We start from the raw sequence: 57,671 nt of genomic DNA on the forward strand, positions 1-57,671 counted from the left end.
GACCACCGGCCAGGTCGGCGCGCTGACCAGCGACCAGTTCCGCTCGATGACCGCCGCCCAGATGGCGGTGCTCACCAGCGCCCAGATCCGCGCGCTCGGCAGCGACCAGATCGTCGCGCTGAGCAGCCTGCAAGCGGGCAACTTGACCACCGACCAGGTGCACGCGCTGACCTCCGGCCAACTGGCCGCGCTGGAAACGCAAGACCTGGCCGCGTTCAAGACCCAGCAAGTGGCGGCGCTCAGCACCGACCAGTTCGTGCTGCTCAACAGCGACCAGATCGCCGGCCTGACCGTCACGCAAGTGGCCAACCTGACCAGCCAGCAAGTTGCCGCCCTGATCACCGACCAGATCGTCGCGCTGGAGACGCGCGACCTGGCCGCGTTGCGGACCGCACAACTGCAGGCGTTTAACAGCGCCCAGCTCGGCGCGATCTCCACCGACCAGCTGCAGGGCATGACCGCCGCGCAGCTGGCGTCGCTGAGCACTTCTCAGTTCCAGAGCCTGTTGACCGCGCAGATCACGTCGCTGACCACGCAGCAGGTCGCCGCGCTGGCCACCGGCCAGATCGCCAGCCTGACCAGCAATCAACTGTCCGCGCTCAACACTGCGGAAATCACCGCGCTCAAGACCGCGCAGATCACCGCGTTCAGCACCGCCCATGTCGCGCAACTGAGCACCGACCAGGTCACCGCGCTGACCAGCGGCCAGGTCGCCGCGATGTCGACCAGCCAGCTGTCGTCGCTGAGCTCGGACCAGATCCACGCGCTGAGCTCGGAAGATTTCGCCGCCCTGAGCGCCGCGCAATTGACCGCCATCGGCGGCCTGAGCTACCTGAGCACCGACCAGATCCAGGCCCTGACCCAGAACCAGATCGCCGGCCTGACCACGGACCAAGTCGCCGCGCTGAGCACCGACCAGATCGCGGCGCTGACCACGCGCCAGATCGGCAGCATCAGCACCGCCGGCGTCGCCGCCTTGAGCAGCGACCAGTTGCGCGCGATCGAGCTGGAAGACCTGGCCCGGTTGAACGTCCCGCAGCTGGCCGCGCTGACCACCGAACGCATCGCCCAGCTGACCAACGACCAGATCATGTCGCTGACCACCGCGCAGCTCGGCAGCTTGGCGACCGCCCAGATCGCCGCGCTGACCACCGCGCAAATGCAGGCGCTGACCACCGGCGAGGTACTATCGCTCAAAACCGTGCAAATCGCCGCGCTCAGCAGCGACCAGCTCGCCGCCCTCGTCATCGACCAGGTGCAGGTCCTGAGCTCGGGCCAGCTCAACGCACTCAGCAGCACGCAATTGCGCTCGCTGACCGCCGACCAGATCATTCAGCTGACCACGCAACAGTACGCGCTGCTGGCCACGGCGCAAGTGGCCGCCCTCAGCACGCAGCAACTGGGCGCCATCGAACTGGAAGACCTGGCCGCGCTCAAGACCGCGCAGATCGCCGCGCTGGGCACCGAGCAAATCCAGTCGCTGACCCTCGACCGCGTCGCCGCGCTGACCACCGCGCAGACCCAGGCGCTGAGCACCAACCAGTTGCTGGCGCTGACCACGACACAAATCCAGGCGCTGACCACCGACGAATTGCTGGCCCTAAAGTCCGCCCAAATCGCCGCGCTGGCCACCGACCAGCTCAACGCGCTGCTGGCCGACCAGTGGCAAAGCCTGGGTTCGGCGCAGCTCAACGCGCTGACCACGGACCAGTTCCAATCGCTGAGCAACGACCAGATCATCCAGCTGACGACGCGGCAAGTCGCCCAGCTGGCGACCGCCCAGATCGCCGCGCTGAACACTTCCCAGCTGAACGCGATGGAACTGGAAGACCTGGCCGCGCTGGTCAGCAACCAGATCGCCGCGCTGGGCACCTTGCAGGTCAGCCAGCTCGGCCTGACCCAGATCGACAACCTGACCACCGCGCAAGTCGCCGCGCTGACCAGCAACCAGCTGGTCGCGCTTGGTACCGACCAGGTGCGGGCGATCGCCACCGACGACCTGCAAGCGCTCAAAACGTCGCAGGTGCAAGCGCTGACCACCGTCCAGTTGACCGCGCTGACCATCGACCAGCTGCAAAACCTGACCACCGCCCAGCTCGACGCGCTGACGTCGGCGCAGGCGGTCTCGCTGACCACGGACCAGATCGCGGCGTTGACCACCTTGCAAGTGGATAACCTGGCCACCCGCCAATTGGGTGTGCTCGGCAGCGACCAGATCGCCGCCATCGGCACCGACAACTTCGCCACCCTGTCCAGCGCACAACTGGGCGCACTCAACAGCGCCCAGTTCGCCGCGATCACGACCGACCAGATCGTCGCGCTGAGCAGCGTGCAGACGGCCGCGCTGAGCACCGCACAAGTCGCCGCGCTCGGCAGCGACCAGCTCAACGCGCTGGAGACTGCCGACTTCGCCGTGCTCAAGACGGCGCAAATCGCCGCCCTGACCACCGCCAACGTCGCCGCGCTGACAACCGACCTGGTTAGTACCCTGGGCACCGCGCAAATCGGCGGCCTGAGCACCGCTCAGATCGCCGCCTTGAACACCGACCAGATCATGGCGCTGGGCACGGCCCAGGTCGGCGTTCTGAGCACCGCGCAGATCAGCGTGCTCAGCACCGATCAGATCGCCGCGCTGAGCACGATGGACTTCGTCGCCCTGCACAGCAACCAGCTGGCCGCCTTCAACACCGACCAGATCGGCGCGCTGACCGCCGCACAGCTCAACGCGCTGTCGACCAGCGCTGTCACCGGCCTGACCACGCAGCTGCTGGGCGCGCTGACGACCTTGCAATTGAGCCAGCTCGAAACCGCCCATGTCGCGGTGCTGACCTCGGTCCAACTGCCGTCGCTGAACACCGCCCAGCTGGCCGCGCTCAACACCGACCAGTTCGCCGCGATCAACACCGGCGCCATCAAGAATCTGCAGGCGGTGCAGTTCGCCGCGCTGACCACCGACCAGATCGTCGCCCTGACCACCGCCCAGGTCCGCGCGCTGGGCAGCACGCAGCTGAACGCGCTGGTCAGCGACCAGGTGGCCGCGCTGGAGACAGTCGACCTGGCCGCGTTGTCCACCGCGCAAGTGACGGTGCTGGGCACCGACCAGTTGCAGGCGCTGCTGACCGACCAGTTGGCCTCGCTGGCCACGGCGCAGCTCACCGCGCTGACCACCGACCAGATCGCCGCCGGCCTCAATACCGACCAGATCGCCGCGTTGACCACCGAACAGGCGGCATCGCTGGCCACCAAACAGGTGGCGGCGCTAACGACGGCCCAGATCGTCGCGCTGGAAACGGCCGACCTGTCGTCGTTCACCACGCGCCAGATCGTCGCCCTGACCAGCGACCAGATTCGCGTACTGAACAGCGATCAGCTCAACGGAATGACCACGACCGAACTGGCCGCGCTGACCACCAGCCAGATCAGCAGCGGCCTGAGCACGGCCCAGCTGGTGACCTTGGACGCCGACCACGTCAGCTCCCTGACCACCGCGCAACTGGTGTATGGCCTGAGCAGCGACAGCATCGCCGCCCTGACGACCGACCAGCTTGCGGCGCTGCGCACCGCGCAAACCTCGGTGCTGAACAGCAGCCAGGTGCAGGCGCTGACCACCGACCAGATCGTGGCACTGAGCACCGCGCAGGCGTCGACCCTGACCACGCAACAAGTGGCCGCGCTGACGACCGCCCAGGTCGTCGCGTTGGAAACGGCCGACCTGTCCTCGTTCACGACGCGCCAGATGGTCGCGTTGACCAGCGACCAGATCGGTGTACTGAACAGCGACCAGCTCAACGGCCTGACCACGACCGAACTGGCCGCCTTGACCACCAGCCAGATCAGCAACGGCCTGAGTACCGCCCAACTGGCCGCGCTGGACGCTGACCACGTCAGCTCCCTGACCACCGCGCAACTGGTCTATGGCCTGAGCAGCGGCAGCATCGCCGCCCTGACCACCGACCAGCTTGTGGCGCTGCGCACCGCGCAAACCTCTGTGCTGAACAGCAGCCAGGTGCAGGCGCTGACCACCGACCAGATCGTCGCGCTGAGCACCGCGCAAGCGTCGACGCTGACCACGCAACAAGTGGCCGCGCTGACGACGACGCAGGTCGTGGCGCTGGAAACGGCCGACCTGTCCTCGTTCACAACGCGCCAGCTCGTCTCGCTCACCAGCGACCAGATCGGCGTATTGAACAGCGACCAGCTCAATAGCCTTGCCACGGCCCAACTGGCGGCGCTGACCACCAGCCAGATCAGCAACGGCCTGAGCACGACACAACTGGCTGGCCTGGACGCCGACCACGTCAGTTCCCTGACCACCGCGCAACTGGTGTACGGCCTCAGCAGCGACAGCATCGCCGCGCTGACGACCGACCAGCTCGCCGCATTGCGTACCGCGCAAACCTCGGTGCTGAACAGCAGCCAGGTGCAGGCACTGGCCACCGACCAGATCGTCGCGCTGAGCACCGCGCAGGCATCAACGCTGACCACGCAACAAGTCGCCGCGCTGACGACCGCGCAGGTCGCCGCGCTGGAAACGGCCGACCTGTCATCCTTCACCACCCGCCAGATGGTTGCGTTGACCAGCGACCAGATCGGTGTACTGAACAGCGATCAGCTCAACGGCCTGACCACCACCGAACTGGCCGCGCTGACCACCAGCCAGATCAGCAGCGGCCTGAGCACGGCCCAACTGATCGCACTGGATGCCGACCACGTCAGTTCCCTGACCACCGCGCAACTCGTGTACGGCCTGAGCAGCGACAGCATAACCGCCCTGACAACCGACCAGCTTGTGGCGTTGCGCACCGCGCAAACCTCTGTGCTGAACAGCAGCCAGGTGCAGGCGCTGACCACCGACCAGATCGTTGCGCTGAGCACCGCGCAGGCGTCGACCCTGACCACGCAACAAGTGGCCGCGCTGACGACCGCCCAGGTCGTCGCGCTGGAAACGGCTGATTTGTCGTCGTTCACGACGCGCCAGATCGTCTCGCTCACCAGCGACCAGATCGGCGTATTGAACAGCGACCAGCTCAATAGCCTTGCCACGACCCAACTGGCGGCGCTGACCACCAGCCAGATCAGCAACGGCCTGAGCACGGCCCAACTGATCGCGCTGGATGCCGACCATGTCACCTCCCTGACCACCGCGCAACTGGTGTACGGCCTGAGCAGCGACAGCATCGCCGCCCTGACGACCGACCAGCTCACCGCACTGCGTACCGCGCAAACGTCGGTGCTGAACAGCAGCCAGGTGCAGGCGCTGACCACCGACCAGATCGTTGCGCTGAGCACCGCGCAGGCGTCGACCCTGACCACGCAACAAGTGGCCGCGCTGACGACCGCCCAGGTCGTCGCGCTGGAAACGGCCGATCTGTCCTCTTTCACCACGCGTCAAATGGTTGCTCTGACCAGCGACCAGATCGGTGTACTGAACAGCGATCAGCTCAACGGCCTGACCACGACCGAACTGGCCGCCTTGACCACCAGCCAGATCAGCAACGGCCTGAGCACGGCCCAACTGGCCGCGCTGGACGCCGACCACGTCAGCTCGCTGACCACCGCGCAACTGGTGTACGGCCTGAGCAGCGACAGCATCGCCGCCCTGACGACCGACCAGCTCACCGCGTTGCGCACCGCGCAGACGTCGGTGCTGAACAGCAGCCAGGTGCAGGCGCTGACCACGGACCAGATCGTTGCGCTGAGCACGGCGCAAGCGTCGACCTTGACCACGCAACAAGTGACCGCGTTGACCACGGATCAGATCGTCGCTCTGGAAACGGACGACCTGGTCGTCCTGAGCACGCGTCAGATCGCCGCCATCAACACGGTGCAGGTCGCCGCGCTGGCCGTCGGACAGCTCAATTCGCTGACCCTGGCGCAACTGGCCGCCTTCAACACCAGCCAACTGGCCAACGGCCTGCAAACGGCACAGGTAGCCGCGCTCGACGTCGCCCACATCGCCGCGCTGAGCACCGCCCAGCTGGCTTACGGCCTGACCGTCGACAATCTGCTGGCCTTGACCACCGATCAGATCCGGGCGCTGGGCACCACCCAGATCGCCGCTCTGACCACCGCCCAGGCCAGCAACTTGAGCACCGATCAGATCGCCGCGCTGGCCACGGCGCAAATGACCGGCCTGTCCACCGCGCAGATGCAGTGGCTGACGGCCGACCAACTGGCCGCGCTGAGCACCGATCAGGTCGCAGCGCTCGACACGCAGGACGTCGCCGCATTGACGGCCGGCCAATTTATCGGCCTTAGCACCGACCAGACCGTGGCGCTGACCACCAACCAGGTGCGCGGCCTGAAAACGGCACAGATCGCCGCCATCGACGGCGTGCAGATCACCGTCTTCAGCACTGACCAGCTCGGCGCGCTGAGCACGGCGCAGGCGGCCTCGCTCAGCGTCAATGCGGTGATCGCGCTGTCGACCATCCAGATCGGCGCGCTCGCCACGGCCAACGTCGCCGCGCTGGGCACCTTGCAAGTTGCCAGCCTCGACGTCACGCAATTGCCGGGGCTGAACACGGCCCAGGTGCAGGCGCTCACCAGCGCCCAGCTCGGTGCGATGACGGCCGACCAGCTGTTCGCCATGAGCACCAGCCAGATCAGCGCCTTGCGTACCGCACAGATCGGCTACCTCAACACCACGCAGCTGTCGTCGCTCTCGAACGGCCAGATCCAGGCCCTCACCACGGAGCAAGTGGCCAGCATCAAGCTGAGCCAGGTCACCGCACTGACGGTCGACCAGGTCGCCGCCTTCGACACCAACCAGTTGCAGTCGCTGACCACGGCGCAAATCCAGACGATGACGTCGACGCAACTGAACGCGCTGACCAGCACCCAGGCGGCCGCGCTGACGACCTTGCAGATGGGCGCGCTGAAGAATACCCAGATCGCCGCGCTGACGATCGACCAGATCAACGCCTTCACGCCGACGCAACTGGCGGCCTGGACCACGAGCCAGCTCGGCTCGCTGACGGTGACGCAGATCGGCTACCTGTCGACCACGCAGATCGCCGGCCTGACCAACACGCAGGTGGCCGGCCTCAAAGCGAGCCAGTTGCAAGTCTTCACCACCGACCAGATCGCCGCGTTCACGGCGGGGCAGATCCCGTCGCTGACCACGGCCAACCTGACCGCGCTCAGCATCGCGCAGGCGGACGCCCTCACCGGCGCCCAGGTGGCGGCCATGTCGGTCACGCAAACGATGGCGCTCAACGCCGCGTCGGTCAACTACGCGACGCCGCTGGTGCTGGATCTGGATGGCAACGGCGTGCGCACGCTGAGCATCGCGGCGGGCGTCCAGTTCGACATCCGCGGCGACGGCCAGGCCGTCAACACCGGCTGGGTCGACAACAAGGACGGCCTGCTGGCCCTGGACCGCAACGGCGACGGCGTCATCAACGACGGCGGCGAGCTGTTCGGCAGCGCCACGGCCCTGGCCGACGGCACCAAAGCCGCCGACGGCTACGCCGCGCTGGCCGCGCTCGACAGTAACGGCGACGGCCATATCAGCGATACCGACGAGGCCTTCGGCGCGCTGCGCGTCTGGGTCGACGGCAACTCGGACGGCGTCAGCCAGGCCGGCGAGCTCAAGACCTTGGGGCAGTTGGGCATCGCCACGATCGCCACCGGCGCCAGCAACGCGCTGACGCAGCAAAACGGCAACGTGATCGGCCTGACATCGAGCTACACCGGCACCGACGGCAAGGTGCACGACAGCGCCGACGTCTGGTTCCTGGCGCAAAAACAGGCAGAATCGGCAACACCAGCTGCCTCTTTGCAACAGCAAGTCAGTGGCCTGAGCAGCGCGCTGTCGAGCTTCACCGCTGCCAATCCGGCAACAACCGGTATCGACAATGCGGCACAAACGCAACAGCTGACCGCATTGAAAGCCACCGGGGCGGGCGCCGAAAACAGCGTGCAAGCGCTGACGGACGCGCTCAAGCAATACCACACCGGGCAAGGTCTGCAGGGCGCCGCCGGCGCGCTCACCAACACCCGCCGCGAGCCGGGCGGCCACAGCGCCACCAGCTGGTTTAGCGTCCCCGACCGCTAACCCCACCCCGGGGTCAGGTCCGACATTCGGACACGCTCACAACCGTATTTCCATGATACGGCCGAGCTTGTGTCCGAATGTCGGACCTGACCCCGAGGGTTGTGATCGGTCGAGGAGACGTGGTTTTACATTCTTGCTCCTGAGCCAAAAGTTGCCCCGTATCCAGCGACAAAAGGTATGATAGTGCCTACCTTTTATGGCTCTGCGGGCCGTTCGCCGCGTGCCGGATCGATCCAACTTTAAGCCCAGCCATGACCGCTCACGCTCCTGCCGCACCCGCTCCCTCCGATACCAGCCCGCTGGGCAATGTGATGGCCCTGGCCGCCAGCGGGGCGCTTTCCATCGGCGATCTGTTCGGCGCCGCCGCCGTGCTGCAGGAAAGCGGCCAGCTGCCCGCGGCGATCGGCCTGTATCAAACCTGGATCCTGAACACGCCGTCGCCGCTTGTCTACGCGGCCTGCTTCAACCTGGCCGTGGTGTTGTCCAATAGCGGCGACGATGCCGGCGCCGAGAAAGTGCTGCGCCAGGCCATCGCGCAAAATCCGAACTTCGTCGAGGCCCGCCTGAATCTGGGCACCCTGCTCGAACGGGTCGGCCGCCCCGAGGAGGCGCTGGCGATGTGGAACTCGGTGCTGACCGACGTCCAGCCGGATATCAAGACCAATCCGACCCTGCACGTGCAAACACTGAACAACCTCGGTCGCCTGCTGGAGATCCGCAAGCGCTACCCGGAGGCCGAGAAGATGCTGGCCCTGAGCCTGGGCGTCGATCCGCAGCAGGCCAACGTGATGACCCATTGGGTCCACCTGCGCCAGAAGCAGTGCGAGTGGCCCGTCTACAGCGGCCTGGAACACATCTCGGTCACTACCATGATCGATGGCACCTCGGCGCTCGCGATGCTCAGCGCCTCCGACGATCCCGCCCAGCAGCTGGCCGCCGCGCGCCGCTTTGTCAACGAGAAGGTCAACGCCGCCGTCGCGCCGCTGACCGGCGCCCATGGTTATGGTCACAGCCGCCTGCGCATCGGCTACCTGTCGTCCGACTTCTGCTCGCACGCGGTCTCGATCCTGACCGCCGAACTGTATGAGCTGCACGATCGCAGCAAGTTCGAGGTTTATGCCTTCAGCTGGAGCCGCGAGGACGGTTCGCCGATCCGCGCCCGCGTGGTCAAGGCGATGGACCATTACATCCGCATCGACGCGCTGACCGACGAACAGGCCGCGCGCACCATCCGCGCCCACGAAATCGACATCCTGGTCGACCTCCACGGCCTGACCCTGGGCGCGCGCCCGAACATCCTGGCCTTCCGCCCGGCGCCGGTGCAGCTGACCTACCTCGGTTTCCCGGGCAGCACCGGCCTGCCCGGCGTCGATTACGTGCTGGCCGACGAATTCCTGATCACGCCCGAGATGACCAAGGACTTCACCGAGAAACCGCTGTACCTGCCCGACACCTTCCAGATCAACGACCGCCAGCGCGCCATCGCCGCCAAGCCGACCCGCGCCAGCGTCAACCTGCCGGACGACGCCTTCGTCTTCTGCTCGTTCAACAACAACTTCAAATTCACGCCGGACATGTTCACGACGTGGATGAACATCCTGCGCCGCGTGCCGAACAGCGTCCTGTGGCTGGTGGCCGACTACCCGGAAGTGCGCGAGAACCTGTACCGCTACGCCGAGGAGGCGGGCATCGACCGCAACCGCCTGATCTTCAATACCCGCGCCGTGCCGGCCGAGTACCTGGCGCGCTACCAGCTGGCCGACCTGTTCCTCGACACCTTCCCGTTCAATGCCGGCACCACCGCCAGCGACGCGCTGTGGGCCGGCCTGCCGCTGCTTACCTGCGCCGGCCACACCTTCTCGTCGCGCATGGCCGGCAGTCTGCTGCGCGCGGTCGACCTGCCGCAGCTGATCACCTATAACTTCGCCGACTACGAAGAGAAGGCCGTGGCGCTGGCCAACGATCCTAACCGCATCGCGTCGATGAAGCGCCAGCTGGTGGCCAACCGCATGACCTGCGCGCTGTTCGACACGCCGCGCTTCGTGCGCAACCTGGAGACGGTGCTGCAGCAGGTGGCCAAGCCGGCCGCGCCGCGCATGCCCGCGCCGCAGCATGCGGTGCGCCCGTCCGACGATCCGTCCCAAAACGCCGCGTCCGAACCGGTGCGCATCGACCAGATCCCGATCGTCAGCGTGTCCTACAATTCGCCGGACCTGATCGAGGCGCTGCTGCGCACCCTGCGCCAGTTCTACACCAACCGCGTCTACATCATCGACGGCTCCAACCCGGACGTGGCCGAGAAGATCCGCGCCATCACCGACGGCTTCGAGAACGTCGAGTTCATCCCGTTCGGCTACAACATCCATCACGGTCCGGGCCTGCGCTGGGCGATCAACCATCTGGGCCTGTCGGGCGAGGTGCTGTTCCTCGACTCCGACGTCGAGATCCTCAAGGGTGGTTTCATCGAATCGCTGCACAGCCATCTGCGCCCCGGCATGTACGGCGTGGGCACCATCCAGCCGGTCAACGAGCAAGGCTACGACCGCGCCGACGGCGCCGTGCGCTACCTGCATCCGGCCTGCATGCTGACCAATATCGAGGTGGTGCGCCAGTGGCCGATGCCGATCAAGCACGGCGCGCCGATGATCTCCACCATGCTGGCGATCCACCAGGCCGGCGCCCACGATCTGATCGAGAGCATCGAGTGGGTGCGCGAGGACTTCGCGCCCAAGCCGCCCAAGCGCAACTACATCAAGCATGACTGGCAGGGCACCGTGATCCGCACCGGCGGCTACCACTACGACCTGCCCAGCGCCACCACCGTGGTCAATACCGACCTGCTGCAGTTCATGCCGCCGGAGGCGCGCAAGATCGTCGAGGTGCATTGCCGCGACGGCGCCTTCGCCAAGGCCTACAAGGCCCGCAACGCCATCGTCGACTATACCGGCATCGAGGCCGATCCGGCGCCCGCGCAGGCCGCGCGCCCGCACTGCGATTTCGTCTTCAACGTGGAGATCGAACACGCCGGCCCGGACCTGTGGGACCACGTGCGCGGCGCCGATTGCTGGGTACTCGACGAGGCGCTGGAGATGATCGACGATCCATGGACGCTTCTGCAGAAAATCCGCACCAGCATCGCCCCGGGCGGCAAGATCGTGGCGACCATCCGCAACTTCCAGCACTGGAGCATCCAGGCGCGCATGAACGCCGGCGACCTGCGCTACGGCCCGGCGGGCCTGGAAAAATCGCGCAAGCGCATCTTCACGCGCGGCGCCATGCTGGAGATGTTCCAGCAGGCGGGCTTCCAGATCAGCGGCGGCAGCGCGCGCATCGTCGACGAACCGGCGCGTGAAAAATACCTGCCGGCGATCCGCCTGATGGCCGGCGCCAGCGGCATCGATCCGGTGGTGGCGGTCGAAGACGCGCTGCCGTGGCAGTACATCGTAACGGCAGTCGCCGCCTGAGCAGGGAAAGCACTATGAGTTTGCCATTAGTTAGCATCGTTATCCCCTCGTACAAGACCGGCCATTTCGAGACATGCCTGCGCTCCGCGCTGGGCCAGAGCTATCCGAACATCGAGATCCTCGTCAGCGACAACTGCCCGACCGAGGCGATCAAGGAGATCTGCGCCAAGTACAGCGGCCATCTGATCTACCAGCGCAATTCGGCGATCCGCGAGCAGAACGTGCTGACCGCGCTGTTCGCGGCCAAGGGCCAGTTGATCAAGCCCCTGTTTGACGACGATGTGCTGCATCCGTTCTGCATCGAGCGCATGGTCGCGACCATGAACATGGACCCGGAGATCCAGCTGGTGTTCTCGGCCTCGCAGGTGATCAACGTCGACAACGAACGCACCGACACGCGCCGTCCGTATGAGGCCAGCGGCAGCATGCCGGCGCGCGATATGCAGCGCAGCATGGTGCTGGGCATGCGCAACTTCGTCGGCGAATTCAGCTCCATCATGTTCCGCCGCGAGCGGCTGTGGGAAATCGGCCGCCACCTGTTCAAGTACCACAAGCACGATTGCACCCTGGGGCTGGCCGACGTCGCCGCCTATTTCAACCTGGCGCGCGACGGCAAGGTGTTCTACATCGACGAAGAGCTGTCCTACTTCCGCCACGACCGCCGGCTGGAGTCGAACTCCAACCCCAACGCCAACCCCAACTTCGGCTACTGCTTCTCCGACTACATCGACCTGTTGATCGAATCGTGCGACATCGGCATCGTCGCGCCGGAGGAGCTGGAGGCGATGGCGCCGACCGTCGACGATGTGGCCGCGCGCCTGGGCGGCGTGTTCCCGATGATGGCGGCCTCCCAGCAGCGCTTCCACGCGGTGGTGGCGGCCAACCGCGAGGGAGCGCCATCATGATGGACCAGTGCCGGCTGATCGACCTGCCGCCGCACCACGACGTGCGCGGCAACCTGTCGGTGATCGAGGGCGGCGTGCATATCCCGTTCGACATCAAGCGCGTCTACTACCTGTACGATGTCCCGGGCGGATCGGCGCGCGCCGGCCATGGCCACATCGAGCTGCAACAGCTGTTCGTGGCCATGTCGGGCAGCTTCGACGTCATCGTCGACGATGGCTTCGAGCGCAAGAAATTCCAGCTCAACCGCTCGTATTACGGTCTCTATGTGCCCGGCATGATGTGGCGCGAAGTCGAGAACTTCTCGTCCGGCGCGGTGTGCGTGGTGATGGCCTCGACCCTGTACGACCCCAAAGACTACTATCACGACTACGACCAATTCGTGGCCGCGGCAAATCACCATAAGCGAGTGTCACCATGAGCGTCCCCTTCCTCGACCTGAAAGCCATCAACCTGTCGCAAGCCGACGAACTGGAAGCGGCTTTCAAGCGCGTGCTGCACTCAGGCTGGTATGTGCTGGGCGCCGAAACGTCGGCCTTCGAAGCCAGTTTCGCCACCTACTGCAAGAGCAAGCACGCCATCGGCGTGGCCAACGGCCTCGATGCGATCTTCATGATCCTCAAGGCCTACGGCATCGGCCCGGGCGACGAGGTGATCGTGCCGTCCAATACCTTCATCGCCACCTGGCTGGCGGTCAGCGACTGCGGCGCCACGCCGATCCCGGTCGAACCGACCGCCGACGGCTTCAATATCGATCCGGCGCTGGTGGAGGCGGCCGTCACGCCGCGCACCAAGGCCATCCTGGCGGTCCACCTGTACGGCCAGACCGCCGACATGGACCCGCTCAAGGCGCTGGCGGCCAGACACAATCTGAAACTGATCGAGGACGCCGCGCAGGCGCACGGTGCGCTGTATCGCGGCGGCGTGGCCGGCCAGCTGGGCGACGCGGCGGCCTTCAGCTTCTACCCGGGCAAAAACCTGGGCGCGCTGGGCGATGGCGGCGCCGTCACCACCAGCGACGACGACCTGGCCGACAAGATCCGCACCTTGCGCAACTACGGCTCCAAGGTCAAATACTACAACGAGGTGCCGGGCTATAACTCGCGCCTGGACGAGGTGCAGTCGGCGCTGTTGAGCGTCAAGCTGCCCAAGCTGAACGCGGATAACGCCCGCCGCCGCGCCATCGCCGCCATCTACGACCGCGAACTGGCCGGCATCGCCGGCCTGGCGCTGCCGTTCGTGCCCGAGTGGGCCGAGCCGGTATGGCACCTGTACGTGGTGCGCCACGCGCAGCGCGACGCGCTGGCCAAGGCGCTGGCCGAGCAGGGCATCGGCACCATCGTCCACTATCCGGTGCCGCCGCACCTGCAGCCCGCGTATGCCGATCTCGGATACGCCGAAGGCGCGTTCCCGCTGGCCGAGGCGATCCACCGCGAAGTGCTGAGCCTGCCGATCGGCCCGACCATGAGCGACGAGCAGGCGCTCGAAGTGGCCGCCGCCGTGCGTAAATTCTGCACCGTATGATCCATCCCAGCGCCATCATTTCGCCGAAAGCCAGACTGGGCGCCGACGTTAGCGTCGGCCCCTTCACCATCATTCACGACAACGTGGACATCGGCGACGGCTCGGTCATCGACGGTTACTGCGAGATCGGCTATCCGACCCCGCTGGCAGACGGCCAGCCGCTGGTGATCGGCAAGGGTGCGCGCATCCGCTCGCACTCGGTGTTCTACGAGGGCTCGCGCTTCGGCGACAAGCTGGTGACGGGCCACCGCGTGGTGGTGCGCGAGAAAACGGTGGCCGGCATCGCCTTCCAGATCGGCACCATGAACGACATCCAGGGCGACTGCCAGATCGGCGACTACGTGCGCTGCCAGTCGAATGTCTTCATCGGCAAAATGTCCAAGGTCGGCAACTTCGTCTGGCTGCTGCCGTATGTGGTGCTGACCAACGATCCCCACCCGCCCAGCAACGTGTTGATGGGCGCCGAGATCGGCGACTACGCCGCCATCGCCGCCATGTCGGTGATCCTGCCCGGCGTGAAGGTCGGCGAGCGCGCGCTGGTGGCGGCGCACAGCAAGGTGCACCGCGACGTCGCTCCCGGCACTGTAGTTGCCGGCAATCCGGCCACCTTCCTGTGCGACGCCAGCAAGATCCGGCTCAAGGACGGCACCGGCGCCCCGGCCTATCCATGGACCACCCACTTCAAGCGCGGCTACCCGGCGGATATCACCGACGGCTGGGGCTCGGCTCCCTCGGCCTAGCCCACCACCGAACGGACGCCCATGACCCGCCCACTCCACGCAGCCATGGCCGCCGGTAACCTGTCGGAAGCGGGCACCCTGGCGATGGCGCTGGCGGGACTGGGCGAACTGTCCGTCATGGACCTGATCGGCGTGGCCGGCCTGATGGCCGCGCAGGGCAGGACCGAACAAACCATCGCTCTGTACACGCTTTGGCTAAAGCACAGCGAATCCCCGCTCGAATATGTGGCCTGGTACAACCTGGCCGTGGTGCAGGCGCAGGGGCAGGACGACGCCGGCGCCGAACGCGCTTACCGCAAATCGCTCAAGCTGCGCCCCGGCTTCACCGAAAGCCAACTCGGTCTGGGCGTGCTGCTGGAACGCAAACGCCAGCCGGAAGCGGCGCTGGCCCTGTGGCGCGAGGCGCTCGACCTGCTGGAGGCGGTGCCAGCGGGCGCGCCGCCGGCGGCGGCCTCGCTGCAGGTACGCCTGCTCAATAACATCGGCCGGCTGGCGGAGGCGCAAGGCGATCCGGCGCAAGCCGAGGACGCGCTGCTGCGCAGCCTCCAACTCGATCCCAAACAAAAACTGATCGTGCCGCGCTGGCTGGACCTGCGCCTGAAGTTGTGCGCGTGGCCGGTGCACGGCTTCGTGCCCGGCGTCAGCGAGACGGCCTTGCAGCACCACACGTCGGCGCTGGCGATGCTCAGCCTGGGCGACGATCCGGCGCGGCAGCTGGCCTGCGCGCGGCGCGAGGCTGCGCTGCACTTCCCGCCGCCACCGACGGCGCTGTCCGATCAGGATGGCTATGCCCACCGCAAGCTGCGCGTCGGCTACCTGTCGTGCGGTTTCGGCGCGCAGCCGACCGGACGCATGATCGCCGAGCTGCTGGAGCTGCACGACCGCGACCAGGTGGAGTTGTATGGCTTCTGCTGGAGTGGCGAGGATCACTCGGCCCTGCGCCAACGCCTGCTGCGCGCCTTCGACCTGCATGTGCCGATCGGCCCTTTGAGCGATATGCAGGCGGCGCAGGCGATCCGCGCCCACGAAATCGACATCCTGGTCGACCTGCACGGCGTGCTGCCGGGCGGACGGCCGGGCATCCTGGGCCACCGTGCCGCGCCGGTGCAAATCGGCTGGCTCGGACAGGCCGGCACCAGCGGCAACAGCCGCGTCGACTACGTTTTGGCCGACAGTTTCGTGCTGCCACCCGAACTGGCGGGCTACCATACCGAAAAACCACTGTATCTTCCCCACTGCTTCCAGCCGCAGGACCGCCAGCGCGCCCTCCCCTCGCCGCCGGCGTCCGGCGCGCGCGCCGGCTTCGGCCTGCCCGGCGACGCCTTCGTGTTCTGCTGCTTCGGCGCCGCCGCGCACATCGTCCCGGAGCGCTTCGCCACCTGGATGCGCATTTTGCACGCGGTGCCGGGCAGCGTACTGTGGCTGCAAACCGACAGCGAACAGGTACGCGACAACCTGCGCCTGGCCGCCCTGCGGCACGACATCTCCAGCGACCGCCTTTGCTTCGCCGCGCCGGCCGCCGGTGAATTGGCGATGGACCGCTACCAGGCGGCCGACCTGTTCCTCGACACCGGCCCGCATAACGCCGGCGCCATCGCGGGCGACGTGCTGTGGGCCGGCCTGCCGCTGCTGACCCGCGCCGGCCAGACCTTTGCCAGCCGCGTGTGCGGCAGCCTGCTGCAGGCGGCCGGCCTGCCGGAGCTGATCGCGCGCACGGAAAAGCAGTACGCGACCAGGGCGATCCGCCTCGCCACCCACCCGAAGGAACTGGCACGCCTGCGCAACCGCCTCGGGAAAAACCGCGCCGGCGCGCCGTTGTTCGACACCCCGGCGCTGGCGCGCGACCTCGAACAGCTTTACCTGCGCGTGGCGCGCGGCACGCTGAAACGCGGTCGCCGCAAAGCCGCGCAGCACGCGGCACAACAAGCCGCCGACGCCGCCGCACCGCTGGTGAGCATCCTGATCCCGGCCGACGATCCGCTGACGCTGGAGGCCACCCTGGCCAGCGCGCTGGCGCAAACCCACGCCAACTGCGAAGTGATCGTCAGCGACAGCAGCCCGCACGGCGCCTGCCGCGCGCCGCTCAAGCCTTATCTGAAAGCGCACCGGCGCCTGCGCTACAGCCACGCGCCGGGCCTCGGCGCGCTCGACAACCTCAATCACTGCCTGGCGCTGTCCCTGGGCGAATACATAACGGTCGCCCCGCCCGGCGACACGCTGGCGCCGGAAAAAGTCGCCGTCATGCTGCCCTGCTTCGTGGACCACCCGCACATCGGCATGGTGGCCTGCTGGCGCCAACCGCTCGCGCCGGACGGCCAGGCGCTGCCGGCGGCGCCGCTGTTCGCCGCCGACATCGTGATCGACGGCGTCTCGCTGGCCAACATGCTGCTGGGCGGCGACGGTGGCGGCGCGGCGGCGATGTGCGCGCCCGGCGCGCTGCTGCTCAAGCGCGCCACGCTGGGCAACGCCTTCGGCCGCTACCGCGACCGCGCCTACCCGGAACGCGCCAACGTCGCCACCGCCCTCACCGCGCTGCAAGCGGGCCACTACGCCTACCTGCCGCGCGCGCTGTCCAGCTTCCGCCTCGCGCCTCCACCGCCTGCCGCGCCGGCGGCCGCGCTGGACGCCGCGCTCGAAGGCTTGCAGCTGCTGTATCAAGCGCACGAACAGGGTCACAACTTCGGCGCGCCCGGCGCCTTCAAACAACTGTTGTCGACACGTCTTTCCGAAATGAACACACTCATTTCCGCACATCATCTGCACCTCGCGGCAAGCGCCGCACACCGGCTCGACACGGTGCAGCGCACCATGCGAATCGGCTACCAACTTTTGCTCACGCCATAGTGTGGTAAATCCTCCATCGCTGAGTCTGCGGCAGCAAAATGCCTGTTCTTTTCCTTTAAAATAGCCCGGGCGCAATAGATAATATGATCTGCGTCAACATAACAATCCGGGGATAGCATGAAAGCAGTCATATTGGCGGGCGGGCTGGGCACACGGCTCAGCGAAGAGACGACTGTCAAGCCGAAGCCGATGGTCGAGGTCGGCGGCAAACCGATCCTCTGGCACATCCTGAAAAGCTATTCCGCCCATGGCATCAACGACTTCGTCATCTGCTGCGGCTACCGCGGCTACGTGATCAAGGAGTTCTTCGCCAACTACTTCCTGCACACCTCGGACGTCACCTTCGATCTGCAAAAAAACAGCATGGAAGTGCACGAGCGCCACGCCGAGCCATGGAAGGTCACCCTGATCGACACCGGCAGCGACACCCTGACCGGCGGCCGCCTGAAGCGCGTGCGCCAGCACGTCGAACACGACGAAGCGTTCTGCTTCACCTACGGTGACGGCGTGTCCGACATCGACATCGGCGCCTCCATCGCCTTCCACAAAAAACACGGCAAGCTCGCCACCATGACGGCGGTGCAGCCGCCCGGCCGCTTCGGCGCCATCGACATCGACGGCCAGCGCATCGTCAGCTTCAAGGAAAAGCCGCAAGGCGACGGCGCCTGGATCAACGGCGGCTACTTCGTGCTCTCGCCGAAGGTGATCGACTACATCGACGGCGACAGCACCACGTGGGAAAAGGAACCGATGGAGCAGCTGGCCGGCGAAGGCCAGCTGGATGCCTTCCACCACCACGGCTTCTGGCAGCCGATGGACACGCTGCGCGACAAGGTGCTGCTCGAAGACCTGTGGCAAAGCGGTAAGGCGCCGTGGAAGCGGTGGCCATGACCCCGTCCTTCTGGCAGGGCAAACGGGTATTCCTGACCGGTCATACCGGCTTCAAAGGCAGCTGGCTTAGCCTGTGGCTGCAGCAACTGGGCGCGCACGTCACCGGCTTCGCGCTGGCGCCGAGCCAACCGAGCCTGTTCGACACCGCGCAAGTGGGCGCCGGCATGACCTCCATCATCGGCGACATCCGCGACGGCGCCGCGCTGCGCGACGCCATGCTGGAGGCGCGGCCGGAGATCGTCATCCACATGGCGGCGCAGGCGCTGGTGCGCTACTCGTACGCCAACCCGGTCGAGACCTACGCCACCAACGTCATGGGCCTGGTGAACTTCTTCGAAGCGGTGCGCAACACGCCGGGCATCAAGGCGGTGGTCAACGTCACCAGCGACAAGTGCTACGAAAACAAGGAGTGGGCCTGGGGCTACCGCGAGAACGAAGCCTTCGGCGGCTACGACCCATATAGCAACAGCAAGGCCTGCGCCGAACTGGTGACGGCCGGCTACCGCTCGTCGTTCTTCAATCCGGAAAAATACGCCGAGCATGGCGTGGCGCTCGCCTCGGGCCGCGCCGGCAACGTGATCGGCGGCGGCGACTGGGCCGAAGACCGTTTGATTCCCGACATGGTGCGCGCCATCGCCGCCGGCAAGCCGGTGCGCATCCGCAGCCCGCACGCGATCCGTCCGTGGCAGCATGTGCTGGAGCCGCTGTCCGGCTACCTGACCCTGGCCGAGCACCTTTACACGCACGGCGCGGCGTACGCCGAAGGCTTCAACTTCGGGCCGCACGACATCGACGCCCGCCCGGTCGAATGGATCATCTCGCGCCTGTGCGAGAGCTGGGGCGACGGCGCCGGCTGGGAGCTGGACCAGGCGCCGCAACCGCACGAGGCGCACTACCTCAAGCTCGATTGTTCCAAGGCGCGCGGCCGTTTGCACTGGCAGCCGCGCTGGCACCTGGGCCACACCATCGACATGATCGTCGGCTGGCACAAGGCGCACGCCGCCAGGGCCGACATGCGCGCCTTCACCCTGGCGCAAATCGACACCTATCAAAACACCGCACACATCTAAGGCAGCAACCATGAGCGAAGCAAAAACCAAAGAACAACTCCGCGCGGAGATCAACAAGCTGGTGGCCGAATACGGCGCGCTGGCCAGCGTGCCGAAGGCCTTCGAGCCCGGCGTGACGGTGATCCCGCCGGCCGGCAAAGTGGTCGGCGCGCCGGAAATGGAACTGATGGTCGAAGCTTCGCTCGACGCCTGGCTGACCACCGGCCGCTTCAACGACCAGTTCGAGGCCAAGCTGGCCAAGATGATCGGCGTGGACTTCCTCATCACCGTCAATTCCGGCTCGTCGGCCAACCTGGTCGCGTTCAATACCCTGACCTCGCCGAAGCTGGGACCGCGCGCGATCCAGCCGGGCGATGAAGTGATCGGCGTGGCCGCCGGCTTCCCCACCACCGTCAACCCGATCATCCAGTTCGGCGCGATTCCGGTGTTCGTGGACGTGGAGCTGGGCACCTACAACATCGACGTCACCAAGCTGGAAGCGGCGATCTCGCCGAAAACCAAGGCCATCATGCTGGCCCACACGCTGGGCAATCCGTACAACCTGGACGTGATCGTCGCGATCTGCAAAAAGTACAACCTGTGGCTGATCGAGGATTGCTGCGACGCGCTGGGCTCCACCTACGACGGCAAGATGGTCGGCACCTTCGGCGACATCGGCACCATGTCGTTCTACCCGGCCCACCACATCACGATGGGCGAAGGCGGCGCCGTCTTCACCAACAACGCCGAACTGAAAATGATCGCCGAGTCGTTCCGCGACTGGGGCCGCGATTGCTACTGCCCACCGGGCAAGGACAACACCTGCGGCAAGCGTTTCTGCCAGTGCTTCGGCACCCTGCCGGCCGGCTATGACCACAAGTATACCTACAGCCATTTGGGCTACAACCTGAAGATCACCGACATGCAGGCCGCCTGCGGCCTGGCGCAGATCGACCGCGCGGCAGGCTTCATCCAGGCCCGGAAGGACAACTTCGCCTACCTGACCGAACGCCTGCAATCGTGCGCCGAGTTCCTGATCCTGCCGGTGGCGACCGAGAATTCCGACCCGTCGTGGTTCGGTTTCCCGATGACCCTCAAGCCGGAAGCGAACGTAGCTCGGGTCGACCTGCTCACCTACCTGGACCAGCACAAGATCGGCACCCGCCTGCTGTTCGCCGGTAACCTGACGCGCCAGCCGTACATGATCGGCCGTAACTACCGCGTCTCCGGCGACCTGACCAACACCGACCGCGTGATGAACGACACCTTCTGGATCGGCGTCTTCCCTGGCCTGACCCGCGAGATGCTGGACTTTACGATTGAAAAACTGGAAGCCTTCTTTGGCGTGAACTTCTAATGAGCGACAACAAGATCAAGGTCGCCGAACTGCTGGCCGAAGCCCTGGAAAACCTCGGCATCGAGCACGCCTTCGGGATCATCGGCGCCGGCAATGTGCATCTGTTCGAAGCGATCTCGCGCCGTGGTTTCACGGAGATCGTCTGCGTCCACCACGAGCAGGCCGCCTGCATGGCGGTGCAGACCTACTACCGCACCAGCGGCAAGCTGGCCGCAGCGCTCCTGACCACCGGCGCAGGTTCGACCAACGGCGTCACCGGCGTGGTATCGGCATGGGCCGACTCGATCCCGTGCGTCGTCATCGCCGGCAACGAGAACTCGAAGTTCTGCTTCCCGGAGAATCCGCTGCGCATGTGGGGCGTGCAGGGTTACGACTCGTGCCAGATGGTGGAAAAGGTCAGCAAATACCAGATGCGCGTGACCAAATTCGAACGCGCCGTCTACGAACTGGAAAAAGGCGTGCATATCGCGCTCGAGGGCCGTCCGGGTCCGACCTGGATCGAGATCCCGATGGACATCCAGGCCGGCCGCATCGATCCCGCCACGATGGAGCACTTCGTCGCGCCGCCGGCCGTCGACTACCTGACCGCCGCCGTCGCCGCGCAGGTCGACAGCGTGATCGCCGCGCTGGCAAAGGCCGAACGTCCGGTGCTGTGGCTCGGCAACGGCATCCGCCTGGCCGGCGCCGAAGCGAAGATCAAGCCGCTGCTGGACAAATCCGGCTCGCCGGCGCTGGTCTCGTGGGCGGGCATCGACATGATCGATTCGTCGCACCCGCAGGTGTTCGGCCGCGCCGGCGTCTACGGCCAGCGCGCCGCCAACTTCATTTTGCAAAACAGCGACTACGTGCTCGCCATCGGCACCCGCCTGGCGATCCCGCAGATCGGCTACGACATCAATGAGCTGGCGCGCCTGGCCCGCATCGACGTGGTCGACATCGACAGCGACGAAGCGGCCAAGCACGCCAAGCGCGCGCAGGAAGTCGTCGTCTGCGACGCCCGCGTCTTCATCGACGCGCTGCTGGCGCGTTTGGAGTCCACCACCGTCGCGCCGAAGACCGAATGGATCGCCAAGTGCCGCGCCTACGAGGAGCAGTTCCCGTGGGTGGGCGAGGAACACGCCGACCCGGAAGGGTTCATCAACTCCTACCGCTTCATGGAGCGCCTGAACGGCTTCTTCAAGGACGACCAGGTGGTGGTGACCGACATGGGCACCGCGCTGCTAAGCGGGCATCAGGTGCTGCGCTTCAAGGAAGGCCAGCGCTTCATGACCTCCACCGGACTCGGTGAAATGGGCTACGGCCTGCCGGCCGCGCTGGGCGTCTCCTTCGCCAACGACCGTGGGGAAGTCATGTGCCTGAACTGCGACGGCGGCATGATGATGAATTTGCAGGAGCTGCAAACGGTGGTCCACCACAACCTGCCGATCAAGCTGTTCATCTTCAACAACGACGGCTACCTGATGATCAAGCACACGCAGAAGTCGCTGTTCAAGGGCGGCTACGTGGGCACCGACCGCAAGTCCGGCGTCTCCTGTCCGGACTTCTCCAAGCTGGCCACCGCCTTCGGCATGCCGTCGTACCAAATACGCAGCTGGGACGAGTGCGACGCCACCCTGGCGGCGGTGCAGGCGGCCACCGGGCCGGTGATCTGCGAAGTGTTCATGCATCCGCAGCAGGTGTTCTCGCCGAAGTTGGGCGTGGTCGCGCGCGCCGACGGCACCTTGGTGTCGCCGCCGCTGGAAGACCTTTCGCCGCTGCTGCCGCGCGAGGTGCTGGAGCAGGCCATGATCGATGGCATGCACGAAAAATCGAAGACGCTGTAATCAATACAGATGGGTACAAGCAGATGACAAGCTCCGACAAACTGAAAATAGCCATCATCGGGTCCGGCAATATCGGCACCGATCTGATGATCAAGGTGATGCGCTCCAAGCATTTGGTGTGCACGCTGTTCGCCGGGCGCAATTTCAATTCGGCCGGCATGAAGCGCGCCAGCCAGCTGGGCGTGCCCATCTCGGACCGCGGCATCGAGGCCATCCTCGCCAATCCGTCGATCTGCGACGTGGTGTTCGACGCCACCTCGGCCCAGGCCCACATCGGCCACTGGGCCGCGCTGGATAAACTGGGCAAGACCGTGATCGACATGACCCCGGCCAAGCTGGGCGAATTCTGCATCCCGGCCATCAACGCCCAGGGCACGCTCGACGCGGGCGGCCGCAATATCAACATGATCACCTGCGGCGGCCAGTCGTCGATTCCCATCGCCGCCGCCATCGGCCAGGTGCACGCCGATATCGAATACGTCGAAGTGGCGTCGAGCATCGCCTCGCGCTCGGCCGGCCCGGCCACGCGCGCCAACCTGGACGAATACATCGAGACCACCGAGGACGCGCTGCAGCGCTTCTCCGGCGCCCAGCGCGCCAAGGCGATCCTGATCCTGAACCCGGCCAATCCGCCGATTGACATGCAGACCACGATCTACGCCAAGATCGCCAATCCGGACCTGCCGGCGATCCGCGCCTCGGTCGAGGCCATGGTCGCCCAACTGAAGACCTATGTGCCGGGCTACGCCCTGGTGGTGCCGCCCACCGTCGAGGGCGGGCGCGTCGTCACCACCATCAAGGTGGTCGGCGCCGGCGACTACCTGCCGCAATACGCGGGCAACCTGGATATCATCAACTGCGCCGCCATCGCGATGGCGGAAATGATCGCCGCCGCCCGTCATGAAAAAAACACCGAGGAGCGCAAGCATGGCTAAGAAAATCCTGATCAGCGATCCGACCCTGCGCGACGGCAACCACGCCGTGCGCCACCAGTTGAGCCGCGAAGCCTTCATCGCCTACTGCCAGGCCGCCGAAGCGGCGCGCGTGCCGATCATCGAGGTTGGCCACGGCAACGGCCTGGGTGCCTCGTCGATGCTGGTCGGCGAATGCCGGCTGACCGACGACGAGATCCTGACGGTCACCCGCGAGCACCTGAAGAACACCCGCCTGGGCATCCACGTGATCCCCGGCTTCTGCACCATCAAGAAGGATTTGTCGCGCGCCGTCGAACTGGGCGTGGACCTGTTCCGCGTCGCCTCGCACTGCACCGAGGCCGACATCACCGACCGCCACATCCACTACGTGCGCCAGGCCGGCAAGGAAGCGTGGGGCATCCTGATGATGAGCCACATGGCGACGCCGGCCACCCTGCTGGAGGAAGCCAAGAAGATGGAGTCCTACGGCGCCGAGGCGATCGTTATCATGGATTCGGCCGGGGCCTACTTCCCGGACGACGTCAAGGAACGCATCTCCACGCTGGTCAACGGCTTGTCGATCCCGGTCGGCTTCCACGGCCATAACAACCTGGGCATGGCTGTCATCAACTCGGTCGCCGCCGTCAACGAAGGCGCCACCATCATCGACGGCACCATCCGCGGCTTCGGCGCCGGCGCCGGCAACACCCAGCTCGAAGTGCTGGTGGCGGTGTTCGAACGCCTCGGCTTCGAGACCGGCATCGACTTGTACAAGATCCTCGACGCGGCCGACATCGCAGAGAAGGAATTCAATCCGGTGGCGCCGTCGATTTCGCCGCTGTCGATCGTCTCCGGCCTGGCCGGCGTGTTCTCGGGCTTCGCCAAGCCGGTCGCGCAGGCGGCCAAGGACTACCAGGTCGACCCGCGCGACATCTTCTTCGGCCTGGGCAAGCGCAACGCGGTGGCCGGGCAGGAAAGCCTGATCATCGAGGTGGCGCGCGACCTCGCCGAGAAAAACGCAGCAGCTTTGAAAGGTTAAACCATGGCCGACCCACACTTTGCCGAAATGCGCCAGGACGCCCTGGCCGCCTGCGCCGACCAGCCGGAAATCCGCGCCGCGCTGGCGCGCCAGCACATCGCCGTCACCGGCGGCACCGGCTTCCTCGGCACCTGGATCGCCGAAGTGGTCGCCGCGCTCAACGACGAATACCAGCTCGGCATCACGCTCGACCTCTACGCCCGCAACATCACGGAATGGCAGCAGCGCTATCCGCACCTGGCCGGACGGCTGGATATCCGCGCGCGCTCGCAGGACGTGCGCTCCTCGTTCGAATTCGCGCGCAGCACCAGCTACGTGATCCACGCGGCCGGCATTCCCAACAACCGGGTGCACGCCTCCGACCCGCTGCGGGTGTTCCAGACCACCGTGTCCGGCATCGCCAACGCGCTGGAGGCGGCCTCGCAGCTCGACGGCCTGCTGCGCTTCGTCAACGTCAGCTCCTGCCTGGTGGCCGGTCCGCCGCAGCGCCCCGGCCCATTGAGCGAGAGCGACTGCTTCCCGCTGCCGGCCGGCCAGCTGCACACCGTCTACGCCGACGCCAAGCGCGCCGCCGAAATGACGGCGGCGATTTTCCGCAGCCAGTACCGCTTGCCCGTATCGACGGTGCGCCCCTTCACGCTGACCGGCGCTTATCAAGAGCTGGACCGCCCGTGGGCGATCAACAACTTCCTGCGCGACGTGTTGACCGGCGGCGAGATCCGCATCCACGGCGACGGCAGCGCGCGCCGCAGCTACCTGTATGGCAGCGACGCCGCCTGGTGGACCTTGGCGGCGCTGGTCAAGGGCGTCGACGGCGAGGTGTATAACCTCGGCAGCGCCACCCCGGTCACCCACAATGAGCTGGTCCGCCTGATCGGCGAGCGCGTCTCGCCGCGTCCACGCGTGGCGCTCAACACCGCGCAGAAAAACCTCACCGAGCGCCAGCGCCAGGGCGACGACCTGTACCCGGACCTGAGCTTCACCGAACGCCGGCTCGGCGTGCGCGAAAGCCGCACGCTGGAGGAAACCGTCGACAAGGCCTACCGCTGGTTCGCCGAACCGCGCACCCAGCAAGGTTCCTGACCGGATGACAAAGCCAATGACGTCATCCCTGCCCGAAGCCAATGCTATCATCCGCGCCGACCTGGAGGCGATCGCCGCCGCCGATCTGCCGTGGGAGGACCTGCGCGGCAAGACGGTGATGGTCAGCGGCGGCGCCGGCTTCCTGGCGGCCTATGTGGTCAAGGCACTGCTGGCGGCCAGCCGCCTGCGCGGCCTGGAGCTGCGCGTCGTGTGCGTGGTGCGCCGCGCCGCCGGCGTGGCGACTCGCCTGGGCGGCTGCATCGGCGCGCCGGATTTTTCCGTGTTCGAGCATGACATAGGCCTGCCACCGCCGGCCGACTTCCCGGCCGCAGACGTGATCATCCACGCCGCCAGCCAGGCCAGCCCCAAATTCTATGGCGTCGATCCGGTCGGCACCCTGCTGGCCAATTCCAGCGGCACCCAGTACCTGCTGGAGCACGCGCGCCGCCACCAGGCGCGCTTCCTGTTCTTCAGCAGCGGCGAGGTGTATGGCGTGCCGCGCGAACCGCAGCGCGCCGTCGCCGAAACCGACTACGGCTACCTCGATCCGATGAACGTGCGCGCCTGCTACGGCGAAAGCAAGCGCATGGGCGAAGCCATGTGCGTCGCGTGGGCCAAGCAATACGGCCTGCACGCCAGCGTGGTGCGGCCCTTCCACACTTATGGTCCCGGCATGGCGCTCGACGACGGCCGCGTGTTCGCCGATTTCGTCGCCGACGTCGTAGTCGGGCGCGACATCGTGCTCAATAGCGACGGCGCCGCGCTGCGGCCGTTCTGCTACATCGCCGACGCCACCATCGGCTTCCTGACGGTGCTGCTGCGCGGCGCCAGCGCCGAGGCCTACAACGTCGGCAACCCGGACGCCGAGTTGTCGATCCGCGACCTGGCCACCCTGCTGGCGGGCCTGTATCCGGAACGCGGCATCGGCACGCGCTTCAACGTGGCGCCGGCCAGCAACGCCTACCTGGCCAGTCCGATCGCCCGCTCCTGCCCCGCGATCGAGAAGGTGGCGGCGCTGGGCTGGTCGCCGTCGACCGGCGTCGCGCAGGGCTTCCGCCGCACCATCGATTCCTTCCTGCAGTCCCAGACGCCGGCCTCCCCGCAGGCTTCCACCTAATTCAACCCTCCATCAAGAGCACGCGATGATCAAACTGAACGACACTTTGGCCCAATTCCAGGCCGGCGCCATCGACAAGCCAACCTATATCCGCACCATGTTCGAGGAGCACCACGCGGCGCTGTTCGATTACTCCGGCTATCTGGCGCAGACCAACGTCAAGAAGATCGAGATCGAGGACGGCCGCGTCATCATGACCTCGCGCGACCGTGGCGTGCGCATCTCCTGCAGCCCGGTCGATTTCCGCATCGCGCCGGTGGAGACGCTCAACTTCTTCGACTACGAAAAAGAAGAATCGAGCATGATGGAAAACCTGGTGGCCGACGGCGACAACTTCTTCGACATCGGCGCCAACATCGGCTGGTACTCGATCAACATCGCCGCCTCGCGCCGCCGCACCAACGTGTACGCGTTCGAGCCGATTCCGACCACCTACGCCTCGCTGACCACCAACCTGTCGCTGAACGCCTGCGCCAACGTCAAGGCGCACAACTTCGGCCTGTCCAGCCAGGCCGGTGAATTCACCTATTACTACTACCCGGAAGGCTCGGGCAACGCCTCGGCCGTCAACCTGACGGGCCGCGACGACATCGCCACCGCCCAGTGCAAGGTACGCACCTTGGACGACTTCACCGCCGAAACGGGCACCCGCGTCGACTTCATCAAGTGCGACGTCGAGGGCGCCGAGCTGCTGGTGTTCCAGGGCGGCCACGCGACCATCGCGCGCGACAAGCCGGCCGTGCTGGCCGAGATCCTGCGCAAGTGGTCCGCCAAGTTCAACTACGATCCGAACGAGATCTTCACCTTGTTCCGCAACCTGGGCTACCAGTCGTTCACGGCCCAGGGCGGGCGCCTGCTGCCGTTCGCCGCGATGGACGAGAACACCGTCGCCAACAACTTCTTCTTCCTGCATCCGGAACGCCACGCCGAACTGATACGCCGCTACGCGCAGCCGGCTTGATCGAAAGGCCGCGCCCACATGGATTCTTCCAACGTCGTCCTGTCGATCTGCATTCCCACCTACAATCGCGGCGAGATGCTGCGCCTGACCCTGGAGAGCATCGTCTGCCAGGCGGCCTTCGCCGACGGCGATGAGATCGAGCTGATCATCTCCGACAACGCCTCGGCCGACAACACCGGGGCGGTGGTGGCGGAGTTCGCCGCCGCCTTCCCCGGCAAGATCCACTACCACCGCCACCCCGAGACCATCCTGCCGGACCTCAACTTCGAGGCCGCGCTCAAGATGGGCAACGGCCAGTTCCTCAAGCTGCACAACGATAACCTGGCGGTGATCGACGGCGCGCTGGCCGAGATCGTCAAGGTGGTGCGCGCCACGGCGGCCGAGCGGCCGGTGATCACCTTCACCAACGGCAACCAGAAGGCCGGCAACGCGCTCGAGGTGATGACCAGCTTCGACCAGTTCATCAGCCGGGTGTCCTACTTTTCCACGTGGATGGGCGGCTTCGGCGTCTGGCGCGAGGAGTTCCGCGTGATGCCGGACTTCGTGCGCTATCCGGAGCTCAAGCTGATCCATGCCGATGTGCTGTTCCGGCTGCTGGCCCAGGGCAAGCGCGCCATCGTCCTGTTCGACGTGTATTTCATCGGCCAGCCTGTGGCAAAGAAGAGCGGCTACAACATCGCCGAGGTGTTCGGCCGCAATTACCTGGGACTGCTGAAGGAATACGTGAACAACGGCTTGCTGAGCCGGCTCGTGTTCGAGCAGGAGAAGAAGGTGATACTGCTGCGTCACATCATTCCCTACTACTTCGACCAGAACAACGCCTTCGACAAGACCGGCTTCTACGAGCACATGCAGGATTACGTCGACGACGACTACTTCTACGAAGCGATCCGCGACCTGCCGCACGACGTGCCGCCGCGCGCGGCCCCGGCGCCCGCGCCCGTGCCTGCCGCGCCACCGGCCCCGCAACCGTCGTATGAAGACCAAAAACGCGCCTACTGGCGCGCGCTCAATCCGCACAACCACACCGACCTGACCCTGTCGGCCGGGCCGTTCGATTTCAGCAAGGTGACGGTGGGACGGCGCAGCTACGGTCCGCTGCGCGTGATCGCCTACGGCCATCCGGACGAAAGCCTGACCATCGGCAGCTTCGTGTCGCTGGCCGACGAGGTCACCTTCATGTTGGGCGGCAACCATCCCTACGAGGGCGTGTCCACCTTCCCGTTCCGGGTCAAGTTCTTCGGCGAGGGGCTGGAATCGACCACCAAGGGCGCGATCGTGGTCGGCGACGATGTCTGGATCGGCATGCAGGTGTTGATCATGTCGGGCATCACCATCGGCCAGGGCGCGGTGATCGCGGCCGGCAGCGTGGTGACCAAGAATGTTGCGCCATACACCATCGTCGGCGGCAATCCGGCCAAGGTGATCAAACAGCGCTACGCGCCGGCGGTGGTGGAGAAGATGGTGAAGCTCGATTATTCGAAGGTCACCGACGAGGCCATCGTGCGGCATCGCGAGGTGCTGTACCAACCGCTGACGGTCGACAACGTCGACGCCGTCATCGCCAGCCTGATGGGCGGCTGAAGATGGCAAAAAAAAATCCGGCCTGGGCACCCAGGTCGGATCTTTGGAGCAAGCGAACCGCGCTTATTCTTTTTCAGGCATGCCCGACGAGTGGTGGCTGGTGATCAGCCATTCCGTACCGTACCATTTGTAGGTGTAGGTGTAGCGCGCCTTGACTTCCTTGCCATCCGCGAATTTGAAGGTGTACAGGCCGGCGTCAACCGCGCTGTTGCACTTGATCTTGATGCGGCGGCTGTTGATGGTGCCGAACGGCTTGTTCTTCAGGAAGTGCTCGAAGTAATCCTTCTTTTCTTCCACCGTCATGCGCGGCGTGTTCGACACGGTCGGCAGCAGCACGGAGTTCTCCGAGTAGTTGGCCACGACCTTGTCCGGATCGCCGGTTTGCAGCGAGGCGTTCCAACGGTCGAACAGGCCGGCGATTTCCTTTTCCGACGATGGATGGCAGGCTTCACTGCCGGCGGCATGGGTATTTCCCGCCAACATAATGCAGGCGAATGGAAGGATGGTCCAGTAGCGCATGTTATTCCTTAGTAGTGGATGAATCGGAGGGGTGCTGCTTAGCCGCCGTGGTACAGCGGGTTCGGGGAGACGTACACGCGCACGCGGTGGGTGTCGATTTCTTTCGGGGCGATCTTCGACAGCGGGAAGCTGGTGCTGGCGCGCAGGGTATCGAAATGCCATGCGAACGATTTGTCGCCGACGACGAAGTTCACGGTGTCACCCTGGTTGACGTTGACGTGCTTGGTCTTCGGCAGCACTTTGATGACGCGGGTGTTCGCGGCGGCCGTCGCGGCGGTGCCGTGGACGTTCGTTTTATTGGCCGCCATGGCGGTGATAGGCAGGCAGATTACCAGTGCCGCGAGAGTCAGAAATTTTTTCATTGCGTGGTCCAAAAGGGAAGTGAGACGCCAGGAGGAGGTCTTGGCGATGGAGACGAAGTATCGAGGTTAGTTATCAACCGCACCATCAGGAAAGCTTGCTGTTAACACCAAGGAAATCCTGAAAGTGCCGTAGGCAATGCGGGCGCGGCGCGCCCGGTCCCGTCGCGCCTCCGCCCCCTCCCATTCCGCACCGGCAAATAGGGATCGCCTTACCAAAAAATCAAACTATCCCGATGGCGAGCGCAAGCGCGCTCGGGCACACTTGCGCAGCTCGCGCCATGCCCCAACGCCGAGAATATTCGTAGCATCCGGGACACAACGACGAACCAAGGAAGTGAAATGAACAAGCCTTTAGCAGCATTGATATTCGCAACGATCGGTACCCTGAGCACCCTCGCCGGCAACGCCGTGGCACAGGAGACGCCATGGCTGGTGCGCGCGCGCGCCGTCAATCTGGACATGGCCAACAAGTCCGATGCCGTCGGCGGCGTCGGCGCGTCGGACCGCCTGACCATCAGCGACAAGACCATCGCGGAATTCGACGTCTCCTATTTCTTCACCAAGAACTGGGCGGCGGAGCTGGTGCTGACCTATCCGCAAAAGCACGACGTCATGCTCGACGGCCAGAACATCGGCACCTTCAAGCACCTGCCGCCCACCCTGCTGCTGCAGTACCACTTCGCGCTGGATTCGCCGGTCAAGCCGTATGTCGGCGCCGGCTTGAACTACACCGTGTTCTCCAAGGTCAAGCTGCTGGACGGCGGCGCCAGCCTGGAGCACGACAGCGTCGGCCTGGCGCTGCAGGCGGGTGTCGACTACGCCATCGACAAGAACTGGTCGCTCAACTTCGACATCAAGCAGGTACAGATCCGCAGCGATGTCTACGTCGGCGGCGCCAAGGCCAGCCGCGTCAAGGCCGACCCGCTGTTGCTGGGCGCGGGTGTCGGTTACCGCTTCTGATGTAGCAGAGGGAAGTGAAAACGGGCGGCGCGTGCCGCCCGTTTTTTTTGGGGAAGGGAAAAACGGGAAAGCCCCGGCGTCAGGGTTCGCGGATCGATTCGTCGAGCGCGCGCGTGAGCGGATACAGCAGGTAGGACATCACCGTGCGGTGGCCGACCACGATCTCGGCCGAGACGGTCATGCCGGGCAGCAGGCGCGTACCCTCGTTCATTTTCTTCAATTCGCCGGTGTACTGGATGCGGCTCAGGTAATAGGCGTCCATGCCGCCACCGTTCTTGTCGGCGGCGTCGCGCTTGAACGAATCCTGGCTGATCGTGCGCACCTTGCCTTCCAACATGCCGTGCTTCATGAACGAGAAGGCGTCCACCTTCAGGTGCGTGACGGCGCCGGTCTTGATATAGCCGATGTCGAGCGAATCGATCTGCACTTCGGCCTCCAGCTCGGCGCCCAGCGGCACCAGCGTGAACAGCGCCTCGGCCTCGCGCACGATGGAGCCCACCGACAGCTTGCCGATCTCCAGCACCACGCCGTCGGCCGGCGCCACCATCTGGATCATCTTCAGGCGCTTGTCGGCCTTGGCCAGCTGCTCGTTGATGCCGTCGCGGTCGCGCGAGGCGGTCAGCAAATCCTCCATCGCCTTCTGGCGCCAGCTCTTGTCGAAGGCCGAGCGCTCGGCCTCGGCCGAGGCCAGCTCGCTGGCCATCTCGATCGCCTTGTTGCGCTGCATGTCCATGTCGCGCTCGACGCCCAAGCGGCGGTCGCGCGCCTCCAGCAGGTGCATCTTGGCGCCGAACTGCTCGGCCATCAGCTGCTCCTGCATGGCCTCGACCTCGCGCAGCGCCTTGACGCGCTGGGCCAGGATCACCTGGTCGTGCTTGTTGGTCTCCAGGCCGGCGCGCAGACGCGCGATGTTCTGGTCCATCTTGGTTTTCTGCGCCTCGAAGTTGGCCTTGCGCTCGCTCGACAGCTGCGACTGCAGCTGGGCGTCGGCGCTCGAGCCGCTGGTCACGGCGGCGCCGGCCTTGCCCGACAATTCGGCGCGCAGGCCGGCGGCCTGGGTGTCCAGGCTTTGCAGGCGGATGCGCAGCTGCGACTCGTCGGCGGCGGTGAAGGTCGGGTCGAGCGTGGCCAGCACCTGGCCCTTCTTGACGATCTGGCCGACGCGCACGTCGATGCTCTGGATGATGGACGTCTCGAGCGGCTGCACGATGATGTTGGGCAGCGGGTTGACCAGCCGGCCGTGGGCGATGACGATCTTCTCCACCGGCGAGAAGCAGGCCCACAGGATGAACGCGATGAACGCCAACAGCAGCACGTGCAGGGTGAGCCGCACGGAACGCGGTAGCGGACCGCGCTCGATGGCGTCGGCGTCCGGCAGGAACTCGATCTCGGTCTCGTCCTTGCGGCGCTTGAAGCTTAAAGGTGACTTGTTTGCTGGTTCCATAGGTGCTGGTAAGTTTCGCTACGTGTAAGCAGTTCTTCGTGACGGCCCGCATCCATCAGGCTGCCCTGCTGCATGACCATGATTTTGTCGGCGTTGACCAGGGTCGACAGGCGGTGCGAAATCATCACCACCGTGCGGCCGACGGCGATCTTCGACAGGTTGCCGATGAAAATGGCCTCGCTTTCCGGGTCCAGCGCGCTGGCCGCCTCGTCGAGGATCAGGATGCGCGGCCGCGCCACCAGGGTGCGGGCGATCGACAGGCGCTGCTTCTGGCCGCCCGACAGGTTGGAGGCGTTCTCTTCCAGTACGGTGTCGTAGCCCATCGGCAGGCGTTCGATGAATTCGTCGGCGCCGGCCGCCGCCGCCGCCGCGACCAGTTCCTCGAACGTGGCGTCGGGCTTGGTGACGGACAGGTTCTCGCGCACGGTGCCGCGGAACAGGAAGTTCTCCTGCAACACCACGCCGATCTGGCGGCGCAGGTGCGACAGCTCGATCTCGCGGGCGTCGATGCCGTCGAAGCGGACGATGCCCTCCTGTACCGGATACAAGCCCTGGATCAACTTGGTCAGGGTGGTCTTGCCCGAGCCGCTGCGGCCGACGATGCCGACCACGGTGCCCTGCTCGATCGTGAAGCTGGCCTTGTTGAGCGCCATGGCTTGCGCGCCCGGATAGCGGAAGGTGACGGCGTCGAACTTGATCTCGCCTTCGAGCACGGGACGCAGGCCGTTGGCGCCGGCGCGGCCCTCCGGCGCGCGGTTCATCACCTCGCCCAGCATCTTGACCGACAGCGCCGTCTCCTGGTACTCGTTGACCAGGCCGACCAGCGAAATCAGCGGGCCGGTCACGCGCCCGGCCAGCATCTGGAAGGCGATCAGGCCGCCGACCGACAAGGTCTGGTCGAACACGTCGGCGGCGCCGACGACGATCAGCGTGACCGGCAGCAGCTTGCCGAGGAAATCGGTGACGGCGTTGCCGGCGATCGAGATCTGGCCGACGCGGAAGTGCATGGTGATGGCCTCGGCCGAGCGCTGGTCCCAGATGCGGCGCTGCGACGGCTCGATCGCCAGCGCTTTCACCGTGCGCATGCCGTGGATGGTCTCGACCAGCATGCCCTGGCGCTGGCCCTCGGCCGAGTACAGCGCGTTGAGGCGGCGCTGGAAGGTCGGCACCATGGCCAGCACGATGCCGCCGATCATGGCCGCGAACAGCAGCACGATCATCGCCAGCTTGAAGGAATAGCTAAACAGGATCGGCACGAACACCAGCAGCGCGATCAGGTCGAGCGCGGTGAAGAACAGGCGCCCGGTCAGGAAGCTGCGGATCTTTTCCAGCTGCTGCATGTGGCGCGTGACCACGCCGGCGCTGGTGGTTTCGAAGAAGTCGATCGGCAGCGACAGCAGGTGGGCGAACACGCGCCGCGTCAGGCGCATGTCGATCTTGTTGGACGCGGCCAGGGTCAAGGTCTGGCGCAGGAAGCCGAAGGTGGCGTCGAACGTCAGCGCCATGATGATGCCCACGGCCAGCACCTGCAGCGTCGTCACGCTCTGGTGCGTGAGCACCTTGTCGATCACCAGCTGGAAGAAGATCGGCGAGGCCAGCGCCAGCAACTGCATGGCGATGGCGGCGATGAAGATGTCGCGGAAGGCGGCCTTCTGCTTGAGGATTTCGGGAATGAACCAGCGCAGCCCGAACGGCTGGTTCGGGTCAGTCAGCTTGTGCTGGCGTTTGATGAACAGCACTTCGCCGGCCCAGCGCTTCTCGAACTCGCCGCGCGCGACCATGACCACGGTGGCGTTGGCGTTGGCGGGATTGAGCACGGCGACCTGGTCCTCGGCGCCCGGATGGCCCACCACGTCGGCCGGCTTGACGCCGACCACGATGATCATATTGCCGTCGATCAGGCGCGCCATCAGCGGGAACACGCCGCCCTGCGCCATCAGCCGCGACCAGGTGAGCTTGTCCGCCTTGGCTTTCAAACCGATATCCGAGGCGATGCGCAGCAGCGCGCCGTCGCCCGGTTCCTCCGCGCGCAGCGCATAGTCGTCGATCAGCCGCTCGGGATTGATTTGCAGACCATGATGCTGCGCGATGGCGGTCAGACACTGGATCGCGGTATGGGGAAATTTATCGTGCATAGGCCTGATGTATGGGAAAGAACTGGGCCGGTTGGGCGGGCGAAGCTTGCCTTCGCGCACTATCGTTCCAGCCTTCGGATTCTAACCCAGCGCAGAGCCCGCAAACGCCTTTTGTTGTTTAGAAGCACAAGCAGGTTTACCCCGCTGTTCGGCGCATCAAAAGCCGGATCAACCCCAACCTCCTTTTAGCGATACGCCAGCGTCACCACTTAAGGGTCGGACCCATCGGGGTCCGACCCTGGTTGGCCGTGCGGGCTAACCAAAAAAAACGGCAAGCCCCGCAGGGCTTGCCGTCTTGGCGTTGAGACTACTTAGGCTTACTTGGCGGCCAGGATGCCCTGGTGATGCCCGCCCTGCAGGGCCTTCAGTCGCAAGGTCTCTTCGGTCGAGACCGAGTTGCTCACGGCGCTCAGCTTGGTGTCGTAGTTGCTGATCGCGCTGGCCATCGCCGCCACCGCCGTGTTCGTGCTGGAAGGCATTTCCAGCTTGGTCACGGTGGTGGACGCGGTCGCCGCGCCAAAGCTCGACATCGCCGAAGCCAGGCCGCTGACCGAGCTGGTCAGGTTGGTGCTGGCCGCGCCGGCCGCGAACCAGACGTCGGCCGCGACATGGGTGGCGCCGTCGGCGGTTTCGTAGGTCGAGGTGATACCGACGAAGTTGCCGTTGTTGAGCGACACGTCCTGCTTGGCGTCGAGGTTCAGCTTGGTGATGTTCAGGTCGGCGAGCGACTTGAGTTCACCGGCCTGGCTGACGCCGTCGGCGTTGCCGTCCACCCAGACACGCAGGTTGGAGAACTGCGCATCCTTGGCGTCGATGGTGCCGTCGCCGTTGGTGTCGAGCTCGTCCATGGCCTGGTAGCCGGTGGCCGCTTTCTGACCGTTGGCCAAGGTGGTGCCCGAGCCGAACAGCTCGGCGCCGCTGTCGATCGCGCCGTCGCCGTTGCGATCGAGTGCCAGCAGGCCATCGCCGCCGCCAACCCAGCCGGTGCTCACTTTCTGACCGTTGGCCAGCATGTCGAACTGGACGCCGGCCGACACGTTCAGGGTGTCGATACCGTTGCCGTTCAGATCGAGCACGATCGGCGTGAAGGTCGGCAGCGCCTTGATCTGGTCGGTGCTCATCGCCTGGACCTGCGCGCTGGTGAGCACGTGGATCTGGGCGGTGGTGATCGCGGCGAACTGGGTCGTCGTCATCGCCTTGATCTGATCGGTCGTGATGCGCATGTACTGGGCGGTGCTCAGCGCTGCCATCGACGAGGTTTTCAGGGCGGCGATGTCGGCCGTTTCCAGCGCCTGGAGGTTGTTGGTCGACAACGCCCGGATCTGCGCGGTGCTCAGCGAGTTGAGCTGGTTGCTCGACAGCGCCACGGCCTGGTCGGTGGTCAGACCGAAGCCGAACGCCGCCGTGCTCAGGGCCGACACTTGCGCGGTGCTCAGCGCGGTGATCTGGTCGGTGGTCAACGCGGCGACCTGGACGGTGCGCAGCGCGGCCATCGCCGACGATTTCAGACCGACGATGTCCTGGGTTTCCAGCGCGGCCAGGTTGCTGGTGCTCAGCGCCGTCGCTTGCGACGAGCTCAGCGCGCCAACCTGGTTGGACGTCAACGCCACGATCTGGTCGGTCGTCAGGGCGTTGCCCACCTGCGAGGTGGTCAGCGCCGTGATGCCGGCGGTCGACAGGCTGCTCACCTGGTCGGTGGTCAGCGCGCGGATCTGGGCGCTCGACAGGCCGGTGATGGCGCTCGACTTCAGAGCGGCCAGGTCGGCCGTTTCGATGGCGGCGATCGCCTCGACGGTCAGGGCCACCACTTGCTGGGTGTTCAGCGAAGCGGCTTGGGCCGTGGTCAGCGCGGCGACCTGGTCGGAACCGAGGGCGCGGAACGCCGCGGTGCTCAGCGCCACGATCTGCGCGGTCGTCAGGGTGGCCACCTGGGCGGTGGTCAGCCCGGCGATCTGCGCCGAACGCAGGCCGGCGATGCTGGCGGTGCTGATGGCGGCGATATCGGCCGTTTCAATCGCGGCGATGCTGTTGCTCGACAGCGCGTTGACCTGGGCGCTGCGCAGGCTGCCGAACTGGGCGGACGTCATCGCGACGATCTGGTCGGTCGTCAGGCCGACGGCGAAGTTGGCGGTGCTCAGTGCACCGAGCTGGGCCGTTGCCAGGCTGGTGACCTGGTCGGTCGTCAGCGCGGCCACTTGCGCCGAGTTCAACGCGCCGAACGAGGCGGTCTTGAGCGCGGCCAGATCGACCGTTTGCAGGGCGGCGACGGCGTCGGTGCTCAGGGCGGCCACTTGCTGGCTGCTCAGGGCGCCGGCTTCGGCGGTGGTCAGCGCGACGACCTGGTCGGTCGTCAGGGCGCGGATCTGGTTGGTCGACAGACCGGCGACGGCGGCGGTCTTCAGCGCGGCGAAGTCGGACGTCTCCAGCGCGGCGACCGCGTCGGTGGTCAGGGCGGCGACCTGCTGGGTGCTCAGGGCGGCCGCTTGGGCGGTGGTCAGCGCGACGACCTGGTCGGTGGTCAGGGCGCGGATGCCGGCGGTGGTCAGCGCGACAGCCTGGTTGGTCGACAAGGTCGCGATCTGGTCGGTGACCAGGGCGGCGATCTGGTTCGATTTCAGCGCGGCGATACCGGCGGTGCTGATACCGACGATGTCGGCCGTCTGGATGGCGGCGACGCTGTTGGTCGACAGCGCGGCGATCTGGACGGTGCTCAGGCTAGCGAACTGGGCCGACGTCATGGCGACGATCTGATCGGTCGTCAGGCCGTTGGCGATGTTGGCGGTGCTCATCGCGACGAGCTGGGCCGTTGCCAGGCCGTTGACCTGGTCGGTCGTCAGCGCGGCCACCTGGCTCGAATTCAAGCCGGCGAACGAGGCCGTTTTCAGGGCTGCCAGATCGACCGTTTGCAGGGCGGCGACCGAATCGGTGCTCAGGGCGGCCACTTGCGCGCTGCTCAGGGCGTTCGCTTCGGCGGTGGTCAGCGCCACGACCTGGTCGGTCGTCAGGGCGCGGATCTGGTTGGTCGACAGACCGGCGACGGCGGCGGTCTTCAGCGCGGCGAAGTCGGCCGTTTCCAGCGCGGCGACCGCGTCGGTGCTGAAGGCGGCGACCTGCTGGGTGCTCAGGGCGGCTGCTTGGGCCGTGGTCAGCGCGACGACCTGGTCGGTGGTCAGGCCACGGACGCCGGCGGTGGTCAGGGCGACAACCTGGTTGCTCGACAAGGTCGCGATCTGGTCGGTGACCAGGGCGGCGATCTGGTTCGATTTCAGCGCGGCGATACCGGCGGTGCTGATACCGACGATGTCGGCCGTCTGGATGGCGGCCAGGCTGTTGGTCGACAGCGCGCTGATCTGGGCGGTGCTCAGGCTGGCGAACTGGGCCGAGGTCATGGCGACGATCTGGTCGGTCGTCAGGCCGTTGGCGACGTTGGCGGTGCTCATCGCTGCGAACTGGGCCGTTGCCAGGCCGTTGACCTGGTCGGTCGTCAGCGCGGCGACCTGGCTCGAATTCAAGCCGGCGAACGACGCCGTCTTCAAGGCGGCCAGATCGGCGGTCTGCAGGGCGGCCACGGAATCGGTGCTCAGGGCGGCCACTTGGGCGCTGCTCAGGGCGTTCGCTTCGGCGGTGCTCAGCGCAACGATCTGGTCGGTCGTCAGGGCGCGGATCTGGTTGGTCGACAGCGCGGCGACGGCGGCGGTCTTCAGCGCGGCGAAGTCGGACGTTTCCAGCGCGGCGATGGCGTCGGTGCTGAAGGCGGCGACCTGCTGGGTGCTCAGGGCCGAAGCCTGGGCCGTGGTCAGGGCCACCACCTGGTCGGTGGTCAGGCCACGGACGGCGGCGGTGGTCAGGGCCACAACCTGGTTGCTCGACAAGGTCGCGATCTGGTCGGTGACCAAGGCGGCGATCTGGTTCGATTTCAGCGCGGCGATACCGGCGGTGCTGATACCGACGATGTCGGCCGTTTCAATCGCGGCGACGCTACTGGTCGACAGCGCGCCGATCTGGGCGGTGCTCAGGCCGGAGAACTGCGCCGACGTCATGGCGACGATCTGGTCGGTGGTCAAGCCGTTGGCGATGTTGGCGGTGCTCATCGCGGCGAACTGCGCCGAGCCCAGACCTTTGATCTGATCCGTCGTCAGGGCGGCGACCTGGCTCGAGTTCAAGCCGGCGAACGAAGCCGTTTTCAGCGCGGCGATGTCGGCGGTCTGCATGGCGGCGACGGCGTCGGTGCTCAGGGCGGCCACTTGGGCGCTGCTCAGGGCGTTCGCCTCGGCAGTGCTCAGCGCGACGATCTGGTCGGTCGTCAGGGCACGGATCTGGTTGGTCGACAGACCGGCGACGGCGGCGGTCTTCAGCGCGGCGAAGTCGGCCGTTTCCAGCGCGGCGATCGCGTTGGTGCTGAAGGCGGCGACCTGCTGGGTGCTCAGGGCGGCCGCTTGCGACGTGGTCAGCGCGACAACCTGGTCGGTGGTCAGGCCGGCGACACCGGCGGTGGTCAGCGCGGCGACCTGGTTGGTCGACAACGTGGCGATCTGGTCGGTGACCAGGGCGGCGATCTGCGACGATTTCAGCGCGGCGATGCCGGCGGTGCTGATACCGACGATGTCGGCCGTCTGGATGGCGGCGACGCTGTTGCTCGACAGAGCGCCGATCTGGGCGGTGCTCAGGCTGGCGAACTGCGCCGACGTCATGGCGACGATCTGGTCGGTGGTCAGGCCGTTGGCGATGTTGGCGGTGCTCATCGCTGCGAACTGGGCCGTTGCCAGGCCGTTGACCTGGTCGGTCGTCAGCGCGGCCACCTGGTTCGAGTTCAAGCCGGCGAACGAAGCGGTTTTCAGCGCGGCCAGATCGGCCGTTTGCAGGGCGGCCACCGAATCGGTGCTCAGGGCGGCCACTTGCGCGCTGCTCAGGGCGTTCGCTTCGGCGGTGCTCAGCGCGACGATCTGGTCGGTCGTCAGGGCGCGGATCTGGTTGGTCGACAGCGCGGCGACGGCGGCGGTCTTCAGCGCGGCGAAGTCGGCCGTTTCAATCGCGGCAATCGCGTTGGTGCTGAAGGCGGCGACCTGCTGGGTGCTCAGGGCGGCCGCTTGCGCGGTGGTCAGCGCGACGACCTGGTCGGTCGTCAGGCCGGCGACACCGGCGGTGGTCAGCGCGGCAACCTGGTTGGTCGACAGGGTAGCGATCTGGTCGGTGACCAGGGCGGCGATCTGCGACGATTTCAGCGCGGCGATACCGGCGGTGCTGATACCGACGATATCGGCCGTTTCGATCGCGGCGATGCTGTTGCTCGACAGAGCGCCGATCTGGGCGGTGCTCAGGCTGGCGAACTGCGCCGAGCGCATGGCGACGATCTGGTCGGTCGTCAGGCCGTTGGCCATGTTGGCGGTGCTCATCGCTGCGAACTGGGCGGTGGCCAGGCCGTTGACCTGGTCGGTCGTCAGCGCGGCGACCTGGCTCGAGTTCAGGCCGGCGAACGAAGCCGTCTTCAAGGCGGCCAGGTCGGCGGTTTGCAGGGCGGCGACCGAATCGGTGCTCAGGGCGGCAACTTGCGCGCTGCTCAGGGCGTTCGCTTCGGCGGTGCTCAGCGCGACAACCTGGTCGGTCGTCAGGGCACGGATCTGGTTGGTCGACAGCGCGGCGACGGCGGCGGTCTTCAATGCCGCGAAGTCGGACGTTTCCAGCGCGGCAATCGCGTTGGTGCTGAAGGCGGCGACCTGCTGGGTGCTCAGGGCGGCCGCTTGCGCGGTGGTCAGCGCGACAACCTGGTCGGTGGTCAGGCCGGCGACACCGGCGGTGGTCAGCGCGGCGACCTGGTTGGTCGACAGGGTAGCGATCTGGTCGGTGACCAGGGCGGCGATCTGCGACGATTTCAGCGCGGCGATGCCGGCGGTGCTGATACCGACGATGTCGGCCGTCTGGATGGCGGCGACGCTGTTGCTCGACAGAGCGCCGATCTGGGCGGTGCTCAGGCTGGCGAACTGGGCCGACGTCATGGCGACGATCTGGTCGGTGGTCAGGCCGTTGGCGATGTTGGCGGTGCTCATCGCTGCGAACTGCGCGGTGGCCAGGCCGTTGACCTGGTCGGTCGTCAGCGCGGCGACCTGGCTCGAATTCAAGCCGGCGAACGAAGCCGTCTTCAAGGCGGCCAGATCGGCGGTTTGCAGGGCGGCCACGGAATCGGTGCTCAGGGCGGCCACTTGGGCGCTGCTCAGGGCGTTCGCTTCAGCGGTGCTCAGCGCGACGATCTGGTCGGTCGTCAGGGCGCGGATCTGGTTGGTCGACAGCGCGGCGACGGCGGCGGTCTTCAGCGCGGCGAAGTCGGCCGTTTCAATCGCGGCGATGGCGTTGGTGCTGAAGGCGGCGACCTGCTGGGTGCTCAGGGCGGCCGCTTGCGCGGTGGTCAGCGCGACAACCTGGTCGGTGGTCAGGCCGGCGACACCGGCGGTGGTCAGCGCGACGACCTGGTTGGTCGACAAGGTCGCGATCTGGTCGGTGACCAGGGCGGCGATCTGCGACGATTTCAGCGCGGCGATACCGGCGGTGCTGATACCGACGATGTCGGCCGTTTCAATCGCGGCGATGCTGTTGCTCGACAGAGCGCCGATCTGGGCGGTGCTCAGGCTGGCGAACTGCGCCGAGCGCATGGCGACGATCTGGTCGGTCGTCAGGCCGTTGGCCATGTTGGCGGTGCTCATCGCTGCGAACTGGGCGGTGGCCAGGCCGTTGACCTGGTCGGTCGTCAGCGCGGCGACCTGGCTCGAAGTCAGGCCGGCGAATGAGGCGGTCTTCAAGGCGGCCAGGTCGGCCGTTTGCAGGGCGGCGACCGAATCGGTGCTCAGGGCGGCCACTTGGGCGCTGCTCAGGGCGTTCGCTTCGGCGGTCGTCAGCGCGACAACCTGGTCGGTCGTCAGGGCGCGGATCTGGTTGGTGGTCAGGCCGGCGACGGCGGCGGTCTTCAGCGCGGCGAAGTCGGCCGTTTCCAGCGCGGCGATGGCGTTGGTGCTCATCGCAACAACTTGCTGGGTGCTCAGCGCGGCGGCTTGCGCGGTGGTCAGCGCGACAACCTGGTCGGTGGTCAGGCCCGATACGCCGGCGGTGGTCAGCGCGACGATCTGGTTGGTCGACAGGGTAGCGATCTGGTCGGTGACCAGGGCGGCGATCTGCGACGATTTCAGCGCGGCGATGCCGGCGGTGCTGATACCGACGATGTCGGCCGTCTGGATGGCGGCGACGCTGTTGCTCGACAGAGCGCCGATCTGGGCGGTGCTCAGGCTGGCGAACTGGGCCGACGTCATGGCGACGATCTGGTCGGTCGTCAAGCCGTTGGCGATGTTGGCGGTGCTCATCGCGGCGAACTGGGCGGTGGCCAGGCCGTTGACCTGGTCGGTCGTCAGCGCGGCGACCTGGCTCGAATTCAAGCCGGCGAACGAGGCGGTCTTCAGCGCGGCCAGATCGGCCGTTTGCAGGGCGGCCACCGAATCGGTGCTCAGGGCGGCGACTTGCGCGCTGCTCAGGGCGTTCGCTTCGGCGGTCGTCAGCGCGACAACCTGGTCGGTCGTCAGGGCGCGGATCTGGTTGGTGGTCAGGCCGGCGACGGCGGCGGTCTTCAGCGCGGCGAAGTCGGCCGTTTCCAGCGCGGCGATGGCGTTGGTCGTCATCGCAACAACTTGCTGGGTGCTCAGCGCGGCGGCTTGGGCAGTGGTCAGCGCGACAACCTGGTCGGTGGTCAGGCCCGATACGCCGGCGGTGGTCAGCGCGGCGACCTGGTTGGTCGACAGGGTAGCGATCTGGTCGGTGACCAGGGCGGCGATCTGCGACGATTTCAGCGCGGCGATGCCGGCGGTGCTGATACCGACGATGTCGGCCGTTTCAATCGCGGCGATGCTGTTGCTCGACAGAGCGCCGATCTGGGCGGTGCTCAGGCTGGCGAACTGCGCCGAGCGCATGGCGACGATCTGGTCGGTGGTCAAGCCGTTGGCGATGTTGGCGGTGCTCATCGCTGCGAACTGGGCCGTTGCCAGGCCGTTGACCTGGTCGGTCGTCAGCGCGGCGACCTGGCTCGAGGTCAGGCCGGCGAACGAAGCCGTCTTCAAGGCGGCCAGGTCGGCCGTTTGCAGGGCGGCCACCGAATCGGTGCTCAGGGCGGCCACTTGGGCGCTGCTCAGGGCGTTCGCTTCGGCGGTCGTCAGCGCGACAACCTGGTCGGTCGTCAGGGCGCGGACCTGGTTGGTGGTCAGGCCGGCGACGGCGGCGGTCTTCAGCGCGGCGAAGTCGGACGTTTCCAGCGCGGCGATGGCGTTGGTGCTCATCGCAACGACTTGCTGGGTGCTCAGCGCGGCGGCTTGCGCGGTGGTCAGCGCGACGACCTGGTCGGTGGTCAGGCCGGCGACACCGGCGGTGGTCAGGGCGACGATCTGGTTGGTCGACAACGTGGCGATCTGGTCGGTGACCAGGGCGGCGATTTGCGACGATTTCAGCGCGGCGATGCCGGCGGTGCTGATACCGACGATGTCGGCCGTTTCAATCGCGGCGATGCTGTTGCTCGACAGCGCGGCGATCTGGGCGGTGCTCAGGCTGGCGAACTGCGCCGAGCGCATGGCGACGATCTGGTCGGTCGTCAAGCCGTTGGCCATGTTGGCGGTGCTCATCGCTGCGAACTGGGCGGTGGCCAGGCCGTTGACCTGATCGGTCGTCAGTGCGGCGACCTGGCTCGAGGTCAGGCCGGCGAACGAGGCGGTCTTCAAGGCTGCCAGATCGACGGTCTGCAGGGCGGCGACGGCGTCGGTGCTCAGGGCGGCCACTTGCTGGCTGCTCAGCGCGCCGGCTTCGGCGGTCGTCAGCGCGACGACCTGGTCGGTCGTCAGGGCGCGGACCTGGTTGGTGGTCAGGCCGGCGATGGCGGCGGTCTTCAGTGCGGCGAAGTCGGACGTTTCCAGCGCGGCAATCGCGTTGGTGCTCATCGCGACAACTTGCTGGGTGCTCAGCGCTGCGGCTTGCGCGGTGGTCAGCGCGACAACCTGGTCGGTGGTCAGGCCGGCGACACCGGCGGTGGTCAGCGCGACGATCTGGTTGGTCGACAACGTGGCGATCTGGTCGGTGACCAGGGCGGCGATCTGCGACGATTTCAGCGCGGCGATACCGGCGGTGCTGATACCGACGATGTCGGCGGTCTGGATGGCGGCCACGCTGTTGGTCGACAGCGCGCCGATCTGCACGGTGCTCAGGCTGGCGAACTGGGCCGACGTCATGGCGACGATCTGGTCGGTCGTCAAGCCGGCGGCGATGTTGGTGGTGCTCATCGCTGCGAACTGGGCGGTGGCCAGGCCGTTGACCTGGTCGGTCGTCAGCGCGGCGACCTGGCTCGAGGTCAGGCCGGCGAACGAGGCGGTTTTCAGGGCCGCCAGGTCGGCGGTCTGCAGGGCGGCGACCGAATCGGTGCTCAGGGCGGCGACTTGCGCGCTGCTCAGGGCGTTCGCTTCAGCGGTCGTCAGCGCGACAACCTGGTCGGTCGTCAGGGCGCGGATCTGGCTGGTGGTCATGCCGGCGATGGCGGCGGTCTTCAGCGCGGCGAAGTCGGCCGTTTCCAGCGCGGCGACGGCGTCGGTGCCGAAGGCGGCGACCTGCTGGGTGCTCAGGGCGGCCGCTTGGGCGGTGGTCAGCGCGACGACCTGGTCGGTGGTCAGGCCACGGACGCCGGCGGTGGTCAGCGCGACGATCTGGTTGGTCGACAGGGTCGCGATCTGGTCGGTGACCAGGGCGGCGATCTGCGACGATTTCAGCGCGGCGATGCCGGCGGTGCTGATACCGCCGATGTCGGCCGTTTCAATCGCGGCGATGCTGCTGGTCGACAGCGCGTTGATCTGCGCGGTGCTCAGGCTGGCGAACTGGGCCGAGGTCATGGCGACGATCTGGTCGGTCGTCAGGCCGTTGGCGATGTTGGCGGTGCTCAGCGCGGACAGCTGGGCGGTGGCCAGGCCTCTGACCTGGTCGGTCGTCAGGGCCGACACCTGGCTCGAATTCAAGCCGGCGAACGAAGCGGTCTTCAAGGCCGCCAGGTCGGCGGTCTGCATGGCGGCGACCGAATCGGTGCTCAGGGCGGCCACTTGCGCGCTGCTCAGGGCGTTGGCTTCGGCGGTCGTCAGCGCGACGATCTGGTCGGTCGTCAGGGCGCGGATCTGGTTGGTCGACAGGCCGGCGATGGCGGCGGTCTTCAGCGCTGCGAAGTCGGCCGTTTCGATCGCGACGATGGCGTCGGTGCTGAAGGCGGCGACTTGCTGGGTGGTCAGCGCGGCGGCTTGGGCCGTGGTCAGCGCGACGACCTGGTCGGTGGTCAAGCCACGCACGCCGGCGGTGGTCAGGGCGACGATCTGGTTGCTCGACAAGGTAGCGATCTGGTCGGTGACCAGGGCGGCGATCTGGTTCGATTTCAGCGCGGCGATACCGGCGGTGCTGATACCGACGATGTCGGCCGTTTCAATCGCGGCGATGCTGTTGGTCGACAACGCGCCGATCTGGGCGGTGCTCAGGCCGGAGAACTGGGCCGACGTCATGGCGACGATCTGGTCGGTCGTCAGGCCGTTGGCGATGTTGGCGGTGCTCATCGCGGCGAACTGGGCGCTCGACAGGCCCTTGACCTGGTCGGTCGTCATGGCGGCGACCTGGCTCGAGTTCAGCGCGCCGAACGAGGCGGTCTTCAGGGCGGCCAGATCGGCCGTCTGCATGGCGGCCACGGCGTCGGTGCTCAGGGCAGCAACTTGGGCGCTGGTCAGCGCGTTCGCTTCGGCGGTGGTCAGCGCGACGATCTGGTCGGTCGTCAGGGCGCGGATCTGGTTGGTCGACAGGCCGGCGATGGCGGCGGTCTTCAGCGCGGCGAAATCGGCCGTTTCCAGCGCGGCGGTGGCGTCCGTGCCGAGCGAGGCGACTTGCTGGGTGGTCAGCGCGGCGGCCTGGTTGCTGGTCAGCGCGACGATCTGGTCGGTGCTCAGGGCCTTGATGGTGGCCGTGGTCATGGCGACGATCTGGTTGCTCGACAGCGTAGCGACCTGGTCGGTGCTCAGGCCGGCGACCTGGTTCGATTTCAGCGCGGCGATGCCGGCGGTGCTGATGCCGACGATGTCGGCGGTCTGGATGGCGGCGATGCTGTTGCTCGACAACGCGCCGATCTGGGCGGTGCTCAGGCTGGCGAACTGGGCCGACGTCATGGCGACGATCTGGTCGGTCGTCAGGCCGTTGGCGATATTGGAGGTGCTCAGCGCCACCAGGGTGGCGGTGGCCAGGGCCTGGACCTGGTCGGTGGTCAGCGCGCCGACCTGGACCGAGGACAGCGAGGCGATCACACTGGTCTTGAGGGCGGCGACGTCGACCGTTTGCAGCGCGGCGATGGCGTCGGTGCTGAAATTGGATACTTGCGCGGTGGTCAGCGCGTTGGCGCCGGCGGTCGTCAGCGCGACGATCTGGTCGGTGGTCAGGGCCTTGATCTGGACGCTCGTCAGCGAAGCGACGGCGGCGGTCTTCAGTGCGGCGAAATCAGCCGTTTCGAGGGCGACGATGCCGTCGGTCGACAGCGAGGCCACTTGCGTCGTCGACAGCGCCGACGCCTGGTTGGTCGTCAGCGCGACGATCTGGTCGGTGGCCAGCACCTTGATTTGCGCGGTGCTCAGGCCGGCGAGCGCGTTGGTGCTCAGCGCGGCGATGTCGGCCGTCACCAGCGAGGCCACGGCATTGGTGGCAATGGCGCCCAGTTGCGACGAACTGAGGACGGAAGCCTGGACAGTGGTCAGCGCACCGATCTGGTCGGAATTGAGCCCTGCAAAATCGGCTGTTGAGATCGTGCTGATCTGCTGGGTAGTCAGACTTGCGATCTGTTCCGTGGTCAAACTGGTTACGACGCTCATTGCATTTCTCCTAAAGGGCGCTCATTCGATCTGTCCGAAAAAGCGGGATCGACGGCCCTACCCGTCGAATCCTTAGCTTCCGTCAGTGGCACATTTGCCGTTTTATAACTATGTATTTGCTGCTAATCCGTTGCTACAGGCGCAAAAAATCCCGCTCACACATTCTTAACGTCAACAAAAGTGTCAACTTTAGCAAACGGTGGCGATTTGCCGCATTTCAACTTAAATTTCGTCACAAATTGTTTCGTGCATCATCCGCGACACCGTTAGGCGAACTGGGCGGACGGCGATTCTGCTCCACTCGAGTACAAGGCGACCGGAGTGAATCTTTCACTAAACAAACTTGTTGCTACGGGGAATAAAAAATCTCGACGTTCTCGGCCATGTATTAAAAGCGCCCCAAGCACTTGAAATCATTGACTTTTTTAGCCCCTGAACAGGGCTTGGGGAGCACCTGAACCGAGCGTATTAAGAGCAAGTATATCCGACTTAATTTCCAACAAGAATTTATTTCGGCGAATGTAGCTTGCTCGCAACCTGCCGCAAAGCAATATTCCGGCGGCGCCAATCATGTTCTTTCAATCATGTTGGCTTGCTGAAAAGATATATTGCGCGTTGACACCGTGCAACAAAATAGTGTGCGATATTAATTCGCGAAGGAAATTTTGTTAAAGATGTTACTGTGATTTCGTGACGGGAGCGTGACGTCCCAGATAACCAAGAGTCAAAACAACGGCGGCTACCGCACGGCCGCCGCCGCATCGCCGGAGGCGGCGGGCGGGGTGCCAGGAAGGAAGGAGAATGACGCCGGGTTCAGCGGGCGGGGACGGCGCGCATGCGCCAGGCGAGCACGGCCACGGTGGCCGCCATCAACGCCAGAGCGACCATGTTGAGCACCAGCGTCGCGTTCGAAAACTGCATGACCAGGCCGATGCTGACGCCGGCCTTGACACTATATTGCCAGCCGCCGTCGTGCGGGAAATAGCTGACCAGCTGCACCGCGTAATAGAGCATGCCGCCCCACAGGCCGCTCTTCCAGCGTTTGAGCGACAGCACTGCGGCCAGGAACCCGAACAGCCCGACACCGAACAGGATCGGCAACGCGTCCGCCTCCTGCGGCGCGCCGAGCAGGCCCAGGCTCACGCCCAGGGTCAGCGCGCTGTTCAGCAGCAGCACCCGCGCCACCCATGTTTCAAATCCCCGCATGCCGTCCCTTTGTTCAGTTTTCGGCCGCTGTTGGCCGAAGTTGGCGAATTTTAGCCGAAGCGCGCCTGGTACTCGCTCGGCACCACGCCCAGCTGCGCGGCGAAGGCGCGGCGCAGATTGTACTCGCTGCTAAAGCCGCTCTGGACGGCGGCGCGCTTGACGGTCATGCCGGGTTGCTCGAGCAGCGCGCAGGCGCATTCCATCCGCAGCCGCAGCAATAGTTGTGCCGGCGACACGCCCGCCTCCTGTTGCAGCTTGCGGTGCAGCGAGCGCACCGACAGCGCGAACGCCGCCGCCATCTGGTCGACATCGATCGGCTGCTTCAGGCGCGGACGCAGCCACGCCGTCAGCTGGCCGTGCAAGCCTTGCGGGTCGGCCTGGGCCAGCAATTCGGAGCTGAACTGGCGCTGACCGCCGGGGCGTTTGAAGAACACCACCAGCCGCTTGGCCACGCCCAGCGCGAAGTCGCGGCCCTGGTCCTCGCCGACCAAGCTGAGCGCCAGATCGATGCCGGCGGCGATGCCGGCCGAGCTATAGAACGTGCCGTCCTTGATATAGATGGCGTCGTCCTGCACGGTGATGGCCGGGAACTGGACCTGCAGCTGGGCCGCGTCCTGCCAATGGGTGACGGCGCGGCGCCCGTCCAGCAATCCGGTGCGCGCCAGCAGGAAGGCCCCGGTGCAGACCGAGCAGCAACGCGCGACGGCGTCCGCGCCGCCGCCGGCCTGCGCCACCCAACGCACCAGGTCCGGTGTCAACGCTGGATGCGACCCGTCCTCCACGCCGCGCCCGCCCACCATGATCAGCGTCGATCCGGGCAGGCCGGCGGTGGGCAGCGGCTCGGTCAGCACCGTCACCCCGGCGGCTGCCGTGACCAGGCCGCCGTCGGGCGACACCATATGTATACGGTAGGGCGGGGGGCGGCCGGCGTCGCGCGCCTCGTCGTTGGCGGTGGAGAACACCTGGGCGGGGCCAGTGGCGTCGAGCAGCGCGAAGCGCGGCAGCACTAGTATCCAGACGTCGATGGCCGGGGTGGCGATGGCCGAGGTGGCGGGGTTGGTATCCATAGACATTGGCAGATATTCCACCATCGATGTCATTTGTGTCAAGCGCGGAAGTGGGATGATCGCGGCTTTCGCTTCAGGAGGCACCCATGACCCGCACCATCGGCATCTATGTTTACGACGACGTCGAGGTCCCCGACTTCGCCGGACCATACGACGTGTTCACCTGCGCCACGCGTGTCAGCCAAAAAACGACACCGGAGGCGCCGCCGCCGTTCCGGGTCCGCACCATCGGCCGCACCTCCGCGCTGCTGCGCGCGCGCGCCGGCTTGACGGTTTTTCCGGAAGCGGATTTCGGCTGCGGCCACCTCGACGTGCTGATCGTGCCCGGCGGCGCGATCGACGCCGAACTGGCCAGGCCGGACGTCATCGCCTGGATCGCCGAGACCGCGCGCGACAGCGAACTGGTTGCCTCGGTGCGCACCGGCGCCTTTCTGCTAACCCAGGGCGGGCTGCTCGACGGCCAGCAACTGGCCGCGGACAACCCGGCGGCCAAAACAGCGGCCGGCGCCGCGTTTCCCGAATTGCGGGTGCAAGGTAAGCGCCGCTGGACCGGCAATGGCGCCATCGTCGCCTCCGGCGGCGTCACCACCGGCATCGACCTGTCGCTGCATCTGGTCGAGCGGTTGGCGGGACGCGAGTTGGCGCTGGCCACCGCTCGGCAAATGGACTACGACTGGAGTTGACCATGAAAATCGTCCGAGCAAGCGACTACACCGGCGCGCGCGCCTGGGAGGCGCTACCGATCACCGCGATTGACAACGCCACCGTGCGGCTGCACTGGACCGACCAACCCTACCAGTGGCACGTCAACGACGGCGACGAGGTGTTCGCCGTGCTCGATGGCGAGGTGGCGATGCACTACCGCGAGGACGGCCACGAACTGGTGGCCCACCTGCGCGCCGGTGACGTCTTCCACGCCGCCGGGGGCGACGCCCACTGCGCCCATCCGGTGGGACAGGCGCGCATCCTGGTCATCGAGCGCGCCGGCAGCGTCTAACCCGGCGTTGGCGTTGGCGTTGGCGTTGGCATTTTCCTGTCGCGGTGTGCCAGCCGGTATAGCAGCGGCAGCACCAGCAACGTCAGCGCGGTCGACGACAAGATCCCACCGATGACCACCGTCGCCAAAGGACGCTGGACCTCGGCGCCGGTGCCGGTGGCGATCGCCATCGGAATGAAGCCCAGCGACGCCACCAGCGCCGTCATCAGCACCGGACGCAGTCGACCCAGCGCCCCCTCGCGTATCGCCTCCTCCACCGTGCGTCCCTGCTCGCGCAAGGAGCGGATGTACGAGATCAGCACCAGTCCATTGAGCACCGCCACCCCGGACAGCGCGATGAAGCCCACCGCCGCCGATATCGACAACGGTATGCCGCGCAGCGCCAGCGCGGCGATGCCGCCGGTCAGCGCGAACGGAATCCCGCTGAACACCAGCAGCCCGTCGCGCAGGTTGCCGAACATCGCCAGCAGCAGCACCATCACCAGCAGCAGCGCCACCGGCACCACGATCTGCAGGCGGCGCGTGGCCGACTGCAGCTGCTCGAACTGCCCACCCCACGCGGTCCAGTACCCGGCAGGCACCTTGACCTGGCTTTGCAAGGCCTGCTCCGCCTCGGAAACGAAGGAGCCGATATCGCGTCCGCGCACATTGGCGCTGATAACGACGCGGCGCTTGCCGTCCTCGCGGCTGATCTGGTTCGGTCCCGGCGCCACGCTGAAGCTGGCCACCTCTCCCAGCGGGATGAAGTTGGCGCCGCCGCTTCCGCCAACGCCCCGTGGCAGCGGCACCGGCAGGCGTCGCATCACATCGAGGTCGTCGCGCAGCGCGTCCGGCAGCCGCACCACGATATCGAAGCGGCGGTCGCCCTCGAACATGGTGCCGGCCTCCTTGCCGCCGATGGCGGTGGCGATGGTCTCCTGCACTTCGCCCACATTGAGGCCGTAGCGCGCGGTCTTGCTGCGGTCGATTTCCACCGTCAGCATCGGCAGGCCGGTGGTCTGTTCGATCTTGACCTCGGTCGCGCCTTGCACCTTGCCCAGCGCGGCGGCGATCGTCGCGGCGGTGTCGTTGAGCACCGCCGTGTCGTCGCCGAACAGCTTGACGGCGACGTCGCTGCGCACGCCCGATATCAGCTCGTTGAAGCGCAGCTGGATAGGCTGGGAGAACTCGAACGCATTCCCGGGCAGCTTTTCCACCGTCTCCCGGATCGCCGCCAGCAGCTCGTCGCGCGACTTGCGCGGCTTGGGCCAATCGGCTTCCGGCTTGAGCATGATGTAGCCGTCCGAGATATTCGGCGGCATCGGATCGGAGGCGATTTCCGCCGTGCCGGTGCGCGCGAAGATGCGTTCGATCTCGGGGAATTTCTGCTTCAGGGTCAGCTCGATCTGCTTTTGCATCTCCACCGACTGCGTCAGGCTGGTGCCGGGGATGCGCAAGGCCTGGATGGCGAAGTCGCCCTCGTTCAGGTTCGGCACGAACTCGCTGCCCAGGCGCGTCGCCAACAGCAGCGACAACACCACCGATATCCCGGCGAACGTCAGCACGACCGGGGTGTTGGCCAGTACGCGCTCCAAAATTCCGCTGTACCACGCGGTGATTTTGCGGTGCTCCTTCTCGACCACGTTGTCGCCGATGAACAGCGCAACCGCGGCCGGGATGAAGGTGATCGACAACAGCATCGCGCCCAGCAGAGCGATGACCACCGTCAGCGCCATCGGATGGAACATGCGGCCCTCGACGCCGGTCAGCGCGAAGATCGGCAGGTAGACCACCATGATGATCAACTGGCCGAACAGCAGCGGGCGGCGCGACTCCTTCGCCGCCGCGTGGACTTCGTCGAAGCGCTCGGCAAGGGTCAGCGTGCGGCCTAGATGCTTCTGCGCGTGCGCCAGCCTGCGCACGCAGTTCTCGACGATGACCACCGCGCCGTCGACGATGATGCCGAAGTCCAGCGCGCCGAGGCTCAGCAAATTGGCGCTGACCTTGTAGGTGACCATGCCGGTAAAGGTAAACAGCATCGACAGCGGTATCACCATCGCCGTGATCAGCGCCGCGCGCATATTCCCGAGGAACAGGAACAGCACCGCGATCACCAGGACCGCGCCTTCGAGCAGGTTTTTCTTCACCGTGGCGATGGCCTTGTCGACCAACACCGTGCGGTCGTAGACGGTGATGGCCTGCACGCCGGCCGGCAGGCTGCGGTTGATGTCGACCATCTTCTTGTCGACCGCCTGCGAGACGGCGCGGCTGTTCTGGCCGATCAGCATGAAGACGGTGCCCAGCACCACCTCGCGGCCGTTGTCGGTGGCGGCGCCGGTGCGCAGTTCGCGGCCGATCTGCACCTCGGCCACGTCGCGCACCCGCACCGGCACACTGTCGACGTTACTGAGGATGATGTTGCGGATATCCTCCAGCGACTGCACCTGCCCCGGCGCGCGCACCAGCAGCTGTTCTCCGCGTTTTTCGATGTAGCCGGCGCTGGCGTTGGCGTTGTTGCGGTCCAGCGCCGTCACCACATCCTGCAAGGTCAGGCCGTAGGAGGCGAGGCGCTGCGGATTGGGCGCGACCTGGTATTCCTTGGCGTAGCCGCCGATCGAATTGATCTCGGTGACGCCGGCGACGTTGCGCAGCTGCGGCTTGATGATCCAGTCCTGGATCTCGCGCAGGTCGGTCGGCGTGTAGGGCGTGCCGTCGGCCTTCTTCGCCCCCGGCTTGGCCTCCACCGTCCACAGGTAGATCTCCCCCAGGCCGGTGGAGATCGGCCCCATGGCCGGCGCGATCCCGGCCGGCAGCTGCGCCCTCGCCTCCTGTATCCGCTCGTTGACCATCTGGCGCGCGAAGAAGATGTCGGTGCCGTCCTTGAAGATAACGGTGATCTGCGACAGCCCGTAGCGCGACAGCGAGCGTGTCTGCTCCAGGTTGGGCAGGCCGGACATGACGGTCTCGATCGGGAACGTCACGCGCTGCTCGGTCTCGAGCGGCGAGTAGCCCGGCGCGGCCGTGTTGATCTGCACCTGAACATTGGTGATGTCGGGTACCGCGTCGATGGGCAGTTTTTGATAGCTATAGATGCCGAAACCGGCCATCCCCGCCACCGCCAGCATGACCAGCCAGCGCTGGACGATGGCAAATCGTATAAGACGTTCGAACATGATGTCGTCCCCCGCCTCAGTGCGCGTGCTCGGCGCTGCCCTTGCCCAGTTCCGCCTTGAGGACGAAACTGCCGGCGGCGGCGTACTGCGTGCCCGCCGTCAGGCCTTGCAGGATCTCGGTGACCCTGCCATCGCTGCGGCCCGTCACCACGGCCTGCGGCTGGAAGCCGCCGGCCACCTTGACGAACACCACCGGCCTGTCCTCCAGGGTCTGGATCGCCTCGGTGCCGACGGTGACGGCGGCGGCGCCGGTCTGGCCGGACAGCACATCGACGTTGACGAACAGGCCCGGACGCCAGGCGCGATCGGGATTGGCCAGCGCCACGCGGGCCTTGGCGGTGCGGGTCTGCTCGCCGAGCAGCGAGCCGACGTAGGTGATCTTGCCGGTGGCCTGGGCATCGAACGCGGACGCCTTGACGGTCACCGTCTCGCCCACGCGCACCAGGTTAAGATCCTTGGGCGGCACGGCGATTTCCGCCCACACGGTCGACAGGTCGGAGATGGTGAACACATTGGCGTCCTCCTTCACCGCCTCGCCCAGCGCCAGGTGTTTTTCCATGACGATGCCGTCGAAGGGCGCGCGCAGCTCCAGCCGGTTCAAGTCCGCGCCGGAGGCGGCGCCGGTGCCGAAGGCGCTCAACTTCTGGCGCGCGTTCTGCACCGCGATCTCCGCTTCGCTCATCGCCTGCTTGGCCTGCAGATAATCCTGCTCGGCGGAGATCTTGTCCTGCCACAGCCGGCGTTCGCGATCGAGCGTGGTGGCGGCCAGCGCCAGCCGGCGCTGCGCCGACAGCAGCTCGCTGCGCTGCTCGGACAAGCCGCTGCTGGCGACCACCGCCAGCACCTGCCCCTGTTTGACGACCTGGCCCAGGTCCGCCATCACGGCGGTGACCACGCCGGACAGCTTGGGCACCACGTGGGCGGTGCGGTCCTCGTTGAAGCGGATTTCGCCGGGCAGCGTGATGGCGATGCTGATGTCGGCCGGCGCGGCGGCGGCGACGGCGATGCCGGCCGCCTTGATCTGCGCGTCGTCGAGCGCGATTTTTTCGGACTTTTCCTCCGCGCCGTGGTCGTCTTTACGTAGCACTACCGCTTCCGAACCATGGCCATCGTGATTTTCACGGTTTTCTTCGCCGTGCTTGGGCATCAGCATCCATGCGGCCAGCAGCACGCCGATCACCGCCATGACGGCGATCGTGATGTTCTGTTTCTTGGTCAGGCTACTCATTTTATTGTTCCTCTCCGAGGATGCGGCCGATGGCGGACTTGGCGCGATGCGCCTCCGCCAGGGCGTTCAGGTATTGGGATTTCGCCTGCAGCAAAGTGCGCTGGGCGTCGAGCACGTCGAGGAAGCCGAATTTGCCGTAATCGAAGCCGGTGCTGGCCGCCTCGTACGCGCTTTGCGCGCCGGGTACGATTTCGCTGCGCAGCGCCAGCGCCTGTTGGCGGGCGACGTCGAAATCCTCGCGCGCCTGCGCCAGTTCGGCGTCCAGCCGCAGCGCGGTGGAGCTCAACTCGTCGCGCGCCTTGTCGACGCGGCGCGCCGTCTCCAGCACATTGCCCTGGTTGCGGTCGAAGAAAGGCAGCGGCACCGAGATGCCGAATACCGCCTGCGAGCGCCCCAGCTCCTCGGAGCGCTTGCTGCCGACGTTGAGCGTGACATCGGGCACGCGGCGGGTCAGCTCCACCTTGGCCAGCGCCTGGCGCTTATCCAACTCCGAGCGCGCCAGCGCCATCCCCGGCGCCTGCGCCAGCCGGTGGTGCAACAAGGCCTGATCGGGCAGCGATGGCAGTGTATCGAGATCGCCGTCGGCCTTCTCGAAGCGCGGCGCCGGGTTGCCCCACATCGCCGCCAGCCGCTTGCGCGCGATCGCCAGGGTGCTGCGCGCGCGCAGCAGATCCAGTTGCACGGTCGACGCGGCGACCCGCGCGCGCGTCTCCTCCACCGGCGATACCTTGCCGGCGACCACGCGCCGTCCGGTGGCGGCGGCGGCGCGCTGCGCCAGTTCGGACGCCTCCTGCGCCAGCCGCAATTGCTCCTGCGCGGCCAGCACGGCGAACCAGCCATCGATGACATCGGCGCGGATATCGGCCTGCCGCGCGCCCAACTGCGCCGAGGCGCTATCGCGTTCGCGCTGCGCGGCCTGCATGCGCGCCCGCCGTTTGCCGCCCAGCTCCAGCGGTTGGCTTAATAGAAAGGTGGTCTCGCGCGTATCGCTGCTATTGCTGCGGCGCGTGTCCACCCGCTCCACCGACAGCGAGGGATTGGGCAGCAAACCGGCCTGCTGCACCGCACCGTCAACCGCCAGCAGCTCGTGGCGCGCGGCCGACAGGTCGGCGTTGGCGCCGGCGGCCAGCGCCAGCGCCGCCTCCAGGGTCAGTGGCCCGGTGGGTTCCGACGCGGGAAGGGGTGCGCCGGCCAGCGTGAACGCCGGCCATGCCGCTATATATAGCGACAAAACATACTTGAACATCGAATTCTCCGAATAAATGGAAAAGAATTCGACGAGACGTCACCGTCTTCCGATAGAAATATGAGGAGGGGAGTCTCGTCGCGCTAGACGACGAGCAGCCAATTGGGTCGCTGGGGCCCATCGGAGATGTGAGAATGATAATTCGCGAGCGGCGGCTCCGCATGCGATTGCGTCAGCGGCTGGACGGCCGCGCCGCTGTCCTCCAGTACGGAAGCCTGCACCGCATGGTGGCAGACTTCGCAGTCGCTATGGACTTTGACAGGTTTGCCGTGAGCCGGATCTTCGTCGGACTGGGCCTGGTGCTCATGGCCGTGGTGGCCGAAGTGGCTCACCTTGGCCGGCTCGTGCTGGCAATAGACGGCCGCCATCGACCAGGCGTACTGGATCGGCAGTATGGTCAGCAGCAGGATGAGCAATAGCTTTTTCACCGGACTATTGTAGCAGCCTGCCGCCGCCTGCGGCCCATCAGGCCTTTTTTAGTATCTCCGGACGCAACGGCATCTCGCGTACCCGCTTGCCGGTCGCCGCGAACACCGCGTTGGCCAGCGCCGCGCCCACGCCGGCCGTTCCCGGCTCGCCGATGCCGCCCGGCGCCTCGGTGCTCGAGACGATTTCGACCTCGATCACCGGTGCCTCGCTCAGGCGCAGGATGCGGTAATCGTGGAAGTTACTCTGCTCGACGCGCCCGTCCTTGAAGGTGATGGCGCCGAACAGTCCCGCCGTCAGGCCGTAGTTGATACCACTCTGGATCTGCGCCACCACGGTGTCCGGGTTGACGACATGGCCGCAATCGACCACGCACACGACGCGCTTGACCGCCACCTCGCCGTCGTCGTTGACGCTGACGTCGACCACCTGCGCCAGATAGGTGCCCCAGGCCCGCATCAGCGCGATGCCCCGGCCGGAGCGCGCCGGCGGCGTTTCGCCCCAGCCGGCGCGCTGCGCCGCCAGTTTCAGCACGTTGGCCGCGCGCGGCTGCTTATCCAGCATCGCCAGGCGGTAGGCCAGCGGGTCCTGGCCGGTTTTCTCCGCCAGTTCGTCGATGAAGCTCTCCAGCACCGCCATGTTGCGGGTCGGGCCGACACCGCGCCAGAAACCGCTCGGCACCGGGCCGTCCTCGCGCGTGTACTCCACGCGCATGTTGGGGATATCGTAGGAGAAGGTGTCCGAACCCTCGACGTTGTCGGTGTCCAGGCCATTTTGCAGGAACGACGGCGCGAACGTGGCCAGGTTCGACGGCCCGGCGATCTTGTGCGAGAACGCCACCGGCATGCCCTTGGCGTCGAGCGAGGCGGAGACCGAATGCGCGTACAGGCCGCGCACCAGATCGTGCTGGATATCCTCCTCGCGGCTCCACACCACCTTCAGCGGCGCCTTGACCTGTTTTGCCAGGGCGGCCGCCTGCACCACATAATCGGTGTAGAGGCGGCGTCCGAAACCGCCGCCGATCAGGTGGTTGTGCAGCGTGACCTTTTCCGGCGCCAGTCCCAGCACCTTGGCGGCGTCGTCGCGCGCGCGGGCCGGCACCTGCGAGCCGACCCAGATCTCGGCGCTGCCCTGCTTCGCGTTGTAATGGACGGTGCAGTTCATCGGCTCCATGGTCGCGTGGGCCAGCATCGGATTGATGTAGACCGCCTCCACGCGCTTGTTGTCGGCGGCGATGGCCTTGAGCGCGTCGCCGTCGTTGCGCGCCACCTTGCCGGGCTTTTTCAGCGCATCGACCATGATGGCGCGGACGTCGTCGGTGGACAGCTTCGCGTATTGGCCGTCGTCCCAGGTGATATCCAGCGCGGCAAGTCCCTGTTTGGCATACCAATAATTGTCGGCCACCACGGCCACCGCGTTCTCAAGCTTGATGACGCTGCGCACGCCGCGCAGCTTGCGCGCCTTGGCGTCCTTGACGGATTTGAGCCTGCCGCCGACGACCGGGCTGGCCGCCACCACGGCCACCTTCATGCCCGGCACCACGGTATCGATGCCGAACAACGCGGTGCCGTCGGTCTTGCCCTTGGCGTCGAGGCGCTTGAGCGGCTTGCCGATCAACTTGAAGTCTTTCGGATCCTTCAGCGCGATTTTCCCGGGCACCGGCAGCTTGGCGGCCGCTTGCAC

At 66.2% G+C, this 57,671-nt stretch carries 32 protein-coding genes (2 of these 32 cut by a window edge); 20 read left to right on the forward strand and 12 right to left on the reverse strand.

Features of this window, described 5'->3' with window-relative positions; genetic code table 11:
• From NHH88_00225 to NHH88_00305, 17 genes are all read left to right on the forward strand, one after another.
• Positions 1–8,059: the 3' portion of a hypothetical protein gene (locus NHH88_00225; protein ID USX14260.1), read on the forward strand. 5,573 nt of this gene lie to the left of the window's left edge; the window shows 8,059 of its 13,632 coding nt (coding positions 5,574–13,632); its start codon lies beyond the left edge, outside the window; it ends in the stop codon at positions 8,057–8,059.
• Positions 8,060–8,310: 251 nt separating this feature from the next.
• Positions 8,311–11,523 (forward strand): tetratricopeptide repeat protein, encoded by a 3,213-nt coding sequence (locus NHH88_00230; GenBank protein ID USX14261.1) that lies wholly within the window; start codon positions 8,311–8,313, stop codon positions 11,521–11,523.
• Between the two features lie 14 nt (positions 11,524–11,537).
• A complete protein-coding gene (locus NHH88_00235; protein ID USX14262.1) occupies positions 11,538–12,428 on the forward strand; it encodes a glycosyltransferase in 891 nt (296 codons plus the stop codon).
• Positions 12,425–12,847 carry an FdtA/QdtA family cupin domain-containing protein gene (locus tag NHH88_00240; GenBank protein ID USX14263.1) on the forward strand — a complete coding sequence of 141 codons (423 nt, stop codon included), beginning with the start codon at positions 12,425–12,427 and terminating at the stop codon, positions 12,845–12,847. Before NHH88_00235 ends, NHH88_00240 begins: the two co-directional genes overlap by 4 nt.
• Positions 12,844–13,950, forward strand: coding sequence for a DegT/DnrJ/EryC1/StrS family aminotransferase (locus tag NHH88_00245; protein USX14264.1), 1,107 nt, complete (start codon positions 12,844–12,846; stop codon positions 13,948–13,950). Before NHH88_00240 ends, NHH88_00245 begins: the two co-directional genes overlap by 4 nt.
• Positions 13,947–14,690, forward strand: a complete 744-nt coding sequence (locus NHH88_00250) for an N-acetyltransferase (protein USX14265.1) — start codon at positions 13,947–13,949, stop codon at positions 14,688–14,690. Before NHH88_00245 ends, NHH88_00250 begins: the two co-directional genes overlap by 4 nt.
• 21 nt (positions 14,691–14,711) lie before the next feature.
• Positions 14,712–17,534, forward strand: coding sequence for a glycosyltransferase (locus NHH88_00255; GenBank protein USX14266.1), 2,823 nt, complete (start codon positions 14,712–14,714; stop codon positions 17,532–17,534).
• Between the two features lie 117 nt (positions 17,535–17,651).
• Positions 17,652–18,425, forward strand: coding sequence for a glucose-1-phosphate cytidylyltransferase (rfbF, locus tag NHH88_00260; GenBank protein USX14267.1), 774 nt, complete (start codon positions 17,652–17,654; stop codon positions 18,423–18,425).
• On the forward strand, positions 18,422–19,495 hold the full coding sequence (gene rfbG / locus NHH88_00265; protein USX14268.1) for a CDP-glucose 4,6-dehydratase: 1,074 nt from the start codon (positions 18,422–18,424) through the stop codon (positions 19,493–19,495). Before rfbF ends, rfbG begins: the two co-directional genes overlap by 4 nt.
• A 10-nt stretch (positions 19,496–19,505) precedes the next feature.
• Positions 19,506–20,831 (forward strand): lipopolysaccharide biosynthesis protein RfbH, encoded by a 1,326-nt coding sequence (rfbH, locus tag NHH88_00270; GenBank protein ID USX14269.1) that lies wholly within the window; start codon positions 19,506–19,508, stop codon positions 20,829–20,831.
• Positions 20,831–22,654, forward strand: coding sequence for a thiamine pyrophosphate-binding protein (locus NHH88_00275; GenBank protein USX14270.1), 1,824 nt, complete (start codon positions 20,831–20,833; stop codon positions 22,652–22,654). Before rfbH ends, NHH88_00275 begins: the two co-directional genes overlap by 1 nt.
• Positions 22,655–22,677: 23 nt before the next feature.
• Entirely contained in the window at positions 22,678–23,589 is a 912-nt protein-coding gene (locus NHH88_00280) for an acetaldehyde dehydrogenase (acetylating) (protein USX14271.1), read from the forward strand.
• Positions 23,582–24,607: a 4-hydroxy-2-oxovalerate aldolase gene (gene dmpG, locus NHH88_00285; protein ID USX14272.1), complete on the forward strand. Its 1,026-nt coding sequence runs from the start codon at positions 23,582–23,584 to the stop codon at positions 24,605–24,607. Before NHH88_00280 ends, dmpG begins: the two co-directional genes overlap by 8 nt.
• 3 nt (positions 24,608–24,610) lie before the next feature.
• A complete protein-coding gene (locus NHH88_00290; GenBank protein USX14273.1) occupies positions 24,611–25,690 on the forward strand; it encodes an NAD(P)-dependent oxidoreductase in 1,080 nt (359 codons plus the stop codon).
• Between the two features lie 16 nt (positions 25,691–25,706).
• Positions 25,707–26,807: an NAD-dependent epimerase/dehydratase family protein gene (locus NHH88_00295; protein USX14274.1), complete on the forward strand. Its 1,101-nt coding sequence runs from the start codon at positions 25,707–25,709 to the stop codon at positions 26,805–26,807.
• 25 nt (positions 26,808–26,832) lie between these two features.
• Positions 26,833–27,768 (forward strand): FkbM family methyltransferase, encoded by a 936-nt coding sequence (locus NHH88_00300; GenBank protein ID USX14275.1) that lies wholly within the window; start codon positions 26,833–26,835, stop codon positions 27,766–27,768.
• Positions 27,769–27,786: 18 nt separating this feature from the next.
• Positions 27,787–29,352, forward strand: a complete 1,566-nt coding sequence (locus tag NHH88_00305; protein ID USX14276.1) for a glycosyltransferase — start codon at positions 27,787–27,789, stop codon at positions 29,350–29,352.
• A gap of 63 nt (positions 29,353–29,415) precedes the next feature.
• On the opposite strand, the gene NHH88_00310 is transcribed toward NHH88_00305, so the two are convergent.
• Together NHH88_00310 and NHH88_00315 are read right to left on the reverse strand one after the other, a co-directional pair.
• Complete coding sequence (locus NHH88_00310; protein ID USX14277.1) at positions 29,416–29,871, reverse strand: SgcJ/EcaC family oxidoreductase; 456 nt, start codon at positions 29,869–29,871, stop codon at positions 29,416–29,418.
• A gap of 38 nt (positions 29,872–29,909) precedes the next feature.
• Positions 29,910–30,233, reverse strand: a complete 324-nt coding sequence (locus NHH88_00315) for a CzcE family metal-binding protein (GenBank protein USX14278.1) — start codon at positions 30,231–30,233, stop codon at positions 29,910–29,912.
• A gap of 339 nt (positions 30,234–30,572) precedes the next feature.
• Between NHH88_00315 and NHH88_00320 the strand changes: the two genes are divergently transcribed.
• Positions 30,573–31,193 (forward strand): outer membrane beta-barrel protein, encoded by a 621-nt coding sequence (locus NHH88_00320; GenBank protein USX14279.1) that lies wholly within the window; start codon positions 30,573–30,575, stop codon positions 31,191–31,193.
• Between the two features lie 79 nt (positions 31,194–31,272).
• Here the strand turns inward: NHH88_00320 and NHH88_00325 are convergent, their stop codons facing one another.
• The 5 genes from NHH88_00325 to NHH88_00345 all read right to left on the reverse strand — a co-directional run bounded on the left by NHH88_00325 (position 31,273) and on the right by NHH88_00345 (position 48,945).
• Positions 31,273–32,637 (reverse strand): HlyD family type I secretion periplasmic adaptor subunit, encoded by a 1,365-nt coding sequence (locus NHH88_00325; protein ID USX14280.1) that lies wholly within the window; start codon positions 32,635–32,637, stop codon positions 31,273–31,275.
• Positions 32,610–34,772 (reverse strand): peptidase domain-containing ABC transporter, encoded by a 2,163-nt coding sequence (locus tag NHH88_00330; GenBank protein ID USX14281.1) that lies wholly within the window; start codon positions 34,770–34,772, stop codon positions 32,610–32,612. The genes NHH88_00325 and NHH88_00330 overlap by 28 nt, the downstream gene beginning before the upstream one ends.
• 317 nt (positions 34,773–35,089) lie before the next feature.
• On the reverse strand, positions 35,090–46,666 hold the full coding sequence (locus NHH88_00335) for a hypothetical protein (GenBank protein ID USX14282.1): 11,577 nt from the start codon (positions 46,664–46,666) through the stop codon (positions 35,090–35,092).
• 813 nt (positions 46,667–47,479) lie between these two features.
• The gene (locus NHH88_00340) at positions 47,480–47,872 is read right to left on the reverse strand and encodes a hypothetical protein (GenBank protein USX14283.1); all 393 of its coding nucleotides are present in this window, start codon (positions 47,870–47,872) and stop codon (positions 47,480–47,482) included.
• Positions 47,873–47,922: 50 nt separating this feature from the next.
• Positions 47,923–48,945, reverse strand: a complete 1,023-nt coding sequence (locus NHH88_00345) for a helix-turn-helix domain-containing protein (GenBank protein USX14284.1) — start codon at positions 48,943–48,945, stop codon at positions 47,923–47,925.
• Positions 48,946–49,025: 80 nt separating this feature from the next.
• On the opposite strand from NHH88_00345, the gene NHH88_00350 reads away from it, so the two are divergent.
• On the forward strand, positions 49,026–49,622 hold the full coding sequence (locus tag NHH88_00350; protein ID USX14285.1) for a DJ-1/PfpI family protein: 597 nt from the start codon (positions 49,026–49,028) through the stop codon (positions 49,620–49,622).
• A gap of 2 nt (positions 49,623–49,624) precedes the next feature.
• Positions 49,625–49,936: a cupin gene (locus NHH88_00355; GenBank protein USX14286.1), complete on the forward strand. Its 312-nt coding sequence runs from the start codon at positions 49,625–49,627 to the stop codon at positions 49,934–49,936.
• Here the strand turns inward: NHH88_00355 and NHH88_00360 are convergent.
• The 5 genes from NHH88_00360 to NHH88_00380 form a co-directional block, all read right to left on the reverse strand.
• Positions 49,933–53,088 carry a CusA/CzcA family heavy metal efflux RND transporter gene (locus NHH88_00360; GenBank protein ID USX14287.1) on the reverse strand — a complete coding sequence of 1,052 codons (3,156 nt, stop codon included), beginning with the start codon at positions 53,086–53,088 and terminating at the stop codon, positions 49,933–49,935. The genes NHH88_00355 and NHH88_00360 overlap by 4 nt on opposite strands.
• A gap of 16 nt (positions 53,089–53,104) precedes the next feature.
• On the reverse strand, positions 53,105–54,307 hold the full coding sequence (locus NHH88_00365) for an efflux RND transporter periplasmic adaptor subunit (GenBank protein ID USX17495.1): 1,203 nt from the start codon (positions 54,305–54,307) through the stop codon (positions 53,105–53,107).
• A 10-nt stretch (positions 54,308–54,317) separates the two neighbouring features.
• A complete protein-coding gene (locus NHH88_00370; GenBank protein ID USX14288.1) occupies positions 54,318–55,562 on the reverse strand; it encodes a TolC family protein in 1,245 nt (414 codons plus the stop codon).
• A gap of 83 nt (positions 55,563–55,645) precedes the next feature.
• Positions 55,646–55,978 (reverse strand): hypothetical protein, encoded by a 333-nt coding sequence (locus tag NHH88_00375; protein USX14289.1) that lies wholly within the window; start codon positions 55,976–55,978, stop codon positions 55,646–55,648.
• Between the two features lie 49 nt (positions 55,979–56,027).
• On the reverse strand, positions 56,028–57,671 hold the 3' portion of the coding sequence (locus tag NHH88_00380) for a molybdopterin-dependent oxidoreductase (GenBank protein USX14290.1). Its footprint extends 540 nt past the window's final position; 1,644 of the gene's 2,184 nt are visible here — the last part of the coding sequence; its start codon lies beyond the right edge, outside the window; the stop codon is at positions 56,028–56,030.

The organism is Oxalobacteraceae bacterium OTU3CAMAD1 (assembly GCA_024123915.1).
In the GTDB taxonomy this organism is placed as follows: domain Bacteria; phylum Pseudomonadota; class Gammaproteobacteria; order Burkholderiales; family Burkholderiaceae_D; genus Rugamonas.

Coding starts and splice junctions, on each gene's coding strand:
- NHH88_00230 (USX14261.1), top strand. CDS start 8,311: ATGACCGCTCACGCTCCTGCCGCACCCGCTCCCTCCGATACCAGCCCG.
- NHH88_00235 (USX14262.1), top strand. CDS start 11,538: ATGAGTTTGCCATTAGTTAGCATCGTTATCCCCTCGTACAAGACCGGC.
- NHH88_00240 (USX14263.1), top strand. CDS start 12,425: ATGATGGACCAGTGCCGGCTGATCGACCTGCCGCCGCACCACGACGTG.
- NHH88_00245 (USX14264.1), top strand. CDS start 12,844: ATGAGCGTCCCCTTCCTCGACCTGAAAGCCATCAACCTGTCGCAAGCC.
- NHH88_00250 (USX14265.1), top strand. CDS start 13,947: ATGATCCATCCCAGCGCCATCATTTCGCCGAAAGCCAGACTGGGCGCC.
- NHH88_00255 (USX14266.1), top strand. CDS start 14,712: ATGACCCGCCCACTCCACGCAGCCATGGCCGCCGGTAACCTGTCGGAA.
- rfbF (USX14267.1), top strand. CDS start 17,652: ATGAAAGCAGTCATATTGGCGGGCGGGCTGGGCACACGGCTCAGCGAA.
- rfbG (USX14268.1), top strand. CDS start 18,422: ATGACCCCGTCCTTCTGGCAGGGCAAACGGGTATTCCTGACCGGTCAT.
- rfbH (USX14269.1), top strand. CDS start 19,506: ATGAGCGAAGCAAAAACCAAAGAACAACTCCGCGCGGAGATCAACAAG.
- NHH88_00275 (USX14270.1), top strand. CDS start 20,831: ATGAGCGACAACAAGATCAAGGTCGCCGAACTGCTGGCCGAAGCCCTG.
- NHH88_00280 (USX14271.1), top strand. CDS start 22,678: ATGACAAGCTCCGACAAACTGAAAATAGCCATCATCGGGTCCGGCAAT.
- dmpG (USX14272.1), top strand. CDS start 23,582: ATGGCTAAGAAAATCCTGATCAGCGATCCGACCCTGCGCGACGGCAAC.
- NHH88_00290 (USX14273.1), top strand. CDS start 24,611: ATGGCCGACCCACACTTTGCCGAAATGCGCCAGGACGCCCTGGCCGCC.
- NHH88_00295 (USX14274.1), top strand. CDS start 25,707: ATGACGTCATCCCTGCCCGAAGCCAATGCTATCATCCGCGCCGACCTG.
- NHH88_00300 (USX14275.1), top strand. CDS start 26,833: ATGATCAAACTGAACGACACTTTGGCCCAATTCCAGGCCGGCGCCATC.
- NHH88_00305 (USX14276.1), top strand. CDS start 27,787: ATGGATTCTTCCAACGTCGTCCTGTCGATCTGCATTCCCACCTACAAT.
- NHH88_00310 (USX14277.1), bottom strand. CDS start 29,871: ATGCGCTACTGGACCATCCTTCCATTCGCCTGCATTATGTTGGCGGGA.
- NHH88_00315 (USX14278.1), bottom strand. CDS start 30,233: ATGAAAAAATTTCTGACTCTCGCGGCACTGGTAATCTGCCTGCCTATC.
- NHH88_00320 (USX14279.1), top strand. CDS start 30,573: ATGAACAAGCCTTTAGCAGCATTGATATTCGCAACGATCGGTACCCTG.
- NHH88_00325 (USX14280.1), bottom strand. CDS start 32,637: ATGGAACCAGCAAACAAGTCACCTTTAAGCTTCAAGCGCCGCAAGGAC.
- NHH88_00330 (USX14281.1), bottom strand. CDS start 34,772: ATGCACGATAAATTTCCCCATACCGCGATCCAGTGTCTGACCGCCATC.
- NHH88_00335 (USX14282.1), bottom strand. CDS start 46,666: ATGAGCGTCGTAACCAGTTTGACCACGGAACAGATCGCAAGTCTGACT.
- NHH88_00340 (USX14283.1), bottom strand. CDS start 47,872: ATGCGGGGATTTGAAACATGGGTGGCGCGGGTGCTGCTGCTGAACAGC.
- NHH88_00345 (USX14284.1), bottom strand. CDS start 48,945: ATGTCTATGGATACCAACCCCGCCACCTCGGCCATCGCCACCCCGGCC.
- NHH88_00350 (USX14285.1), top strand. CDS start 49,026: ATGACCCGCACCATCGGCATCTATGTTTACGACGACGTCGAGGTCCCC.
- NHH88_00355 (USX14286.1), top strand. CDS start 49,625: ATGAAAATCGTCCGAGCAAGCGACTACACCGGCGCGCGCGCCTGGGAG.
- NHH88_00360 (USX14287.1), bottom strand. CDS start 53,088: ATGTTCGAACGTCTTATACGATTTGCCATCGTCCAGCGCTGGCTGGTC.
- NHH88_00370 (USX14288.1), bottom strand. CDS start 55,562: ATGTTCAAGTATGTTTTGTCGCTATATATAGCGGCATGGCCGGCGTTC.